Origin of the sequence: Streptomyces sp. NPDC018019 (assembly GCF_044327805.1) — a bacterium.
Classification (GTDB): domain Bacteria; phylum Actinomycetota; class Actinomycetes; order Streptomycetales; family Streptomycetaceae; genus Streptomyces.
Genome location: NZ_JBIRGD010000001.1, coordinates 565,871 through 622,015 on the forward strand (window position 1 = coordinate 565,871; position 56,145 = coordinate 622,015).

The following is a 56,145-nucleotide window of genomic DNA, read 5'->3' on the forward strand; positions in this document are numbered from 1 at the left end:
GAGTACAGCCACGCCAACAAGGGCGCGGTCGCGGGCCTGGGTCTGCACAAGGGCGTCGCGATGATCGTCCTCGGCAAGACCAAGATCAAGCTGAAGGGCCGGCTGGCCTGGTACATGCACCGCGCGTACCACGGCATGGCGATGCCGACCTTCAACCGCAAGATCCGCGTCTTCGCCGACTGGACGCTCGGCATGTTCCTCAAGCGCGAGGTCGTCTCGCTGGGCGCCATGGAGCACCCGCGCGAGGAGTTCTACGAGGCCGCCAAGCCCGCCCCGGCGCCCGCCGCCGCGGCCGACGACAAGGCGAAGGCCGACGACAAGGCGAAGGCCAAGGCTTCCTGACCTTCCCGTAGGAGTGACGCCGCCGCACGCGCGTCACCCCGCACTCCACCGCCGAAGGGGCGGCTGCCATCCGTGGTGCAGCCGTCCCTTCGGCGTATTCGTTGTGGCGCGCCGTGGCCGTTTTGCTGTTCCCTTACGAACGAACGGGACTACCGGGGCTCCCGAACGGCGTTTACGTGGTGGGTGAAACTTCTTCGCCCTTCCCGTCAACACGGAGGTGTGCGACATGGCCGACGCCGCTGGACGGCTCTCCAAGCTCGCCGAGGAGGTGCTGGGAGCCCCGCTCCCGGTCCGTATCCGCGCCTGGGACCGCAGCGAGTACGGCCCGCCGGGGGCCCCCGTCCTCGTCGTCCGCAACCGCCGCGCCCTGCGCCGCCTCCTGTTCAAACCCGGCGAGTTGGGGCTCGCGCGCGCCTGGGTGGCCGGTGAGATCGATGTCGAGGGCGATCTGTACGAGGCGCTGGACCTGCTGTCGGGGCTGATCTGGGAGCGCGGGACCGCGGCCGGCAAGCCGCAGCGTGCCGCTGTGCTGCGCGCTCTGGCCAAGCCGGAGATCCGCGCCGCCGCCCGCGACCTGGTGGCGCTGGCGGGCCTCCCCGTACCGCCCAAGCCGCCCGCCGAGGAGGCACCCAAGAGCCACGGGCCGCTGCACACCCTGCGCCGGGACAAGGAGGCCATCAGCCACCACTACGACGTCGGCAACGACTTCTACGAGCTGGTGCTCGGCCCCTCCATGGTCTACTCCTGCGCCTACTGGGAGGGCCCGGACGCCACCCTGGAGGACGCGCAGCGCGACAAGCTCGACCTCATCTGCCGCAAGCTCGGCCTGAAGGAGGGGGAGCGGCTGCTGGACGTCGGCTGCGGATGGGGCTCGATGGCCCTGCACGCGGCCCGTGAGTACGGCGTACGGGTCGTCGGCATCACCCTCTCCGAGGAGCAGGCCACCTACGGCCGCAAGCGGGTCGCCGAGGCGGGCCTCGCGGACCGTGTCGAGATCCGCGTCCAGGACTACCGCGAGGTCCACGACGAGCCGTTCGACGCGATCTCCTCGATCGGCATGGCCGAGCACGTCGGCCGCGCCCGCTACGCCGAGTACGCCGCCGACCTGCACGCGCTCCTCAAGCCCGGCGGGCGGCTGCTCAACCACCAGATCGCCCGCCGCCCGCTGGCGGACGAGGACGCGTACCACGTCGACGAGTTCATCGACCGGTACGTCTTCCCCGACGGCGAGCTGGCCCCGGTCGGCCGCACCGTCGGGCAGCTGGAGGACGCCGGGTTCGAGGTGCGGGACGTGGAGGCGATCCGCGAGCACTACGCGCTGACGCTGCGTGCCTGGGTGGCCAACCTGGAGGCGCACTGGAAGGAAGCGGTACGGCTGACGACGCCGGGCCGGGCCCGGGTGTGGCGGCTGTACATGGCCGCCTCCGCGCTGTCCTTCGAGCGCAACCGGATAGGCGTCAACCAGGTGCTGGCGGTCCGTACGCCGGAGTCCGGCACCTCGGGGCTCCCGCTGCGCGCCCGCGAGTGGCGCGGCTGACGAAGCTCCACGGGGACGTCCACGGGACGTACGGAAGGGCCCCGGTGACCGGACCGCGCGCGGCGGCCGGGCACCGGGGCCCTTGTGTGGCGGTGTCCGCTACTCGGCCTTGATCGCCGCCAGCATGTTCAGCTTCGCGGCCCGGCGGGCCGGCCACAGCGCGGCCAGCATGCCGACCACCGCGGCGAGCGCCAGGAAGATGCCCATCCGGCCCCACGGCAGCACCAGCTCGTACGTGCTCAGCGAGGCGCCGATCAGCTCACCGGCCGCCCAGCCGAAGAAGACGCCCAGGCCGATGCCGAGGATCCCGCCGAACAGCGCGATCACCAGCGACTCCAGCCGCACCATCCGCTTGATGCCGACCCGGTCCAGGCCGATCGCCCGCAGCATGCCGATCTCCTGCTGCCGCTCGAAGACCGACATCGCCAGGGTGTTGACCACCCCGAGCACCGCGACGACCACGGCCATGGCGAGCAGCCCGTAGAGCATGTTCAGCATCAGGTTGACCATCTGCGCGATGCCTTCGGAGACGTCCTTCTTGTCCTGGACGGCGATCGCCGGGTTCTTGCCGAGGGTCTCGACCAGGGAGTCCTTGGTGGCGTCGGTCGCGCCGCCGGTGGTCTTGACCATCACCTGCATATCGGTGGGGTTCTTCTGGTGCGGCGCCAGCACGGAGGTGTCCAGCATGATCCCCTGGAGCATGTCGTTGCCCTCGTAGACGCCGGAGACGGTGAGCCGGTCCTTCCCGCCGTCCTCGAACGTCGCCGCGAAGGTCGAGCCGACCTGCCAGCCGTGCCGCTTGGCCGTGCTGCTGTCGACGACCGCGCGGTTCGCCTTCGGCGCGCCGAGCCCGTCGAAGGAGCCCGCGGTGAAGTCCAGGTTCGTCAGCTCGCCGATCGCCTTGCCGTCCACCCCGGTCAGGTACTCCGTGTCGCCGTCGATGCGGGCCGGAGCGTTGCGCAGCGGGCTGGAGGCGGTGACCTTCGGATCGGCGGCCAGCGTCTTCGCCACGTCGGGAGAGAGTGGGCCGCGGTTGGCCATGCTGACGACGTAGTCCGCCTTCAGGGCGTCGGTCGCCATCTTGTCGACGCCCTTCTGGACACTGCCCGCGATCACGGTCAGGCCGGTGACCAGAGTGAGCCCGATCATCAGGGCGGAGGCTGTGGCGGCCGTACGGCGCGGGTTGCGCACCGCGTTCTGCCGGGCCAGCTTGCCCGAGACGCCGAAGGCGCGCAGGACGGGCGCGGCGGCGGCGATCAGCGGGCGGGACAGCAGCGGGGTCAGGACGAAGACGCCGATCAGCAGCAGCCCGGCGCCCAGGCCCATCAGGGCCTTGCCCTCGTCGGCCCCGACGGCGGTGGCGCCCAGGACGCAGGCGGTGCCCGCGGCGGCCAGCACCGCGCCGATGGCGTTCCGCACCACCAGGGACTTCGTGGTCGCCGCCGCGTGCACGCTGTTCATCGCGGCGACCGGCGGGATCTTCGCGGCGCGGCGGCCCGGCAGCCAGGCGGCGAGCACCGTCACCACGATGCCGACCACCAGCGAGGCGACGACCGTCGAGGGGGCGACGACCAGCGGGCCGTCCGGGACGGTGCCGAGCGCGCCGGTCAGCGCGCGCAGCCCGGCGCCGATGCCGATGCCGGCCAGCAGACCCGTGACGGCGGCGACCGCACCGACCACGAACGCCTCGACGAGCACCGAGCGGGTGACCTGGCGGCGGCTGGCGCCGACCGCGCGCATCAGCGCCAGCTCCTTGGTGCGCTGGGCGACCAGCATGGTGAAGGTGTTGGCGATGATGAAGATGCCGACGAAGAGCGCGATGCCGGCGAAGATCAGCAGGCCGGTCTTCATGCTGTCCATGCTCTTGGCGATCGCCTCGGCCTGGTCGTCGGCGAGCTTCTTGCCGGTGACCGCCTCGGCCGTGTCCGGCAGGACCTTGTCGACCGCGGACTTCAGCGCCTCCTGGGACGTACCGGGCGCGGCCTTGACATCGATCTCGCTGAACCCGCCGGGCATGTGGAACAGCTTCTGCGCGGTGGCGGTGTCGAACAGCGCGAGACTGCCGCCCGCGGCGACCGCGCCGTCCTCGGTGGTGAAGACGCCGGAGACCTTCGCCTCGCGGACCGGGCCGTCGACGGACAGCCGTACGGTGTCGCCGACCTGGTAGCCGGTCTTCTCGGCGGTCCCGGAGTCCAGGGCGACCTGGTCCGGCCCCTTGGGCGCGGTCCCGGACGTCATCGGGAAGCGGTCGTCCCTGCCGTCCGCTCCGGGGTAGTAGTTGCGGCCGCGGGAGCTGAAGCCGGTGCCGACGAGCTTGCCGCTCTTGTCGGCGATGGCGGTGAAGCCCTCGACGGTGCCCGTGGCGCGGGCCGCGCCCGGGACCTTGCCGGCCTTGTCGAGCAGCGCCTGGCTCAGCTTGGGCGCGGGGCCGGGCTTGGTGCCGGCGGTGTCCGGGCGGTGCGGCTGGACGGCCACGTCGACGCCGGCGAAGCCCTTCTGGGAGCTCTTCTGCTGGGCCTCGGAGAGGGTGGAGGTGAAGACCAGGGTGCCGGAGACGAAGGCCACGCCGAGCATCACGGCGAGGACGGTCATCAGCAGCCGGGCCTTGTGCGCGAGCACGTTGCGCAAGGCGGTACGGAACATCGTCAGTCCTGTGGGAGAAGGGCGGTGAGCGGGCTGCCGGGGCGGGTCAGCTGACCCGCCCCCTGGCGTCGAAGCCCTTCATGCGCTCCAGCACCCGGTCGGCGGTGGGGTCGGCCATCTCGTCGACGATCCGGCCGTCGGCGAGGAAGACGACCCGGTTCGCGTACGCCGCCGCCACCGGGTCGTGGGTCACCATCACCACGGTCTGGCCCAGTTCCCGTACGGAGTTGCGCAGGAAGCCCAGCACCTCGGCGCCGGAGCGGGAGTCGAGGTTGCCGGTGGGCTCGTCGGCGAAGATGATCTCGGGCCGGGAGGCGAGCGCGCGGGCCACCGCGACGCGCTGCTGCTGGCCGCCGGAGAGCTGGCTCGGCCGGTGCTTGAGCCGCCCGGACAGGCCGACCGTCTCCACGACCCGGTCCAGCCACTGCCGGTCGGGCTTGCGGCCGGCGATGTCCATGGGGAGCGTGATGTTCTCCAGCGCGGTCAGGGTGGGCAGCAGGTTGAACGCCTGGAAGATGAAGCCGATCTTGTCGCGGCGCAGCCGGGTCAGGTGCTTGTCCTTCAGGCCGTTCAGCTCGGTGTCGCCTATCAGGGCCGAGCCGCGGGAGACGGTGTCCAGGCCGGCCATGCAGTGCATGAGGGTGGACTTGCCGGACCCGGAGGGGCCCATGATCGCGGTGAACTCGGCCTGCCGGAAGTCGACGGAGACCTGGTCCAGCGCGACCACCTGGGTCTCGCCCTGTCCGTAGACCTTGGTGAGATCCGTGGCGCGTGCGGCCACCGTGGCGCGGGTGGCGGTGGGAACGCCGGTGTGGGTGGTGGTCACGGGAAGGGACTCCTGTCGAATGTCGGGACGGTCGGGGCCGGTGGAACGCGGCCCTTTCCATCGTGGGGGAGGACCCGGTGCGCCAACGTCAGCCCGTGAGGCGGTCCTGGGGGAGCCCTGCGGGGTATCCGTACGGCCCTTCGGTCATCCCTGGGTATGACGGCGACCCTGACGTGACGGGGGCGGAGAGGAGGCTCGCGGGGGCGCGCGCAAGACGTCGAGTTTCCGTCAATCCGGACACGGGCCGGGGTGGCCGCCGGAGCGGCGAGGGTGGGCCGCAGGCATGTGCCGAAGGCCCGTACCAGCCGCTGATGACCCCTCAGTTGCCAATAAAATAAGACAACCTAGGGAAGACGGCCCCCTGTTCAGACGGTGCCGCGGGCTAGGCTCGTGCTGCCCCTTTCGAGGTGGCGCGGGGGTTCCCAGGCCCGGATGGTGGAATGCAGACACGGCGAGCTTAAACCTCGCTGGCCTTCGGGCCGTGCCGGTTCAAGTCCGGCTCCGGGCACAGCACATGAGCCGCCGGGCGGTCCGGTCACGGGCTTCCGCTCGGCCCCCGGAGACGGTCCGGTGCGCCGCGGGCGTTCCGCCACGGCCCTTCCGCTACGGCCGGTCCCGATCGTACGGCCGGTGCGTGTTCCCGTCGCCGGTCTTGACGTCGTCGCGCTCGGTGCCGTCGCGCTCGGCGTCACCGGTCTCACGGAGGGCGCCGCCGCCGTTCCCGTCGCCGTCCGCGTGCTCGCCGGCGGACGCGGTGCCGCCGGGCGGCCAGGCCGGGCGGACCTCGGCCGGTACGGCGGCCAGCGCGTGGCCGACGGTGGGGAAGCAGGCCAGCGCGTCCACGGCCCGGGTGACCAGGAGGACGTGCAGGACGCGGACGCCCAGGGAGGCGAGCAGCAGCCGCCCGTTCATGCGGCGGCACAGCCATTCCAGGGCGAGCAGGCAGTTCAGGCCGCGTGAGTCGCAGAACCGCAGCGCGGTCAGGTCCAGCACCAGGAACCGGTGCCCGGCCGCGATCACGGCCCCGGACTCGTCCAGGAACTGCCGCTCGGCGTGCACGTCCAGTTCTCCGGCCACCCGGAGCACCGCGCATTCCCCGGCGTCGACGACCGTGGTGATCGTCAGGTGCCGCCTGCCTTGGGACATCGCTCCTCCACGTGTGCGCCCGGACGGGCCGGGCTCCCGGGGCGAATCCCCGCTACCCCCCAGTGTGCCGGGCGGGCCGTCCCGGTCCGCGGCGCCGGGGCGCATCGGGCCGCGCCGGCACGCCGCTCCCGCCGCGCGGGCCGCCGCCGGTACGGGGCCCGGCCGCCGGGCGGGGCCGCATTCGGCGCACCCTGCGAATGCGCGCGGTCGCGGATAGCGCAAGCATTTCCACGGGGGAAACGCTGGTGCTGCAAATGGTCGCACTTCGGACCCGAACAGATATATCACATGGCAGTGCGTGTTCGATCGGATACGGCCGCGGTAGACATCCGGTGTCACATTTCTGCGCACGAGGAGAGAAAGCATGCGCAAGTTCATCGGTCGTACCGCCGGCTCGGTCGCCATCGCCGCCCTTGCCATCGTCCCGCTCTCGGGCATGGCCTCCGCTGCGTCCTGGGACGACGCACCGCGGCTCACCGCCGGCAGCAACTGCGCTGCCAAGTACGGCAAGTTCCACTGTGACCGGGTGCACAAGGAGCACAACGAGTACAACGACAACAAGGCGTACACGTACAACGACAACGACACGTACAAGTTCAAGTACAAGAAGAACGTCACCAAGGTCGGCCTGGCGATCGGCAACGTCGAGCAGTGAGCCGGATGCGGCGGGGCGGGCGGCACCGCGTGCCGCCGCCCCGCTGAGAGATCAGGAAAGGCCCCGCGGCGCGCGGGGCCTTTCTCTGTGTGCGGCGGGATTATGGCAGCCACTCCGGGAAAAGGCACGCGGAGGGCTGCGGTGGCGGTTTCGCTCATTTACGCGACGCCGGGGACGGCCGTCCGCTGTCCACGACTTTCGATTGCCGGGCGCACTGCCGGTCGCCCGGCAGTGCGGTGATATGTGTCTACGGTTTCGTGGCATTCGGGTGAACCGGCGAAACTGAACTGGCGGACGCGAGTTGTCCAGGTCGCTCCGGAAACGGGCACTCCGCTTCGAGAAGGGTGAATCGTGATCAAGAAGTTCCTGGCCACGACGGCCGTAGCCGCGTCCATCGTCGGCGTCTCGGCCATGGCGGCTCCGCAGGCCATGGCGGTCGGCGACGGACGCGGAACCTCGACCGCCAACGGCAACGGCGCGGGGCAGGCATTCGGCAACTCCGACACCGAGGGCGACATGTCCCCGCAGTTGAGCCTGATCCAGGGGACGCTCAACAAGCCGTGCATCGGCATTCCGATCACGAACGTTCAGAACATCGTGGCCCTGGTCAACGTCGGCGTCCAGGACATCCTGTCCTCCGACCAGAACCAGCAGTGTGTCGAGAACTCGACCGAGTCGCAGGGGGACCAGGCGCTGTCGCACATCATCGACAAGCTCCCGCTGCTGTCCGAGAACGGCGTCAACAACAGCTGAGCCGGACTGCCGTAAAAGGCCCGGGACGTCGGTTCTCTCCTCCTGATCGGCTCGGGCCTTTGCGCTTTACGAAAAGCGCGCAGTTCCGTCCCGTGGTCTTCTCTCCTGGCCCGCGCTGAACCATATGGGCGATTCCTCGTGAAAATCGACTTCACGGGAGTTTCGTCAGCGCGGCCGAATCGTTACGAATATTGGTGGCGGTGTTACGGGCAATCCTGAGGGCGCCCGTGCGGCACGAAGGACGTGACCGTTTCAGACTCCGCTGCGGAAAGGGCTGAAAGTGAAGTACGCGAAGGTTGCCGCAGTCGCTGCTGGAACGCTCATGGCGGTCGGGGCCGCCACCCCGGCGTTCGCCGACGCGGGTACCTCGGGCGCCGCGCAGAACTCCCCCGGCGTCCTCTCCGGCAACGTCCTGCAGATTCCGATCCACATCCCGGTGAACCTCTGCGGGAACTCGATCGACATCATCGGGCTGCTGAACCCGGCGTTCGGCAACACCTGCGTCAACGACTGACGTACCGCGTCGGACGGGTAGCAGAGGATGAAGCGAAAGGCCCCGGCGCGCCAGCCAAGCGTGCCGGGGCCGGTCGCGTTCGAGGGGGCCGGGAAGTGGCGAAACGGATGGGTTTCTCCTTCGGGCCGGAATCGTTGAACACCAAAAGGGCGGTGGCCCGGACAATTCCGGGAAGATCGCGCGGCGAGTTCGGCCGCGGCGGGCGACAGCACCGCTCAGGAAAGGACAGCGGAAAGTGAAGTACGCGAAGACGGCCGCGTTTCTGGCCGGTTCCGTCATGGCCCTGGGAGCGGCGTCCCCCGTTTTCGCCGGCACCCCTGGGAAGGTGCCGAGTTTCAGCCTGAACGGTGGCCTGGCGGATGCCCTGAAGAACAAGCAGCTGGACGGCCGGCAGCTCGACCCGGTGGTCAGGACCGTCGAGGAAACCGCCGGTGATCTACAGGATTCCCGCGCCACGAAGAAATTGCTGCACACCGTCGGGGATGTCACCCAGAAGACTCCGGGGCTCAGGGGGGTCGAGGTGGCCAAGCCGGCCGGAAAGTAGCGCCCGGCCCGCGGCTCTGCTGCCGGACCCGGTCGATATCCCGGGGCGTCGCGGTCGAAACCGGACGGCCGGTGCGCCGACCGGCGGCACAGCTGTTCCCGCCAGTTGTGCCCGAAATCATTTGAGTGATGGGGCACAACCAAGCTCATCACACCGAGTTGTTCACATTGCCCCGGGTAAAGAGCATCCCGAAACGCGAAGGATCACATATGATCAAGAAGGCGCTGGCAACAGTAGCCACGGCTGCTTCTGTCGTAGGTATCTCGGCCGCCGCCACTCCACAGGCGTCGGCGGTCGGCGACGCCCGTAAGGTCGGCACGTACAACGGCAACGGTGCGGCCCAGGTGTACGGCAACATGTCCACGATGGGGAACATGAGCCCGCAGTTCGCGCTCATCCAGGGCTCGTTCAACAAGCCCTGTATCGCGCTGCCGGTCCAGGACGTGCAGAACCTCGTGGCCCTGGTCAACGTCGGTGTGCAGGACATCCTGTCCTCGGACCAGACCCAGACGTGTGTCGAGAACTCGTCCCAGGTCCAGGGCGACGGGCCGCTGTCGCACCTCATCGACAAGCTTCCGATCCTCTCCGTCAACGGCACCAACAACCAGTGACGAAGACCGTCGCCGCGTGACCGGGAAAGGGCCCGTACTGCCGGCCGGCAGTACGGGCCCTTTCCCTTCCGGGCAGGCCGGCGCCCGGTGTCAGCCGGCCTCCTCCGGTTCTTCCAGCAACGCCCTGCGCAGCCGCATCAGCGCCTCCAGATCGGCGACCCGGGCAAAGCGGCCGAGCAGGGCGTCGACGCCGGCGTCGTCACCGCGGCGCACCGCGTCGACGATTTCCTCTTGCACGCGCATCGCATCCGTGGGGGCGGCCATGCGGAAATCCTTGTCCTTTCGCTGTCCGGCGGACCGGGGAATCGTCCCCGGCCGGTGCCGCCGAAAGCCACACGGAAGAGTGGGATACCGGTCCGGGAACTGGAATGTCGATCTGTTCGGGTGATGATGCGCAACTTTCCCGGCCGTGACCGGTTGTTGCTTACAGGGCTCCCTTCGTCATGGGAGTTCATTTCCTGAAGGGGTTTCGAGATGAACAAGATGATGGCGGGCGTGGCGGTTGCCGCGTCTCTGGTCGGTATCTCCGCGGCGGCGGCTCCGCAGGCCATGGCGGTGGGCGACGGCCGCGACACGGGGACGGCCAACGGCAACCACTCGGCCCAGTCGTTCGGCAACAACCGCACCGAGGGCGACATGAGCCCGAGCGCCACGCTCATCGGCAACTCGCTGAACAAGCTGTGCATCGGTATCCCGATCACGAACGTGCAGAACATCGTGGCCCTGGTCAACATCGGTGTTCAGGACATCCTGTCCTCCGACCAGCACCAGCAGTGTGTCGAGAACTCGACCGAGAGCCAGCAGGACCAGGCGCTGTCGCACCTCATCGACAAGCTGCCGCTCCTGTCCCAGAACGGCACCAACAACCAGTGACCCGCCGGCGGCCGGCCACCGGCCGCCGAAACCCGCTGAGGGACCGCACGCCGCCCGCGTGCGGTCCCTCAGCGGCGTCCGGGCACCTTCCCGGCCCCTCGTACGTCCTACAGGCGTGGAGATCCACCGGCGGAAAAAACCGGCGGTGGCGACGGTTCTCGTGCAGGATTGGTCACCGGCGGTTGCGGTGAAGATCCTGCTGAAGAACTAGAACGTGCTTTTACCGAGCCATTACCCTTGTGGGAAGGCCGCGCACGGCGGCCATGGAGGAGTGAGATGAGGAGCAGCAACCCGGTCTTCTCGCGACGGGGGTTCAGCCGCGACAACAACGGCTACGCGGGCTTCAACGCGCCGCCGCAGGCCGGGGGCCCCGCAGCGAACCCTTACGCCGGAACCAACCCGTACGCCCCGTCCGGCAACCCCTACGCCCAGGACGCCGCGCAGGGCACCCAGGCGCCGCAGTACGCGCCGCAGTCCGGCCGGATGACGATGGACGACGTCGTGCTGCGCACCGGCATGACGCTCGGTACGGTGATCGTCGGCGCGGCCGTCGGCTGGATGTTCCTGACCAAGAGCCTCGGCTTCGCCGTCGGCGCCGGGCTGATCGCGATGGTGCTGGGGTTCGTCCAGTCCTTCAAGCGCAAGCCGTCGCCGGCCCTGATCCTGACGTACGCGGCCTTCGAGGGCCTGTTCCTCGGGGCGCTCAGCGGCGCGATCAACGATCTGCCGAAGCTGAGCGGCGCGCCCATGCAGGCGGTGATGGGCACGATGGCGGTCTTCGTCGCCATGCTCGTCGCCTACAAGACCCGCATCGTGCGGGTCACCGCCCGCTTCACGCGCTTCCTGATGATCGCGCTGCTCGGCTTCGTGCTGCTGTCGATGGTCAACATGCTGTTCATGGTCTTCGGCGGCGGTGACGGCCTCGGCTTCCGCAGCGGCGGCCTGGGCATCCTGTTCGGCGTGGTCGGCGTGGTGCTCGGCGCGCTGTGCCTGGCCCTGGACTTCAAGCAGGTCGAGGACGGCATCGCGTACGGTGCTCCGCGCGAGGAGTCCTGGCTGGCCGCGTTCGGCCTGACCGTGACCCTGGTGTGGATCTACACCGAGCTGCTGCGGCTGATCTCGATCCTGAGGGACTGACGCCGCGCCGCCGGGCGCCGGATGCGGTGCCCGGCGGTGACGTGAGGAAGGGCCCGTGGGGAGTTCCCCACGGGCCCTTCGGCGTTCCGGGCGGGCACGGCTACAGCTTGCGCGCTGCGCGCCTGAGGTCGTATTCGTGGACGATCGCCTTGGCGTGCCCGTAGGCGAGGTTGTGCTCGCCCCGGAGCCAGCTGACCTTCTCCTCGAAGCGGAAGAGAGCGGGGCCTTCGTCTACCGTGCGAAGCCAGTCGGAGACTTCACGGCCGGTGCAGTGGGGGATGCGGGAGAGCAGGTTCCGGTGGGTCTCTTCGGAGAAGAGTTGAGACATCGGCGCCTCCGGACGCGTTCGATGCTGGTCCTTCAGCCCACCGTGCCTGACCGCCCGGGTGTTGGCAACCACCCGGGAGTGGCGCATAAGCTCGGGCTGTGCTTGACGTGACGCCCTTGCAGACTGCCGTTGACGCCCTCGCAGACCGCCTGCGGGCGCTGCCGCAGAGCACCCTGGCGCGCGGTGCGGCGGCCGAAGCGCTCGCCCTCGCCCGCGAGTTGGCGGCACGGGCGCAGCGCCTCGAAAACCCCGGGCGGGAGCCGTACGAGATCCCGGACGCGGGGATGTTCGCGGTCGGTGACCAAGTGGCGGTGGCCGGGCACGATTTGACGGAGGCGCTGCGCGCCGCGGGCGACGAGCGGGCGCTGGCGGCGGCGGTGGAGCTGGTGCGGGGGGCCGCGGTGCGGTGCTGAGGCCCCCGGGGAACGGCCGCTTCCGGCCGGTTTCTCAGAGGGACGCGATGACGCGGTCGGCGAGGATGTAGACGCTGTCGGTGGTGGCGGAGCCCCAGGAGAAGGTCAGGGCGTAGGCGCCGGAGATGCCGGAGCCGCCCAGCAGGACCGGGGCGCGGCCCTCGCGCAGGGCCGTGGCGACGCGCTCGGCGGTCTCCCGGTGGCCGGGCGTCATGCAGACCGTGGTGCCGTCGGCGAAGACGTACACGTCCAGGGTGCCCAGCGGGCCGGGGCGGACATCCGCGAGCGGGGTGCGGTCGCGGGCCAGCTCCTCCAGGCGGTTGACGGTGCGCTCGTGGTCGCCGATGGACGGGGACGGGGAGAAGTCCGGGTGGGAGGGGTGGCGCCGGCGCGCGGCGGCCAGCTCGGCGGACTCGGCCTCCTCGACCGTCTCGCTCTCCAGGGCGTCCACCGGCTCCAGGGCGCCCGGCCCGTCCACGGAGTGCGGCGCGTCCGGGCCGAGCAGCGGCTCCAGCCCGGCCAGGTCCGCCTGCCGGGGCAGGAAGAACGGGTCGTCGAGCCGCTCGTCGAGGTGGTCGGTGCCGCCGTCCAGCGGGCCCAGCAGGGACGGGGCGTCGGCGGCGTCCCGGGCCTCCTGGGCGGCCCAGAAGGCGCGCGCCTCGGCCAGCTCGCGCTCCCGCTCCTCGGCCAGCGCCTCGGCGACCGCCGCCCGTATGTCGGCGAGCGCGTGCTCGGCGGCCGGGGCGGGGCGGGCGGCGGGGATGTGCGCGGCGGCCTGCGCGCGGGCCTCGGCGCGGGTCTCGGCGTGCGCGGCGAGCAGCTCGGCGCGCAGCCCGGCCACCTGGCGGCGCAGCCCGTGGGCGGCGTGCAGGGCGGCCGCTCCCAGGGCCACGGCGACGGCCGCGGCCAACAGCAGGGCAAGAGTGATGGCGCTCACTGACGTACTCCCATTAGCAGAATGTCCCCCGACTTCCTACATCAGGCTGCCGGTCGTCGGCGACCGGTCCCAGTGGCCGAGGGCCTGAGCAGGACGGGGATTTGGACCTGGTGCGTTCGGGTGACACCGCGCTGACCTGCGGAGACACCCCACCTTGGGGGGTTTGGTCACAATCCTGGGGGAGATTTGATCGCGATCTCGTCACCCGGTGATCCAGGTCACCGATTGTCGCTCTGCGTGCGTCAGTTGGGACGCAGGGTGCGGGTGAGGCGCGGTTGCGGGACGGGTGTGGCGCGCGGGGCGGGACGGGTGCCGTTCGCCGGGGCGGGACCCGCCCGTACGGCACCCGTCCCGGCCGGGTCAGCTCAGGCGCTCGATGACCATCGCCATGCCCTGGCCGCCGCCCACGCACATCGTCTCCAGGCCGAACTGCTTGTCGTGCCACTGGAGGGAGTTGATCAGCGTGGTGGTGATGCGGGCACCGGTCATGCCGAAGGGGTGGCCGACGGCGATCGCGCCGCCGTTGACGTTCAGCCGGTCCAGGTCGATGCCGAGGTCCCGGTACGAGGGGATCACCTGGGCGGCGAACGCCTCGTTGATCTCGACCAGGTCGATGTCGGAGATGCCCAGGCCGGCGCGCTTGAGGGCCTGCCGGGACGCCTCGACCGGGCCGTAGCCCATGATCTCCGGCGACAGGCCGCTGACGCCGGTGGAGACGATCCGGGCGAGCGGCGTCAGGCCCAGCTCGCGGGCCTTGGTGTCGGACATGATGACGAGGGCCGCGGCGCCGTCGTTGAGCGGGCAGCAGTTGCCGGCCGTCACCAGGCCGTCGGGGCGGAAGACCGGCTTGAGGCCCTGGACGCCTTCGAGGGTGACGCCGGGGCGCGGGCCGTCGTCCTTGGCCACGACCGTGCCGTCCGGTGTGGTCACCGGCGTGATCTCGCGCTCCCAGAAGCCGTCCTTGATCGCCTGCTCGGCGAGGTTCTGGGACCGTACGCCGAACTCGTCCATGTCCTGGCGGGTGATGCCCTTGGCGCGGGCCAGGTTCTCGGCGGTCTGCCCCATCGCGATGTACGGGTCGGGCAGCAGGCCGTCCTCGCGCGGGTCGTGCCAGTCGGCGCCCTCCTGCTCGGCCCGGGCGGCGGTGCGCGCCTCCGCGTCGGCGAACAGCGGGTTGTGGGTCTCGGGCAGGCCGTCCGAGGTGCCCTTCACGGAGCGCGAGACGGTCTCCACGCCGGCCGAGATGAACACGTCGCCCTCACCGGCCTTGATGGCGTGCAGCGCCATCCGGGTCGTCTGGAGGGAGGACGAGCAGTAGCGGGTGACCGTACAGCCGGGCAGGTGGTCCATGCCCATCTGCACGGCGACGATGCGGCCGAGGTTGTGGCCCTGCTCGCCGCCCGGCAGGCCGCAGCCGAGCATCAGGTCGTCGATGTCCTTCGGGTCCAGCGCCGGGACCTTGGCGAGCGCGGCCTTGATGATCCCGGCGGTCAGGTCGTCCGGGCGCACGTCCTTCAGGGAGCCCTTGAAGGCGCGGCCGATCGGGGAACGGGCGGCGGAAACGATCACGGCTTCGGGCATGACGGCTCCAGAGGAAGACTGGCGGACGGGCAGGACTGTGGGGGAAGTTACCCGTCCGTAAGGCGGAGGTCACGCTGTCGGCGCTGTGATGTGGGGCTCTTTCTAAGCGGCTGCTTATCGCCGTGCCGGGCCGGCCGCCCTCCGGGACGGCCCCGCAGGGCGCGGCTCAGCCGCCCGGCGGCGTCCGCACCGCCGCGTCCGTCGGCTCCGGGATCGGGATCTGCCGCCTGCGCCGGTGCTTCAGGAGGGCCCACGGCGTGCGGGTCGGGGTGACCTCGGTGCCGCCCTCGTCGGCGGCCTGGGCGGCCGCCTCGGCGACCGGGAGGATGCCCTCGCGGCGGTGCGGCTCGGGGCGCTCTTCTTCGGGCCACAGGCCGAGCGCGGCGCAGAGGGTGGGCAGCACGGCCATCGCGGCGGTGGCGTAGCCCTCGGCGGAGGGGTGGTAGTTGTCGGGGCCGAACAGCTCGCGCGGATGGGCCTCGAATTCCGGGCCCAGCAGATCGCCGAGGGAGACCGTACGGGCGCCGTGCGCCACCACGCCGATGGTCTGCGCCGCGGCGAGCTGCCGGGACAGGCGGCGCGCGACCCAGCGCAGCGGCTGGTAGACCGGCTCGATGGTGCCCAGGTCGGGGCAGGTGCCGACGACCACGGCGCAGCCGGCCTCGCGCAGCCGGCGCACCGCGTCGGACAGCAGGCGCACGGAGCGGGCGGGCGGCATGCGGTGGGTGACGTCGTTGGCGCCGATGATGATCACGGCCACGTCGGGGGCGGGCTCGGGTCCGTCCAGGAGGAGGCCGACCTGGCGTTCGAGGTCGTCGGACTGGGCGCCGGGCAGCGCCACGTTGCGCAGGTCGACCGGGAGCTCCGCGACGGCGGCGAGGCCGGAGGCGAGCAGGGCGCCCGGCGTCTGGCGGGGGCGGTGCACGCCCTGGCCGGCGGCCGTGGAGTCGCCGAGGAAGCCCAGCCGCAGCGGCGGCCGGTCGGTGCGGTGGGCGAAGGCGGAGCCGTAGCGGCCGTCCGCGCTGGGCGGTACGGCGCTGGAGCCGCCGACCGTACGGCGGGCGAGGCGGACCTCGGTCAGCAGCAGGCCGACACCGGCCACGCCGAGCAGACCGATCCCGCCGCCGCCCACCGCGGCGGCAGCGGCGATCCGCCGTGCCACCCTCGCCCTGGACATCGTCATCGGCATAGGCCGGGCACCTCCCCGTGCAGTGCGTGGAAAACGTGAAGTGGCTGTGATGGTGGAGTCGGGCCAGAAACGGCGGCGGACTCGGGCCGCGGGGCCCGGGACGGAAGATCGTGGCGACGGGAACGAGAAGCGGTACACCAAGGTGGTGCCCCGTCGGACGGGCCGCGCAACGCACGGCGACTCCTCGAAGGGCGGGCAATAGGCTGGTCGGATGGGCGCAGGACAGCGCGCCCCCGACAGCGGAGACCACCGTGCAGTTTTACGAATCCATGATCGAGCTCGTCGGCAACACCCCGCTGGTGAAGCTCAGGAACGTCACCCGAGGGATCCAGGCCACCGTCCTGGTGAAGGTCGAGTACTTCAACCCGGGCGGGTCCGTGAAGGACCGGATCGCCGTACGGATGATCGAGGCCGCCGAGAAGTCCGGCGAGCTGCGGCCGGGCGGCACGATCGTCGAGCCGACCTCGGGGAACACCGGGGTGGGCCTGGCGATCGTGGCCCAGCAGAAGGGCTACAAGTGCATCTTCGTCTGCCCGGACAAGGTGTCCACCGACAAGATCAACGTGCTGCGGGCGTACGGCGCCGAGGTCGTGGTCTGCCCGACGGCGGTGGACCCCGAGCACCCGGACTCGTACTACAACGTCTCGGACCGGCTGGTCCGCGAGACCCCGGGCGCCTGGAAGCCGGACCAGTACAGCAACCCGAACAACCCCCGTTCGCACTACGAGACGACCGGTCCCGAACTGTGGGAACAGACCGAGGGGAAAATCACTCACTTCGTCGCGGGCGTCGGCACCGGCGGCACGATCAGCGGTACCGGCCGGTACCTGAAGGAGGCCAGCGAGGGCCGGGTCAAGGTCGTCGGCGCCGACCCGGAGGGCTCGGTCTACAGCGGCGGCTCGGGCCGTCCGTACCTGATCGAGGGTGTCGGTGAGGACTTCTGGCCGAGCGCCTACGACCGCACGGTCGCGGACGAGATCGTGGCGGTCTCGGACAAGGACGCCTTCCAGATGACCCGGCGGCTGGCCAAGGAGGAGGGCCTGCTGGTCGGCGGCTCCTGCGGCATGGCGGTCGTGGCGGGCCTGGAGGTCGCCGAGCGGCTCGGCCCGGACGACGTGGTCGTCGTCCTGCTGCCGGACAGCGGACGCGGCTACCTGAGCAAGATCTTCAACGACGAGTGGATGGCGGACTACGGCTTCCTGGAGGACGCCGGTCCCGCGGCGCGGGTCGGCGACGTGCTGCGGCACAAGGAGGGCGCGCTGCCCTCGCTGGTCCACATGCACCCGGAGGAGACCGTCGGCGAGGCCATCGACGTGCTGCGCGAGTACGGCGTCTCGCAGATGCCGATCGTCAAGCCGGGCGCCGGGCACCCGGACGTGATGGCGGCCGAGGTCGTCGGCTCGGTCGTGGAGCGGGAGCTGCTGGACGCGCTGTTCGCGCAGCGCGCGTCGCTCGCGGACCCGCTGGAGAAGCACATGTGCCCGCCGCTGCCGCAGGTCGGCTCGGGCGAGCCGGTCGGCGACCTGATGAAGGTCCTGGAGAAGGCGGACGCGGCGATCGTGCTCGTCGAGGGCAAGCCGCAGGGCGTGGTCAGCCGGCAGGACCTGCTGGCGTTCCTGGCGCGGGAGGCGAAGCAGGGGTAAGGCTCGGTGAGCGGTCGGGGGGCGTGGTCGGGGGTTCGTGGTCGGAGTTCGTTTCCATGGTTGCTCTGCTGCCGAGGACAGCCGGCGTCAAGTGACCGTCAGGAAACGCGCCGTCGCCGCAAGGTGTACGTATGCGTCACGTGCCCGCAGCACGCGCTTAACACCGGTCGGGCACATTGGTGACGGTGGCGATACGGACTTCCGGAGCGGCTCCCGGACCTTCCGCAGATCGCCCGGACGCGACGGCCGGCCCTGACCCGGCCCGCGTCCCCCGCGGGGACCGCCGTCGTCCCGCCCCCGGCCCGGCCGGGGTGCGGCGGTCCCCGCGCCTTCCGGTCCGGCCCGGCGCGGGCCGTCCGGCGGGGACCGGCCCGGGGCTCAGTCCCAGCCGTCCGCGTCCCGCTCGCGGTCCGGGCGGGAGCGCCTGAAGAAGCCGGACGCGTGCACCGCGTTGACGCCGACGATGCCGGCCCAGCTGACGATCAGCCCGATGATGCCCTCGTTGACCGCGCCGATCGCGGACAGCGGGACCGCGAGGACCAGCGAGACCGTGGCGAAGCCGAAGCGCTGCGCGTAGCCGCTGCCGTCACCGCCGGGCGCGGACCGCGGCCGGGGCGGCTGCACACCGCGCGCGACCTGCATCTGCTGCTCGGCGAACTGTCGGCGCACCCGCTGGTCGACCGTCGTGTCGAGCTTTTCCAGGAACGATTCGACCAGCTCGGACTCGTACTCCGGCCCCAGCTCCTTGCGCGTCTGCAAGGTGGCGTCGAGTTCTTTCCTCAGCTCGGGGTCATGGGTAGCCATGCTGCGAGATTACGTGCGGGGAGCGGGCGGCGCGGTAGGGCTAGCCCCCGTATCGGCGGCCGGGGGGCCGGCGGTGCCGGGGGCGGGCACCGGCGCGGGCGGCACCCGGCCAGTGCCGCGGCGGGTGACGGCCCGGTACAGGGCGGCGGGCACGGCCAGCCCGACGAGCCAGGAGACGTCGGCGCCGCCGAGCGGGGCCACCAGCGGGCCGGTGGAGAAGTGGGTGGACAGGAAGGGGAACTGGGCCAGTACCCCGACGGCGTACACGGCCAGCGTCCTGACGTTCCAGGCGCCGTAACGGCCGGCCGGGTCGCTGAGCGCCGGGATGTCGTAGCGCTCCTTGGAGATCAGGTAGTAGTCGACCAGGTTGATCGCCGACCACGGGGTGAAGAAGGTCAGCAGGAACAGCAGGAAGTCCTTGAACGCGGTGAGGAAGGAGTCCTTGCCGAGCAGGGCGACGGCGGTGCCCGCCAGCATGATGCCGGTGATGTAGGCGGCCCGGCCGCGCGGCGACAGGGTGCTGCGGGCGCAAAAGCCGCTGACGCTGGTGACCAGCGACATGAAGCCGCCGTAGGTGTTCAGGACGTTGATGGTCAGCTTGCCGAGGGCGATGACGAAGTAGAGCGCCGAGGCCATGAGGCCGGTGCCGCCGAGGGAGACGACGTAGGAGACCTCGTGCCCGACGAAGGCGGTGGGCGCCGCCGCGGCGGCCAGTGCCCCGAAGGTCATCGACCACTGCGACCCGAGGACCGAGCCGGACAGCGTCCACCAGAAGGTGGCGCGGGTGGAGGTGTGCCGGGGGAGGTAGCGGGAGTAGTCGGCGACGTACGGGCCGAAGGCCAGCTGCCAGGAGGCGGAGAGCGAGACGGCGAGGAGGAAGAGCGGGAAGGAGAAGGTCCGGTCGTGCAGCAGCACGGCCAGGTCGGCGCGCTCCAGCAGACGCGCGCCGAGGTAGAGGAAGGCCAGCGCGCACACCACGCCGGCCACCCGGCCCAGCAGGTGGATGAGCCGGTAGCCGACCGCGGCGGCGACGGCGGTGACCGCGGCGAAGACGAGGATGCCCGGGGTGTCGCCCAGGTGCGTCAGCTCGCCGACCGCCTGCCCGGCCAGGACCGTGCCGCTGGCGAAGAAGCCGATGTACATGACGATGACGAGCGCCAGCGGCACCACCGCGCCGCGCACCCCGAACTGGGCCCGTGAGGAGATCATCTGCGGCAGGCCCAGGCGCGGCCCCTGGGCGGAGTGCAGGGCCATGACCGCCCCGCCGAGGACGTTGCCGAGCAGCAGACCGGCCGACGCCCAGAGCGCCCCGGCACCCAGGACGACGGCCAGCGCGCCGGTGACGACGGCGGTGATCTGGAGGTTGGCGCCGAGCCACAGGGTGAACTGGCTGAACGGCGTGCCGTGGCGTTCGGCGTCCGGGACGACGTCGATCGAGTGCTGTTCCATCACCGCCGCCATCGGCCGCCCTCCTCGCACCTGCTGTATGAGTTCATGCAGGATCGATGCGGGTGAATGAATAAATCAATACCCCGGACCGGAAAAGGTGACGGGGGAGCCGTCGGGCGCGGTTCCGGGCGTGCCGGGGCCGGTGGCGGGGCCGGGTCCGCGGCCGGGTTCGGGGGTGGGGTCGTGGCAGGCGGCGGGCTCCAGGGGGCGGAGTTCGTCCGCGTACGAGACGGAAAGCCGGCGCATCAGGCCGTCCTCGGTGATGGCGTACTGGCCGAGCCGCCACAGCGGCGGCGAGTAGGCGTGCAGGGAGACCGCGTCGTCGGTGGCGCCGGTGAGGCGGTGGATGTGGTCCGGGCCGAAGCAGAAGGAGGCGCCGGCGCCGACGGCGGTGGCCAGGTGGGCGCCGCCGATGCGGGGGTTGGACTCGGTCAGCACGCCCTGGACGACGCGTACCGCGCCGGATGAGAGGTCGTGGTCGTGCCAGCCGGTGTCGCTGCGCCGGGTCCAGCACAGCAGCCAGACGTCGACGTACGTGTCGCGGTGCAGGGAGGCGTAGTGCCGCTCGGTGTCGGAGAAGGCGATCTCGCCGCGCCAGAGGTCCGGGGCGTCGGCCAGCCGGTCGACGAGGGAGCGCAGCTCGCGCTTGCCGAGGGTGCGGTCGGGGAGGCCGGCGAAGAGGCGGGGGACGCCGCCGGGGAAGCCGGGGGCGGACGGCGGGGGTTCGTAGTGGTGCGCGTGGGGCTCGGGGTTCACGGGCGGGCTCCTTACGCGGGGCCGAGGAGGCGGGCCGGATTGGCGGTGTGCAGGGCGTGCAGGGCGGCGGCGCCGAGGTCGGGCACGCCCGGCACGGCGTACGGGCGGTCGCTGCCCGCGACGACGGCGTCGATGCCGACGGCGCGGACGACCGCGTCCACGGCACGGGTGCCGTAGGAGGACGTCTCGTAGAAGACACCGGGATCGACGCGCCCGCGGTCCCGGCCGCCGCGTGCCGCCAGCCGCTCGCCGTGCAGCGGGGCGAGGCCCGCGAGGGCGGCGAAGCAGACGCGCAGGCGCGGGTGGCGGGGACGGCCGAAGGCGCGGAAGGCGAACCAGGCGGCGTGCAGCTGCTGGAGGTAGGGGACGAGGGCGGGCCACCACGGCGGGCCGCCGGGCGGGGCCGGTGGTGCGGCTCCGGGGTGGACGAAGAGGGGTTTGCCGAGGCGGGCGACGGCGGTGAGGAGCGGTGCGCAGCGGGCCCAGCCGGCGGCGTCGAGCAGGGCGGTGGCGGGCAGCTGGAGGCCCGCGCAGCCGCGGTGCAGCAGGCGTATGACGGGCCCGGGGGCCGGTACGGGGTCGGACAGGCACGGGGAGGCCCAGACGCCGAACGGGGCGGGCAGGGCGAGTGCTCCCTCGTGGAACGCGTCGAGGAGCGGGTCGGCTTCGGCGGGCGGCAGGTATTCGACGCCGAGCGGGCTGGAGAGCGAGAGCAGGGCCCGGTCGAGGCCGTCGGCGCGGGCGAGTTCCGCCCGGTCGGCGGGGGCGTGGTCGGCGGGGTCGATGACGTACGGGGCTTCGCCGGGCAGGTGCAGCGTCCGGCCGTCGAGCCGGGGCGGCGCGGTCCGCGCACGCAGCAGCGCGAGGAACCGCGGTGGCCAGAGGTGCTGGTGGACGTCGGTGGGCACGGGCTTCCTCCGGGCGGGTGCCCGGCGCCGGGGCCGGGTGGGGAGCAACCTCAAGAAGGGCCGGAAGCAAGGAAGTTAAGCGCTTCAGTTATGCGATTAAGTGAAGCGATTAACCCGAATTCGTGTCAAGGCGGTGACGGGGGCGGCCACGCGCACGGCGGGGGCGGGCGGACGGCGCAACACGCGGGGTGCGGTGCGCCCTTGGGTAGGCTTCCGGCATGGCCAGGCCCCGTAAGCGCACCACCCTCCGCGAGGTGGCCGAGGCCACCGGGCTCTCCACCGCCGCCGTCTCCTACGCCCTGCGCGGCACGCACGTCTCCAAGGAGACCGAGGAACGGGTGCGCAAGGCCGCCGCCGAACTCGGCTACGAGGCCGACCCGATCGCCCGTGCCCTGGCCAGCGGCCGCACGAGCATGGTCGGTGTGCTGGCCGGCGACCTCCAGGACCTGTGGCAGCAGCAGCTGATGGCGGCGATAGGACGGGAACTGCTCGCGGGCGACCGCTACGCGCTCATCCTGGACGCGGGCGGCGACCCGCAGCGCGAACTGGCCCTCGCCAAGCAGCTGCGCGACCAGCGGGTGGACGGCCTGCTGGTGTCGCCGGTGGACCCGTCGGCGGCGGGCTGGGCGCAGATCGCCGAGGCGGTGCCGGTGGTGTCCATCGGCGACTCGCTGCGCCGCGCCCGTACGGCGGGCGAGGTGCTGTTCGACAACCGCGCCGGGATCGACGCCGTACTGGAGTACCTGACCGGGCTGGGCCACCGGCGGGTCACGGTCCTGACGCCCACCGGCCCCTCCACGCCGGACCGGCCCGCCGACGTGTACGTACGGGAGGCCGCCGGGCGGCTCGGCATCGCGGCCGAAGTGCTGCCGTGCGCCCAGGAACTGGGCGAGGCGACGGCGGTCGCGCGGCGCGTGCTGCGCGACGGCGGGGCGGCCGGGACCGGCTCCACGGCGGTGTTCTGCTTCTCCGACTCGATCGCGTACGGGGTCTACGCGGCGGCGGCCGAGGCGTCGCTGACGGTCGGCCGGGACGTCTCGGTGGTCGGCTTCGACGACCACCCCGTCTCCCAGGTGCTCACCCCGCCCCTGACGACGCTGGACTGGGGCCTGGCGGACATCGCCGAGGAAGCGGCCCGGCTGGCCGTCGCGGCGATCGAGGGACGGCGGGTACGGCGCAAGCGCATGCTGTGCGCGCCGCGGCTGAGCGAGCGGGGGTCGGCCGTACGGGTCTGAGCCCGGTGGGGCCGGCCGCCGCGGCGGTGCCGGCCCGTCAGGCGGGGACGGCGGTCCGGTCGGGGGCCGCGGTCGGGGCAGGGGCCGCGGTCGGGGCAGGGGCGGGAGCCAGTCCCAGGGCCCGGAAGGTGACGCGCTGGTCGAACCAGAGCAGCGCGACCGTCACGCCGCCCATCACGGCCGCGAAGAAGAGGTGCCCGGCCGTGGAGGTGACCTGCGCGCCGACGACCCCCAGCAGCGCGTGCGCGCCCATCCGGAAGGCGATCAGGCCGATGGCGATGAAACGGGTGCGGGAGTTCTTCAGCAGCGCCTTCACCAGCTTGATCCGGCGGCGCAGCACGGTCAGCCCGACGATGATGTTGACCGCCGCGAAGCCCAGGATCACCATCCAGGCGCCGGTCCACGCGTGGCACAGGTCGTAAGCGGCCCCCAGGACCCCTTCGAACGCGAAGAACCACACCGGCAGCGGCTTGACGCCCGCCAGTTCCCCGGCGGAAACCTGCCGCGCCGCGTCCTTCCGAGCCTTCGTGAAGATCTTCATGCCCGCCCCTGTCCCTGGTGAGGTCCGCTGCTCTGTGCTGTCTCCATCCTGGTGATCCGCCGGGCTCCCCGGCAGCGTCAAGCGTCCTCGTCCGGCCGGGACAAATGTCATGGTCACCGGCGCCCGGGGCGCGGCCGGGCCGGGTGCGGGACGGCGTGGGGCGGCGCGGGACCGTCAGGAGCCGGGGCAGGTGATGTCGGTGGCCGGGCGTGCGCCGGTGAGCAGGAACGCGGTGGTCCGTGCGCCCCCGCAGGTACGGTCCTCGCCCTGGTGGACGCCGTGGCCGCCGGCCTCGACTGTGATCATCCGGGCGCGGTCGCCGAAGGCCCGGCGCAGGGCGCGGGCACCGGCGAGCGGGGTGGCCGGGCCGCGGCGGTTCTGGATGAGCAGCACGTTCGACGGGCCGCGGGAGGTGATCCGGACGGGCCGCTCGGCGGGCGGCGCCGGCCAGAAGGAGCAGGGCGTGATGTTGCCCGGCATACCGGCGGACAGCGGGTGGCGGACGCGGTCGGCGGCCACCGCACGGGCGTGCTTCCCGGGTGAGCGGGGCCAGGCCACGTCGTTGCAGAGGGTCGCGACCGAGGTCGCGGTGGTCTGCTGCTGGGCCTCGATGCCGGCGGGGGACGGCACCGGCTGGGCGGGCAGGTCCGGGGCGGCCGAAGCGGCGGCGCCGGGCGGCGCGAGGAACGGGAGCGTCGTGGCGAGGACGGCGGCAGCGGCCGGGACGGTGGGCCCAACGGAGCGGTGGCGCTTGGATTTTCGCATGTCAGCAGCCTGGCCGGGCGGGCGGTGGGCGCCCGGCGGGCCGGCACCAGGATCGGGGGTGGGGCGCGCCCCACCGCGGCCGTACGGGCGTGGCCGGGCGGCGATCAGCCGGATGGGGGTGGGTGCCTCTTGTCCGGGCTGTATACCGTCATGCAGAGTCGGGGTGAGTGAATAGAAGGCGAGAGTGCCCGAGGGACGCGGTGCGGTCCGGCCCGGCTGCCGGGCGCCACCGCGGGGCCGTCAGAGGAAGGGAGGCCGACGTCATGTCGTCCCGGACTCTGGAACAGGGCAGGCGGCCCGGCCGTGCGCCCGGGGGCGCGGAAGCGGCCCCGCTGCCCGTACGCACGGTCGCGCTGGACGGGCGGAGTCTCGGTGTCGCCGGGGTCGTCGCGCTCGCCGAGCGGACGGCCCGGCCCGCCGGGCCCGCCCCCGGAGACCTCGCGCACGCGCGGGAGTCCTGGGAGACCGCCCGCCGCCTCGCCGCCACCGGCCGGGTCTACGGCCGCAGCACCGGCGTCGGCGCCAACCGCACCGAGGACGTCCTCGCCGCCGACGACGAGCACGGCCTGCGGCTGCTGCGCAGCCATGCCGGGGCGATCGGCGACCCGCTGCCCGCCCGCGAGGTGCGCGCCATGCTCGCCGTGCGCGCGAACCAACTGCTGGCGGGCGGCGCCGGGCTGCGTCCCGAGGTGATCACCGCGCTGGTCGCGGCACTGGAGAGCGGCGCGTACCCGGTCGTCAACGAGTACGGGGCGGTCGGCACCGGAGACCTGGCCGCGCTCGCGCAGACCGGGCTGGCGCTCGCCGGCGAACACCCCTGGGCCGGTGGCCGCGCCCCCGCGCCCCTCGCCCTGGACGGCACCGACGCACTCGCCCTCATCAGCAGCAACGCGCTCACCCTGGGCCAGGCCGCGCTCGCCCTGGACGAACTGCGGCGCCTGCTGGCCGCGGCGCTGCCGGTCGCCGCGCTCTCCCTGCTGGCGGTCGGCGGCTCCCACGAGCCCTTCGCCGAGCCGGTCGTCCGGGCCCGCCCGCACCCCGGCACGGCCGCCGTCGCGGCCCGCATGCGGGAGCTGACCGGGGCCCCGGCCCGGCCCGCGCCGCCGCTGGGCCGCATCCAGGACCCGTACGGCTTCCGCTGCGTCCCGCAGATCCACGGACCCGCGCTGGACGCCGCCGACGCCCTCGAACGCGTCCTCGCCGTCGAGGTCAACGCGGCGGCCGAGAACCCGCTCATCAGCGTGGCGGACCAGGCGGCGTACCACCACGGCAACTTCTACGCCGCGCACCCGGCCCTCGCCCTGGACGGCTTCCGGCTCGCCGTGCTCCAGACCGCGCTGCTGTCCACCGCCCGCCTCGCCGCACTCTCCGAGCCGGACTTCACCCGGCTGCGCCCGTTCCTCGGGGACCAGGCGCCGGCCAGCTCGGGCGTGATGATCCTCGAATACGCGGCCGGGGCCGCCCTCGGGGAGCTGCGGGCGGTCTCGCAGCCCGCCTCCCTGGGGCACGCGGTCCTCTCCCGCGGCGTCGAGGAACAGGCCAGCTTCGCGTCGCTCGGCGCCCGCCAGACGCTGCGCGCCGCGGTCACCTACCGGCGGGTGCTCGCCTGCGAACTCGTCGCGGCCGTCCGGGCGCTGCGGATGCGCTCGCTGGAGCCCGAGCCGGGCCTGCCGGCGGCCCGCGCGTTCGCCCTGGCCGCCGGGGCGCTCGACGCGCGGATGGCCGACCGGCCGCTGACGGCGGACGTGGCGGTGGCGGAAAGCCTGCTGGACGGACTGGCCGCGCTGTGAAGCGGGCGGGAAGGCGCGGGGCGCGGGCCCCGATTACGTACAGTCGGGCGGCAAGGCCGCGGGCGCACGGCGTACCGCACCGCACGACCAGCAACGACACCAAGGCCGGGAGCACGGCCGCGAACACGGCCGGGAGGCAGCGATGAACGGGGACGGCGGCGAGGACCGCGGCAGCACGGGGGCGCACGAGGCGGCCGTGGGGGCGCCGACGCCCGGCCCCGGCGCCGCCACCGGCACCGCGGCCCGCCTCCAGAAGCTCTTCGAAGGGCACCGTCTCACCCCCACCCAGCGGCGCATCGCGCACTGCATGGTGCGCCGGGCCGCCGACGCGCCCTTCCTCTCCAGCGTCGAACTCGCCGAACTGGCCGGGGTCAGCCAGCCCTCCGTGACCCGCTTCGCGGTCGCGCTCGGCTTCGACGGCTACCCGGCGCTGCGCAAGCACCTGCGCAAGGTGGCGCCGGCCACGTCCGCGCGCGGCACCGGCACGTACAACGAGTACCAGCAGGCCGTGCAGGCGGAGATCGACAACCTGCGCCACCTCGCGGCGGTCCTGGCCGATCCCGGGCCGGTGGTCCGGGCCGGCCGGCTCTTCGCGGCCTCCCGGCCCCTGCCGGTCCTCGGTCTGCGCGCGGCGACCGCGCAGGCCGCCGGGTTCGCGTACTTCGCCCGCAAGGTCCACCCGGACGTCCGGCTGCTCGACGAGGGCGGCACGATGCTCACCGACCGCATCGACGCGGCGGTGCGGGCGGGCGCGAGCACCCTGCTGTGCTTCGCGCTGCCGCGCCACCCGCGCGAGGTCGTGGACGCCCTGGAGTACGCGCACGAGGCCGGGCTGACCGTCGTCACCGTCGCCGACAGCGCCTTCGCGCCGGTCGCCCGCCACACGGACCTGCTGCTGCCCGCCGCGGTCGGCACCGGCCTCGCCTTCGACACGGCCTGCGCGCCGATGCTGCTCGGCCGCGTCCTGCTGGAGGCGATGTGCGACGCCCTGCCGGACGCGCAGGCCCGGCTGGAGGAGTTCGACGTGAAGGCCGCGGAGCGGGGGCTCTTCGTCGAGTGAGCCGCCCGCGCCTCCTGCGTACGGCCGGAAAGCGCCCCGGCGGTTTCACGGAATTCTCAGACGGACTGGCTACCATCCGCCGCCGTGAACGGGGTTCCGCCGGTCGCGGCGGGTCCGTCGCCGTCGCCGGTGATCCGTAGCCGGAACGTGGTGCGAGGAGGTTGTCGTGGGTCGCGGGGCTGTTGCGCTGGCGCGGGTGGCCGTGCTGGTACGGGCGCCGGCCGGGTGGCTGTGGTGGCCGGGGCTGCTGGCCGCGGGGATCGGTGTGCTGCCGCCCAGCCTGACCGGGCGGCGGATCGGGGTGCTGACGGGGGCGGCGCTGTTCGTCGTCGCGGCGTTCGCGGTCTTCGCGGTGCGCCGCAAGCGGTACGCGCACCTGGCGAAGGCGGCCTCCCGGGCCGGGAAGTCGGCGATCCTCCAGGACCGGGCCGTGACCCTGCGGGTCTGGCGGCGGGCCCACCGCTGGTGGCTGCTGGTGGCGTTCCTGGCGGCGGTCGGCTCCTCGTTCGCGGTGCCCACGGCCGGCGGGCTGCTGCTGGCCGGGACCGGACTCGGGCTGTGGGCCAAGGCGCTCTGGCTGGGCCGCTGGGAGCACGAGCACGACGCGCTGCTGTGGGTCCGTACGGAGGCGGCGGTACGGGGCGGGCCCGCGGGCCGGCACGTGCGCGGCCACCTGACGACCGGCGTCGCGGCGAAGGACGCTCGGCCGGGGGGTGCGAAGGCGGCCCGGCAGCGGGCGGCCGGGCCGACGACGGCTCGGCCGAAGGCGAAGGCCGCGAGGACCTGAGGACGAGCCCGGGGGCCGGCGCGGGAGCTACTCGCCCCGGGCGCGGCTCGCCCCGGCGCGCAGGACGAGCTGGTTCACGCCCCACAGGGCGACACCGATCGCGACCAGGACGGCGGCCCGTACGTACACCTCGGCCGCCCGGTCGGCGAGCGGGCCGGCCAGGACGAGGGCCCCGGCGGCGCCGAGCACCGGGAGGACGGTCGGCGTACGGAAGTGCCGGTGCGGCACCCGGTCGCGGCGCAGTACCAGCACCGCGATGTTGACGACGGCGAACACGCACAGCAGCAGGAAGGCCGTCGTGTCGCCGAGCCCCTCGATCTCGCCGGTGAGGACCAGGCCCAGGGCCAGCAGCGTGGTGAGGACGATGCCGACGACGGGCGTGCGCCGGCCCGGCAGGACGCGGGCCACGGCGCGCGGCAGGATGCGCTCGTTGGCCATCCCGTAGCACAGCCGGGAGGCCATCATCATGTTGATCAGCGCGGAGTTGGTAACCGCACACAGCGCCATCAGCGCGAACACCGTCGGCGGGAACGTCGCGCCGCCCGCGTGCACCACCTCCAGCAGCGGCGCCGACGAGCCCTGCAACCGCCGGTGGTCGACCAGCAGCGAGGAGACCAGCGCGACGAGCACGTAGACCGTGCCGGTGATCCCCACCCCGAGGAAGATCGCACGCGGGAAGTCCCGGCCCGGGTGCTCGGTCTCCTCCGCCATGTTCACCGAGTCCTCGAAGCCGACGAAGGCGAAGAAGGCCAGCCCGGTGGCGCCCAGCACGCCGGTCAGCACCGCGAGGCCCGTACCGCCGGTGTCGAGCTGGACCAGCCGCGCCGGCTCCCCGCCGCCCGTCACCGCCGCGTACACCCCCAGCCCGATGATGATCAGCAGTCCGGACACCTCGACCAGGGTCAGCACCACGTTCGCCTTCACCGACTCCGCCACACCGCGCAGGTTCAGCGCGGCCAGCGCCAGCACGAACACCACCGCCACCAGGGTCGGCGGCAGATCGGCGAAGGTGCGCAGATAGTCGCCGCTGAAGGCGCGGGCGGCGGCGCTCGCCGAGGACAGACCCGAGCACATCACCATGAAGGCGACGAGGAACGTCAGGAACGGCACCCGGAACGCCTTCTGGGTGTAGAGCGCGGCGCCCGCCGCCTTCGGGTACTTGCCGACGAGTTCCACGTACGAGGCGGCGGTCAGCACCGCGATGCCGAAGCCGATCACGAAGGGCAGCCACAGGGCGCCGCCGACCTTGCCCGCGACCTTGCCGGTGACGGCGTAGACACCGGTGCCCAGGATGTCCCCGACCACCAGCAGGACCAGCAGCTTCGGGCCGATGGCGCGGCGCAGCGGGGCGGTGGCGCCGGCCGGGCCGGGGGTGTCCGCGGAGGGTTCTCGCATGTGCCCGGCATGCCCGCCCCGCATGATTTTTAGAGCCGGCGTTCAGGCGGATGAGTGTGTCGCCCGGAGCCGGGTGAGCGCGTCACCGTGGGCGCCGCCGCTCTCCGCGACCAGATCGTCCAGCTCCTGCGCGGTGCGCACGGTGGCCCAGCGCAGGCCGCCGTCCGGGTCCGGCGCGTACCCGTACACCCCGGGCCGGGGCAGCGAGTTGTACGCGAAGTGGGTGGAGAAGTAGTACGCGCCGGTGTCCAGGAGGGCGACGTGGTCGCCCGGCTCCAGGAGCGGCAGCGGCCGGTCCCGCGCGACCAGGTCGCCCGCGAAGCAGCAGGGCCCGGCGACGTCCTGGGCGACCGGATCGCCGGACTTGAGGAGCCCCTGCGCGTCGTAGGCGGCCACCCGGACCGGCCAGGAGTCCGGCGCGAAGACCGTACGGGTGGCCACCTGGGCGCCCGCGTGGGTGACCGCGATCCGCCGGCCGCCGGCCGACTTGGCGTACTCGACGCGCGCCAGGACGACGCCGTGCTTGGCGAGCAGCGAGCGGCCGAACTCGGTGACCAGCCCGTAGCGCCCGTCGAACAGCCCCGGCACGGAGGTGTGCAGCAGCCGGGCGTACGTGCGGTACGAAGGCGCCACCTCGTCGGACGCGAAGTTCACCGGCAGGCCGCCGCCGATGTCCAGGGTGGTGACCTGAGGCCGCCCGGCCCTCTCGTTGATCTCCTCGGCCAGCTCGTACAGGACGCGCACGCCGTCCGCCATCAGCTCCAGCGGCATGCCCTGGGACCCGACGTGGACGTGCAGCCGGGTCAGCCACGGGCGGTCCAGGAAGGCCTGGACGACCCGGTCGCGGACGTCCTCGTCGCGCAGCGGCACCCCGAACTTCGAGGTGCCGGTGGCGGTGCTCATCGCGCCGATGCTGCCGCCGCCGAGCTGCGGATTGACCCGCAGACCCAGCGGCGAGCCGGTCGGCGCGGAGCCGGTCAGGGCGTCCAGCCGGGCGAGTTCGCCGAAGCTGTCGGCGTTGACGGCGATGCCGAGGGCGAGCGCCTCGCGCAGCTCCGCGGGGGTCTTGGCGGGCGAGTCCAGCACCGTACGGGCCGGCGGCACCCCGGCGGCGCGCGCCAGCGCCAGCTCACCGGGGCCGGCGACCTCGCAGCCCAGCCCCTCGCCCGCGAGCAGGCGCAGTACGGGGACGAGCGAGGCGGCCTTGACGGCGAAGGCGTGCAGGACCGGAGTGCCGGGTGCGGTGAACTCCTCGAACGCAGCCCGCAGTTCGGCGGCGGAGCGGCAGATTCCGGCGACGTCCAGCAGACCCGCGACGGGGGTGGCGGGGCCGACCAGACCTTGGGCGACGGCTGCGGCGACGGCGCGGTGGCGCAGGGGGGAGGGGGCGTGGGCCGGGGAGTCGGAGATGGGGGCGGTGGGCGAGACGGAAGCGGAATCGGCAGGGGCGGGGGAGGCATCGGAGGACGAGGGCGGGGGCGTCGCGGAGCTCATGGCACCACTCCACCACCTGCCCGCCGTGGCCGCCATCGATCGGCCCGTCCGCAGGCGGTGTTGACCTCCGTGGCCCGCGGCAATAACGTCGCGGCGCTCTCACGAGGGCCCCTTCCCCGGAACGGTGGTGCGGTACATGCGATACCGGCACGTCCAGGCGGGACCGGCGGTGCGGCACGGCCTCCCGCACCCGCCCCGGTCCGGGCACCCCGACGTGATCGTGGTCGGCAGCGGCATCGTCGGCGCGGCCTGCGCCGAGTCGCTCACCCGGCGCGGCGTACGGGTCACCGTCCTGGACCACGCGCCCCTCGTCTCCGGCACGACGGCCAGCGGCGAGGGCAACCTCCTGGTCTCCGACAAGCCGCCGGGACCCGAACTCGACCTGGCGCTGGTCTCGTCGGCCCGCTGGCCACGGCTGCTGGCGGAGCTGGACGACGAGCTGCGCGGGGGCGGGGGCGGCGCCGTCGGCACCGCCGGTGCGGGCGTCCCGGGCGGGCTCGTGGAGCGGTGCGAGTACGAGACGAAGGGCGGCCTGGTGGTCGCCCTCGGGGCGGCGGGCGCCCGGGCCCTGACCGGTTTCGCCGCCGCGCAACGGGCCGCGGGCGTCACCGCGTACGAGGTCGGCCCGGACGAAGTGCACGCCTATGAACCACATGTCTCGCCGGGTGTCCGGGCCGCCGTCCACTACCCGCAGGACGCCCAGATCCAGCCCGTCGCCGCGGCCACCGCGCTGCTCGGCGCCGTCCAGGGACGTGGCGGCACGCTGCGGTCCGGGGTGCGGGCGCTCGGCGTGGAGCGCGGCGCGGACGGCCGGGTGACGGCGCTGCGCACCTCGGCCGGGACGCTGCCGTGCGGCGCGGTCGTCAACGCCTGCGGCCCGTGGGCGGGCCGGTTCGCGCGGGCGGCGGGCACACCGCTGCCGGTGCGGCCGCGCCGGGGCCTGGTGCTGGTCACCGCGCCGCTGCCGCCGGGCACGGTCCGGCACAAGGTGTACGACGCCGACTACGTGGGCGCCGTCGGCAGCGGCGACGCCGACCTGCGGACCTCCACGGTCGTCGAGGCGACCCGGGGCGGGACGGTGCTCATCGGGTCGAGCCGGGAGCGGGCCGGCTTCGAGGAACGTTTCCGCGTCGCCGTCCTCCGCGAACTCGCGCGCAAGGCGACCGCGTTGTTCCCGGTGCTGGGCCGGGTCCCGGTGATCCGCGCGTACGGCGGCTTCCGCCCGTACACCCCCGATCACCTGCCGGTGATCGGCCCGGACCCGCGGCTGCCCGGCCTGTGGCACGCGACCGGGCACGAGGGCGCGGGCATCGGCCTCGCACCGGCGACCGGCGAACTCCTCGCGCAGCTGTACGCGGGCGAGCGCCCGTGCCTCGACCCGGAGCCGTACCGGGTGGGGCGGCCGGGGCTGACGGAGGAGGCGCGGTGTTCCGCGTGACGGTGGACGGCGCCGAACACCGGGCGCGCGCCGGCCAGACGGTCGCCTCGCTGCTGCTGGCCGCGGGACGCCTCTCCTGGCGCACCACGCGCGGCGGCCGTCCGCGCGGCGTGTTCTGCGGGATCGGGGTGTGCCACGACTGCCTGGTGGTGGTCAACGGCGTCCCCGACGTACGGGCCTGCCGGCGCGTGGTGGTGGCGGGCGACCGGATCGAGACGCAGGACGGGGCGCGGTTGCCGGAGCCTGCGCCGAGGGAACTTCCGGTGCGGGTGCCTTCCGCGGCGGCGCGGGACCTGGCCGTGCCGGTGGTCGTCGTCGGGGCCGGGCCCGCGGGCATGGCGGCAGCGCTGGCGGCGGCCCGGGCCGGTGCGCGGGTGGTGCTGGTGGACGACGGGGAGCGGCCGGGCGGGCAGTACCACCGCCAGGCCGCGGACGGCCCGGCGCGGGGCGCTGCGGTCCGGGCCGTACAGGAGCATCCGCGGATCACGTGGCTGCCGGGGTGCACGGTGTGGGCGCTGGAGGCGGGCGGCGGGCAGGGTGGTCCGGCGCCGGGGGCGTCCGTGCGTGGAGGCCCGGGGGGCGGGGGCCCTGGGAGCTATGGGGGCCATGAAGGTTCTCGGGATCGTGGGGAGCGTGGCTGGACCGTGCACGTCCTCCAGGGGCCCGCCGATGCCCCTGCCCGGACGCCGCACACTCTGCGCGCCGACGCCCTGGTCCTGTGCACCGGCGCGTACGACCGGGCGCTGCCGTTCCCCGGCTGGGACCTGCCGGGGGTCGTCACGGCGGGCGCGGCGCAAGCGCTTGCCAAGGGGCAGCGGACGGCGATCGGCCGCCGTGTGGTGGTCTCCGGCACCGGGCCGTTCCTGCTGCCGGTCACGGCGTCGCTGCTCACCGTGGGCGCGCGCGTCCTCGGCGTGTACGAGGCGGGCTCGCCCGCCGCCTGGCTGCGCGCGCCCGTGACCGCGCTCCGGGACGGCGGCGGCAAGCTCCCCGAACTCCTCGCGTACGCCGCCGGGATGGCGCGGCACCGCGTCCCCTACCGGCCCCACCGGGCGGTCGTCGCCGCGCACGGACGGGACCGCGTCGAGGCGGTGACGGTGGCCCGCCTCGCGCCGGACTGGCGCATCGTGCCCGGTACCGAACGCCGCATCGAAGACGTGGACGCGCTCTGCGTCGGCTACGGCTTCACCCCGCAGCTGGAGCTGGCCCTCGCTGCCGGCTGCGCACTGCGCGACAACGCCTGGGTCGCGGTCGGGGCCTGGCAGCAGACCTCCGCGCCCGGCGTGTACGCGGCGGGCGAGCCCACCGGTGTCGGCGGTGCGGCGCTCGCCGCGGCCGAAGGCGGACTGGCGGGGCTGGCGGCGGCCCGCTGGGCCGGGGGCACGACCCACGCGCCGGCCGACGACGTACGGCGCGCCCGGACCGTCCGGCAGCGGGTGCTCGCGGGCCGGCGGTTCGCCCGGCTGCTCGCCACCGCCCACCCCGTACGCCCCGGCTGGCGCACCTGGCCCGACGCGGACACGCTCGTCTGCCGCTGCGAGGAGGTCCCGTACGGCCTGTTGCGTACGGCGGCGGGGGAGCGGGGCGCGGACGGCCCGGGGACGCCGGGGGGACCGGAAGACGGTGCGGACAACGGCCCGGACGAGGGACCGGGCAACGGCGCGTCCGGCGGCCCGGATGATGGTCCGGACGCCGTGTGCGGCCTTCCCGCGGACGGCATGCGGAGGTTCAAGCTCGCCACGCGGGTCGGCCTGGGCCCCTGCCAGGGCCGGATCTGCGCCCGCAACGCGGCCGGACTCTGCGGCCCGGCCGCCCTGCCCGACCCGCAGACGGCCGACCGGCGTCCGATCGCCCAGCCGGTGCGGCTCGCGGACCTCGCCACCGCGGGGCCGGACGGACCCGGGCCCGTACCCGATGCCGCCGGGCCCGGCTCCGTACCCGACCCCAATCCCGGCCCCGCGCCCGCCCAGCCCTGATCCCCCCACCCGGATAGATCCACTCCCGACCGATCCCGCCGTACCGAGAGGACCCGCCATGACGGACCACGCGACGTCGCAGTCCCGCACGTCCCGCGCCGCCTCCCGTACCTCCCTGACCGGCGTCATCGTTGCCACCGCCCTCCCGTACGCCGAGGACCCGGTCGCGCCCGCCGGGCTGCGGCCCGACCTCGACCGGTACGCCGACCACTGCCGCTGGCTGGTCGACAACGGCTGTCACGGGGTCGGCCCGAACGGTTCGCTCGGTGAGTACTCCTCCCTCACCGACGGCGAACGGCGCGCGGTGGCCCGTACGGCCGTCGCGGCGGTGGGGCGGGACGCGCTCGTCGTCGTGGGCGTGCACGGGGCCGGTGCGCACCAGGCGCGGCACTGGGCGCAGCTGGCGGCCGAGGACGGCGCGGACGGCGTGCTCTGCCTGCCGCCCACCCTCTACCGGGCCAACACGTCCGAGATCGTGCGGCACTTCGAGGAGGTCGCGGCCGTCGGGCTGCCGGTGATGGTCTACAACAACCCGCTCGACACCAAGGTCGACCTCACCCCGGAGGTGCTGCGGGAGGTCGCCGCGATCGACGGTGTGGTGGCCGTCAAGGAGTTCTCCGGCGACGTCCGGCGGGTGCTGCACATCAAGGAGCAGGCGCCCGGCCTGGACGTGGTGGCGGGCGCCGACGACCTCGTGCTGGAGGCACTGCTCATGGGGGCCACCGGCTGGTTCGCCGGCTTCCCCAACGTCTTCCCCGCCGAGTCCGTCCGCCTCTACGAGCTGGCCCGGGCCGGGCGCGTCACGGAGGCGCGGGAGTTGTACGAGCCGCTGGTCGCCGCGTTCCGGTGGGACTCGCGTACCGAGTTCGTCCAGGCCATCAAGCGTGGGATGGACCTCGTGGGGCGCTACGGCGGGCCCTGCCGGCCGCCGCGCGGGCCGCTGCTGCCGGAGCACCGGCGGCAGCTGGACGCCGACATGCGCGGCGCCGTCCAGGCGCTGGAAACCTGGGTGAAAGCGGCCGGGTGATGACGGGCGACGGCCGCCGGGCGGGGACGGGGGAGGCGGGCCGCGGGGCGGGACCGGACGGCGCTGCGGGCCCGTTCGCCGCCCACGGCTCCTTCGCCGCCCGCAGTGTGCACACCTTCACCGCCGTGGACTCGCACACCGAGGGCATGCCGACGCGCATCATCACCGACGGCGTCGGCACGATCCCCGGCGCGACCATGGCCGAACGCCGTCGGTACTTCGTCGAGCACCTCGACCACATCCGCCAGTTGCTGGTGAACGAACCGCGCGGGCACGCCGCGATGAGCGGAGCGATCCTGCAACCGCCCACCCGGCCCGACGCCGACTGGGGCGTCGTCTACATCGAGGTCTCCGGCTGCCTGCCGATGTGCGGGCACGGCACGATCGGCGTCGTGACGGTCCTGGTGGAGACGGGCCTGGTGGAGGTCGTGGAGCCGGTCACCACCGTACGGCTGGACACTCCGGCCGGGCTGGTGGCGGCCCGGGTCGCGGTGCGCGACGGCCGAGCCGAACACGTCACGATCCGCAACGTCCCCTCGTACGCGCACGAGCTGGACGCCGTGGTGAAGGTGCCCGGCTTCGGCGAGGTCCGCCACGACCTGGCGTACGGCGGCAACTTCTACGCGATCACCCCGCTCGCCGCGCTCGGCATCCCCTTCGCCGCCTCCCACCTGGACGAGATCCTCGCGGCGGGCCTGGCCGTGATGGCCGCGGTCAACGAGCGGAACCGGCCCGTCCACCCCACCGATCCGGCCATCTCCGGCTGCCACCACGTGCAGTTCACGGCCCCCGGCACACCGGGCCCGGACGGCTCGGACTCCCGTAACGCCATGGCCATCCACCCCGGCTGGCTCGACCGCTCGCCCTGCGGCACCGGCACCAGCGCCCGCATGGCCCAGCTGCACGCGCGCGGCGAACTCCCCCTTGGACGCCCCTTCGTCAACGAGTCCCTGATCGGCACCCGCTTCACGGGCCGCCTGGTGGGCACCGACCGGGTCGGCGGGCGGCCGGCCGTGGTGCCCACGGTGACCGGACGGGCGTGGATCACGGGCACGGCCCGGTACGTCCTCGACCCGTCCGACCCGTTCCCCCGCGGCTTCGTGCTGTAGGGGCGGGGCGGGTCGGGTTGGGGCGGGGCCGGAGCACGGGGGCGTGGCTGCGAAGGTGAGCTGTGGTGCGCGGTGGTCGCGTACGGGCGAGAGAAAGCGGAGCGCATTGTTCATCAGGAAAACAGCCGGTCGGGGGCACGGAACGCGCAGGCTGCGGTGGCTGGCCGGGCCGGTCGCGGTGCTGGCGCTGTACGCCGGTACGGGGGCGGCCGTGGCCCAGGACCGGTCTCCGGACGGCGCGGGGAGCGCGGCGGCCGTCACCGGCCGGGACGCCTCGGCCGTCCGCGTCACCGAAGGCCAGGTCCGGGAGGCCGGGCCCGGCGGCACGCTGCTGTACCCGAGCGTGACCAGCTGCCTGACCGTGACGGTCCGCCTCGCGGGCGGCGGCCTGGTGGGCGCGCACGCCAGCCTGTTCCAGGTGCCGGGGGAGTACCGCTCCGACCGCATCCTCGGCGCCCTGCGCGACCGGGTCGGCGGCCGGCGGGTCACCGCGGTGGAGGTCAGGGGCGCGGTCGGCGCCTGGTACCCCGGCTACTTCACGAAGGCCGTGGAGAGCTACGGGGACGGGGAGACCGTCCCGTACCCGACGCGTCCCGACCCGGCGGGCCTGGCGACGGCGGTGGCGGACGGCCTGCGGCAGCCGGTGGCGAAGGTGACGGTGACGGACGTACCCGACGGCGACCAGACGGTGTCGGACGGACCGGAGGCGGCCACACGGTGACGGACGGACCGGAAGGCGACCAGGCCGTGACGGAGGTTCCTGCCGCGGACCGGGCGGTGAGCCGAGGTCGCCGGGCCGGCCGCCCCCGACCTGTTGACTAGCCATATTCAACACCCCAAGATGTGAATAGCTCGATCCAGCAGCGCCGCCCGCCCCGCGCGCGGCGCCCGCTCCACAGGCATCGCCCGATCCACCGATCCACGCGAGCCATTCGCATCGACGTCAGGGAGGCACGGCCCATGTCGGGACCGCGACCCGTGCGGGCACCGCGCGGTACGGAACTGAGCGCCCGGGGATGGCAGCAGGAAGCCGCGCTGCGCATGCTGCAGAACAACCTCGACCCGGAGGTCGCCGAGCACCCGGACCAGCTCGTCGTCTACGGCGGCACCGGCAAGGCCGCCCGCGACTGGCGCTCCTTCGACGCGATGGTGCGCACCCTGACCACGCTCAAGCAGGACGAGACGATGCTCGTCCAGTCCGGCCGGCCGGTCGGCGTCATGCAGACCCACGAGTGGGCGCCGCGGGTGCTGATCGCCAACTCCAACCTGGTGGGCGACTGGGCCAACTGGGAGGAGTTCCGGCGCCTGGAGGCCCTGGGGCTGACCATGTACGGCCAGATGACGGCCGGCTCGTGGATCTACATCGGCACACAGGGCATCCTCCAGGGCACGTACGAGACGTTCGCCGCCGTCGCCGCGAAGCGGTTCAACGGCTCGCTCGCCGGGACGATCACCCTCACCGCCGGGCTCGGCGGCATGGGCGGCGCCCAGCCGCTCGCCGTCACGATGAACGACGGCGTGGCCATCTGCATCGACTGCGACCCGCGCGCCATCGAGCGGCGCATCGAGCACCGCTACCTGGACGTCAGGGCCGACAGCCTCCAGCACGCGCTGCAGCTCGCCGTCGAGGCCCGCGACCAGCGCAAACCGCTCTCCATCGGCCTGCTCGGCAACGCGGCGGAGCTGCTGCCGCAGATGCTCGCCGACGGCGCGCCGATCGACATCGTCACCGACCAGACCTCCGCCCACGACCCGCTGTCCTACCTCCCGCTCGGCGTGGACTTCGCGGACATGGCCGGCTACGCGGCCGAGCACCCCGCCGACTTCACCCGCCGGGCCCGTGAGTCGATGGCCCGCCACGTGGAGGCCATGGTCGGCTTCATGGACGCCGGGGCCGAAGTCTTCGACTACGGCAACTCCATCCGCGGCGAGGCGGAACTGGCCGGGTACAAGCGGGCCTTCGCCTTCCCCGGCTTCGTGCCCGCCTACATCCGCCCGCTGTTCGCCGAGGGCAAGGGGCCGTTCCGCTGGGCCGCGCTGTCCGGCGACCCGAAGGACATCGCCGCCACCGACCGGGCGATCCTGGACCTTTTCCCGGAGAACGAGTCCCTCGCCCGGTGGATCAAGCTGGCGGGCGAGCGGGTGCACTTCCAGGGCCTGCCGGCGCGGATCTGCTGGCTCGGCTACGGCGAGCGCGACAAGGCGGGCGAGCGCTTCAACGACATGGTCGCCGACGGCACCCTCCAGGCGCCGCTGGCCATCGGCCGCGACCATCTGGACTGCGGCTCGGTGGCGTCCCCGTACCGGGAGACCGAGGCGATGCTCGACGGCTCCGACGCCATCGCCGACTGGCCGCTGCTGAACGCCATGGTCAACGTCGCGTCGGGCGCCTCGTGGGTGTCCCTGCACCACGGCGGCGGCGTCGGCATGGGCCGCTCCATCCACGCCGGGCAGGTCACGGTCGCCGACGGCACAGCGCTGGCGGGCGAGAAGATCCGCCGGGTGCTGACCAACGACCCGGGCATGGGCGTCATCCGCCATGTCGACGCCGGGTACGAGCGCGCCGACGAGGTGGCGGCCGAACGCGGCGTCCGCATCCCGATGCGGGAGGGCGAGTGACCCCGCCGAACGACGGACCGGCGCACGACGATCCGGCGCACGACGGCCCGGCGGCGGACGCCACCGGGAAGCCGGCGACTCCGGCGGCGGAGGCCGGCGGACAGCCGGGTAGACCGGCGGAGCGTACCGGGTGGGCCGGCGGGGCCTCCTTCCACGAGATGTGGCGCGACCTCGCGGCCCTCGGCCGCAACGCCGCCACCGGCGGCTACCGCCGCTACGCCTGGACCGGCGCGGACGCCGACTGCCGGGCCTGGTTCGCGGACCAGGCCCGCGCCCGCGGCCTGGCCTACGAGGTGGACCGCAACGGCAACCAGTGGGCCTGGCTCGGCGCGGCGTCCGCCGCGGACGTGGCCGCCGGTGACGCCGTCGTCACCGGCTCCCACCTGGACTCCGTCCCGGACGGCGGCGCCTTCGACGGGCCGCTCGGCGTCGTGTCCTCCTTCGCCGCGCTCGACGAACTCCGCCACCGGGGCGCCACCCCCGGCAAGCCGCTGGCCGTCGTCAACTTCGGCGACGAAGAAGGCGCCCGCTTCGGCCTGGCCTGCGTCGGCTCCCGGCTCGCCGCGGGACAGCTCACCGTGGAGCGGGCCCATGAACTGCGCGACGGCGACGGTACGACGCTGCCGCAGGCCATGGAGCGGGCCGGTTACGACCCGGACGCCATCGGCCCGGACCCCGACCGGCTCTCCCGCATCGGCGCGTTCGTCGAACTGCACGTCGAGCAGGGCCGGGCGCTCGACCTGACCGGCGACCCCGTGGGCATCGCCTCCGCCATCTGGCCGCACGGCCGCTGGCGGTTCGACTTCCACGGCGAGGCCAACCACGCCGGCACCACCCGTCTGGTGGACCGCCGCGACCCGATGCTCACCTACGCCGCGACCGTGCTCGCCGCCCGCAAGCGCGCCGAACTGGCCGGTGCGCTGGCCACCTTCGGCAAGATCGGCGTCGAGCCGAACGGCGTGAACGCCATCCCGTCGCTGGTCCGCGGCTGGCTGGACTCCCGCGCCGCCGACCAGGAGACGCTGGACACCGTCGTCGCCGCCATCGAGCGGGAGGCCGCCGAACACGGCCGGCGCGACGGCGTCGACGTCCGCGTCACCCGCGAATCCTTCACCCCCGTCGTCGAGTTCGGGCACGCCCTGCGGGACGAGCTGGCCGAGATCCTCACCCACGCGGCGCAGCGCCGCCCGGGCGGCGCCCGCGAGGTGCCCGTACTCGGCACCGGCGCCGGACACGACGCGGGTATTTTGTCCGCAAGCGTCCCCACCGCCATGCTGTTCGTACGCAACCCCACCGGCGTCTCGCACTCGCCCGCCGAACAAGCGGCCGAGGACGACTGCCTCACCGGGGTGACCGCACTCGCCGACGTACTGGAGGGCCTGGCGTGCAGGTGACAGCCGGACCGACCCCGCCGCTGCCCGGCGGGACGGCCGCCCCGACGACGTACTGGCTGGAACACGCCTGGCTCGGCACCCACGTCGAGCCGGGCGTGGCGGTGGACGTGGACCCGGCCGAGGGGCGCATCGGCGCCGTACGGACCGAGGTCCCCGCCCCGCCGCCCGGCGCCGTCGCCCTGCGCGGCCTGACGCTGCCGGGTCTGGCCAACGCCCACTCGCACGCCTTCCACCGGGCGCTGCGCGGCACGGTCCAGGTCGGGTCCGGCACCTTCTGGACCTGGCGCGAGGTCATGTACCAGGTCGCCTCGCAGCTCACCCCCGACTCCTACCACGCCCTCGCGCGGGCCGTGTACGCGGAGATGGCGCTGACCGGCATCACCTGCGTCGGCGAATTCCACTACCTCCACCACGGCCCGGGCGGCACCCGCTACGCCGACCCCAACGCGATGGGCGAAGCGCTGATCGCCGCCGCCGACGAGGCCGGCATCCGCATCACCCTGCTGGACACCGCCTACCTCTCCGCCGGCTTCGGCGCCCCGCCCAACCACCACCAGCTGCGCTTCTCCGACGGCACGGCCGACGCCTGGGCCGAGCGCGCCGCCGAGCTGAAGGAGGGCCGGCCGCACGCCCGCATCGGCGCGGCCGTGCACTCCGTACGCGCCGTCCCCGCGGACCAGTTGAGCACCGTCGCGGAGTGGGCCGGGCAGCGGCAGGCACCGCTGCACGTCCACCTCTCCGAGCAGACCGCCGAGAACGACGCCTGCCGCGAGGCGCACGGCCGCACGCCCACCCAGCTGCTCGCCGAGCACGGCGTCCTGGGCCGCCGCACCACCGCCGTGCACGCCACCCACCTCACCGGCGAGGACGTACGGCTGCTGGGCGCTGCCACCACCGGGGTGTGCATGTGTCCCACCACCGAGCGGGACCTCGCCGACGGCATCGGCCCCGCCGTCCAGCTCCAGGCCGCCGGCTGCCCCCTGTCGCTCGGCAGCGACAGCCACGCCGTCATCGACCTCTTCGAAGAGGCCCGCGCGATGGAGCTGGACGAACGGCTGCGCACCCGCACCCGCGGCCACTGGACGGCCGCCGCCCTGCTGCGCGCCGCCAGCGCCGACGGCCACGCCGCACTGGGCTGGCACGAGGCCGGCGCCATCGAGCGCGGCGCGCTCGCCGATCTCACCACGATCGCGCTGGACTCCGTACGCACCGCGGGCCCGCTGCCCAGGCTGGGCGCCGAGACGGCCGTATTCGCCGCCTCCGGAGCGGACGTACGCCATACGGTCGTCGGCGGGCGTCAGATCGTCCGCGACGGAGTCCACACGCTCGTGCCCGACGTCCCCGCCGCGCTGGCCGAGGCCATCGCGGCCGTACGCGGCTGAGACCGCGGCCGAAGGAGAGCACCCCCACGATGAACCACGCCCGCACCGCAGCCGCGGAGCGCGCCGCGAACGGCCGCACCACCGCCATCACCAACATCGCCGGTCTCGTCACCAATGACCCCTCCCTCGGCGAAGGCCCCCTCGGTCTGATCCAGGACGCGGCCGTCGTCTTCGACGGCGACCGCGTCGCCTGGGTCGGTACGACAAGCAAAGCACCCGCCACTGACAGTCACCTCGACGCCGGGGGCCGCGCGGCCCTCCCCGGCTTCGTCGACTCCCACTCCCACCTGGTCTTCGGCGGCGACCGCACCGCCGAGTTCAACGCCCGGATGTCCGGCCGCCCCTACTCGGCCGGCGGCATCCGCACCACCGTCGCCGCCACCCGGGCCGCCACCGACGAGGAGCTGCACGCCAACGTCGCCAGGTACCTCGCCGAGGCCCTGCGCCAGGGCACCACGACCCTGGAGACCAAGTCCGGCTACGGCCTGAACGTCGAGGACGAGGCCCGCGCCCTGCGCATCGCCGCCGACCACACCGACGAGGTCACCTTCCTCGGCGCGCACATCGTCTCCCCCGACTACGCCGACGACCCCGCGGGCTACGTCGACCTCGTCACCGGCCCCATGCTGGACGCGTGCGCCCCGCACGCCCGCTGGATCGACGTCTTCTGCGAACAGGGCGCCTTCGACGGCGACCAGGCCCGCGCCATCCTCACCGCGGGCAAGGCCAGGGGCCTGCACCCGCGCGTACACGCCAACCAGCTCCACCACGGCCCCGGCGTCCAGATCGCCGTCGAACTCGACGCGGCCTCCGCCGACCACTGCACCCACCTGGACGCCGCCGACATCGACGCGCTGGCCAACAGCTCGACCGTCGCCACGCTGCTGCCCGGCGCCGAGTTCTCCACCCGCGCGCAGTGGCCCGACGCGCGCCCCCTCCTCGACGCGGGCGCCACCGTCGCGCTGTCCACCGACTGCAACCCCGGCTCGTCCTTCACCAGCTCGATGCCGTTCTGCATCGCCCTCGCCGTCCGCGACATGAAGATGACGCCCGACGAAGCCGTCTGGTCCGCCACCGCGGGCGGCGCCGCGGCCCTGCGCCGCACCGACATCGGCCGCCTCACCCCCGGCACCCGCGCCGACCTGGTCCTCCTGGACGCACCGTCCCACGTCCACCTCGCCTACCGTCCGGGCGTCCCACTCGTCTCGGCGGTCTGGCGCGCGGGCGTACGCGTCTGAGGGGACCGCGACTTCGCCATATTTCCGTACCGGACATGGCGAAGGTCGCGTAAGGTTCGGACCTCAATGCGAACAACTGTCGCAGTCACCCGCACAGGCGGAGAAACCCCGCGTTCCTCCGGTGCACGACCAAGGTGACCGCGAGGGGGAGGAACCCACATGAAGTCGACCCGTCTGAAGGCCCGCCTGGCCGGTACCGCGGCGGCCGTCGCCGTCCTCGGTGGCGCCGCCCTGGCCACGGCGCCGACCGCCGCGGCGAAGGCCAACCTGATCTCGATCGAGCGGGCACAGCTCCGCGGCGGCGAGCTGTCCATGACCGTCAAGTACTCCTGCGACACCGGCCTCTCGTGGCGGCTGGTCGGCAAGATGACCAAGGTGGACCAGGGCAAGGACCCGAAGTCGGTGGCGGCCGGCGAGGTCGCGGCCGACAAGATCATCTGCGACTACTCGGACCGCATCCTCAAGGTCAAGCTCCGGCCGGCCAAGGGCTCGCACTTCGTGAAGGGCGACGAGGTGCGGGTCACCGCCAACTACGTGGCGCCGGGCGAGCAGGAGGACGGCAACCCCATCGCGGTGACCTCCACGGTGCTGTGACCACACGCTGAACGAACGGGGCCGGCCCCCGGGACCGCACCGGTCCCGGAGTCCGGCCCCGTCCGCGTGTCTCACCCCGTCACCCCCGCGTCCCGCGCGCACAGTGCCGCCTGCACCCGGTTGCCCACCTCCAGTGCGGCCAGAATCCGGCTGACATGGGCCTTGACCGTGCTCTCCCGCATCGCCAGGGCGCGGGCGATCTCCGCGTTCGACGCCCCGTCGGCGAGGAGGGACAGGACCTCGGTCTCGCGCGGGGTGAGGCGTTCGATGCGGGCGCGGGCGTCCGGGGTGCCGCGGGTGGCCGCGTGGTGGTAACGGTCGATCAGGCGGCGGGCGGCCGTGGGGTGGAGCATCGCCTGGCCCTCGGCGACGACCCGCACGGCACGGATGATCTCCGCCGGGTCGCTGTCCTTGAGCAGGAAGCCCGAGGCGCCCGCGGTGAGCGCGTCGTACACGTACCGGTCGAGGTCGAACGTGGTCAGCACCACGACCTGCGGCGGGTCCGGCAGCCCGCGCAGCCGCCCGGTGGCGGCGATGCCGTCCAGGCGCGGCATCCGGATGTCCATCAGCGCCACGTCGATCCGGTGGGCGCGGGCCAGCTCGACGGCTTCGGCGCCGTCCACCGCCTCGGCCACGACGGTGATGCCGGGGGCGTCGCCGAGGATGTCCGTCAGCGCGAGCCGGACCAGGCTGTCGTCGTCGGCGACCAGCACGCGGATCATGTCGCTCCCGTCGTCGGCGCGTCCGGCCCGGGGGCCGTCGGGAGGGCGGCGGTGATGCGCCAGCCGCCGTCCGGCGTCGGGCCGTACTCCAGGGTCCCGCCCAGGGCGGACATCCGCTCGCTGAGCCCGATGAGGCCGTTTCCGCCGGTCCCGCCCCCTGGCGGGTGGTCCGTGCCGATGGCGTCCGCCGGGCCCGGTACGCCCGCCGTGTTGTGCACCTCGACGGTGGATTCGTACGGCCCGTAGCGCACCGTCACCCGTGCCGCCGCGCCCGGCGCGTGCTTGCGGGCGTTGGTCAGGGCCTCCTGGACGAGCCGGTGCACGGCCAGGCGCCGGCCGGCGGGCAGGCTCCGGTCGTCGCCCTCGATGTCGGCCTCGATCCGCTGGCCCGCGGCGCGTGCCTCGTCCAGCAGCGCGGACAGTTCCCGCAGCCCCGGCGCCCGGGAAGTGTCCGCCGCGGCCTGCTCCGGCCGTCCCCCGGTGTCGCGCAGCGCACCCAGTACGTCCCGCAGGTCGCCGAGCGCCTCGGTGGAGGTGGTGCGCAGCAGCGCGAGCCGGTCCGCGACCGGCGCGGGCAGGGTGTCGGCGCGCCTTTGCAGTGCGCCGGTGTGCAGTGCGAGGACCGAGAGCCGGTGGGCCAGGACGTCGTGCATCTCGGCGGCGATAAGGGCGCGTTCGGTGAGGCGGGTCTGTTCCGCGCGGAGTTCGCGCTCCACCCGCAGCTGCTCGACACGCGCGGCGAGGGCGGCCTCCAGGCGCCGCCGGCTGCTCACCCACAGCCCCAGCGCGAGCACGATGCCCAACGGGAACAGCGGTCCGTACGATCGGCTCACCCACAGGCTCTGCGGCGGCTGTACGAGCGCGTTCCCGGCCAGGGCCACGGCCGCGGCCACGCAGGGGACCACCAGGCGTCCGTGGGCGACCAGGTGGAACAGCACGACCAGCAGCGGCAGCACCATGCCCAGCCCGGCGGCCAGCGCGACCGTACAGACCAGGGCTACCGCCGGGCGGCGGTAGCGCAGCGCCACCGTCAGGGCCCCGGCGACGGCGAGGCCGACCTCCGGGCTCAGCACGGTCCCGCCCGCGCTGATGTACGCCTCCTGCCCGGCCTCCTGCACGATGGCGGCCAGCAGCAGCGCCTCGGCCCACCAGGGCCAGCCGCGCTCCGTCCGCACCAGGCCCGGCTTGCCCGGGTCTGCCACCCCCAGTTCGGCTCTGGCCCGTTTCGCCGCCTTCAGCACGCGAACGAGCATAGGGCTGCAGCCGGGCACGCACATTCGACCCACGGCCGTACCTGCCCCCTACTTTCGTACGGGGTGCCCCTCGCACAACGGCCGATGGACCGTGTCCCGGCGCTTCCTAGCGTCACCGGCATGAACGCGACACCAGTTCCCACAGCCACGGCAACCCCCGAAGTCACCGGCCCCGTGCGCTTCCTCCGCGAGGCGGCCCGCACCCCGCACACCACCGGTGCCGTGGCCGCCAGCAGCCCGCGGCTGGCCGCCCGGCTGGCCGCACCGTTCGCCCGGGAACTGCGGCGCTCCGGCCGTCCGGCCGCCGTGCTGGAGGTGGGGGCGGGCACCGGACCGGTCACCCGGGCACTGGCCGGGCTGCTACGGCCCGCCGACCGGCTGGACGTGGTCGAGATCAACCCCCGTTTCGTCGCGGCGCTGAACGGCGCGCTGCGCACGGACGCCATCCTGGCCGCGGCGGCCGGCCGGATACGCGTCGTCCCCGGCTCGATCACCGAAGTCCCCCTGGACCGCCGCTACGACGCGATCGTCTCCGGCCTGCCGTTCACCAACTTCGCGCCGGACGAGGTCCGTACGATCCTGGACCGCTACCTGTCCGTGCTCCTGCCGGGCGGCCACCTCACGTACTTCGCCTACCTCGGCACCGCCCCCGCCCGCGCGCTGCTGGCGAGCCGGTCCGAGGCGGCCCGGCACCGTGCGGTGGCGGATGTGCTGACCGAGTACGGGGAGCGTTACGGGCAGGGGCGCAGCACGGTGTGGCGCAATGTGCCACCGGCGTACGTGCATCACCTGCGCGCCCCGGTGGGCCGGGGCTGAGGCGGGGCCGGGCAGCAGAGGAGGGCCCGTCCCGATCGCTCGGGGCAGGCCCTCTCCCACGCGGGCGTCGGCCGGCCCGTTCAGGCCGGCAGCGACCGCGGAGTGGTCGTCGCGCTCACTCCTCGACCATCAGCCCCTTGCGGAGCCGTACCAGCGTGCGCGACAGCAGGCGCGAGACGTGCATCTGGGAGATGTTCAGTTCCTCGCCGATCTCCGACTGCGTCATGTTGGCGACGAAGCGGAGCGAGAGGATCTTGCGGTCCCGCGGGGGCAGCTCGGCGATCAGCGGCTTGAGCGATTCGACGTACTCGATGCCTTCGAGGCCGTGGTCCTCGTAGCCGATGCGGTCGGCCAGCGCGCCCTCGTTGTCATCCTCCTCCGGCTGGGCGTCCAGCGAGCTGGCGGTGTACGCGTTGCTCGCGGCCATGCCCTCGACGACCTCGTCGTTGGTGATGCCGAGGCGTTCGGCCAGCTCGCTCACCGTGGGGGAGCGGTCCAGCTGCTGTGCCAGCTCGTCGCCGGCCTTGGCCAGGTCCAGCCGGAGTTCCTGCAGGCGCCGGGGCACCCGCACGGACCAGCTGGTGTCACGGAAGAAGCGCTTGATCTCGCCGACGATGGTCGGCATGGCGAACGTGGGGAACTCCACGCCCCGGCTCAGCTCGAAGCGGTCTATCGCCTTGATCAGGCCGATGGTGCCGACCTGGACGATGTCCTCCATGGGCTCGCTGCGGGAGCGGAACCGGGAGGCCGCGAACTTCACGAGTGCGAGGTTCAGTTCGACCAGGGTGTTGCGGACGTACGCGAATTCGTGGGTGCCTTCCTCCAGCGACTCCAGGCGCTCGAAGAGGGTCTTGGACAGGGCCCGCGCGTCCAGCGGCCCCACCTCGTCGTACGGGGGGATCTCGGGCAGCCCGTCGATCTCGGGGATTCCCGCCGCGTCCGTTCCGGACGGTTCAGATGTGATGTGCGGGGAACGAGTCTTCTGGGACGGGTCGGGCAGGGCGGTTCCGGTCAGGACGGCTTCGGTGAGAGCGGCCTCTGCGAGGGCGGTCTCCGACAGGTCTGACAGGGGAGTCGACGACGCGGTCTCCGGGTTGTCTTCGGTGCGCAATTCGTCGAGCCGGGGTGACATGGTGTCCTCCATCGTTCTCGGCATATGGCTGCCGATGCCTCTACGTGAAGCTGCGGTGTGCGGCGCCTCCAAAGCCGGCCGTTTCGGATGTGTTCCTTCTACGCCTACCTGGCTTTGCCGGAAGATGGCAAGTGCGTGTTGTCCTGGTTCGTCGGTGAATGCGTATGGTTCGGCTACCAGCCGCGCGTATCGAAGGCGTAGTGTTCGGTCAGCGCAGTCGTAAGCAACCGGACGCCGAGACAGCAAGAGGGGTGCACGCGCATGGACCGCGGGACGGTCGGCAGTGCCAGTCGGGGACGGCTCAATGTCGCTATCCGGCATCAAGGTGCCAGCGCGATCGTGACCGTCGCGGGTGAGTTGGACCACCACACCGCGGAGCTGTTGCGTGAGTCACTCGAAGGGTGCGTCGCCGACGGCTTCGCACGGCTGGTGGTCGACTGCTCACAGCTGGAGTTCATGGACTCCACCGGCTTGAACGTGCTGCTCGGCGCTCGGCTGAAGGCGGAGGCCGAGGGGGGCGGCGTACATCTGGCCGGAATGCAGCCGGTGGTGGCGCGGGTCTTCGAGATCACAGGTGCGGACGCGGTCTTCACCGTGCACGACTCCCTCGACAAGGCTCTCGCCGACTGACGGAAGCGGCGCGAGCGGTGCACCAGGGGGGTCGCCTCCCGTGCGCGTTGCCCGCGTCACAACTTCCGTACCCAAGAAGTGGGTGTTCTCACGGTCCCGTCGGGCAGGAGACATCTGAATCTGTTGAATCTGTCAGGTAACCGCTATCCGTGAAATGGCGAATCGGTGAGGTGAAGCGCTGATGAGCACCACCCGGCCGTACCCGCCGGGCGACCTCGGCCCGGAGCCGGGCAACGCCGGCGCTCCCTCCGCCTCCCCGGCCGTCCCGGCCGGCCAGATCCGCAGGCTGCGCCTGGCGGGTGTGCAGGGAGCCGTTGCGCGGGCCCGTGACTTCGCCCGGGAGGCCCTCCACGACTGGGGCTGGCTGCCGGCTGCCGGTGCCGACCAGCGGGCCGCCGCCGAGGACGTACTGCTCGTGGTGTCCGAGCTGGTCACCAACGCCTGTCTGCACGCCGAGGGGCCGGAGGAACTGCGGCTGCGCAGCAACGCCAAGGTGCTGCGCCTCGAAGTGACCGACCTGGGCGCGGGCTCGCCCGCACCGCGCACCCCGCACCGGGCGGGGCGGCCCGGCGGGCACGGCATGTTCATCGTGCAGCGCCTGTGTCTGGACTGGGGTGTCGTCCGCAACCCCGACGGCACGGGCAAGACCGTGTGGGCGGAACTCGCAGCTCCCTCCTAGGGCCCCGGGCCGGGGCCCTCCTTCGCGACTGCGGGGTGGCGGGCCTGGACGGTCCGGTTCCGGCACCGAGGCTGCGGCAGGGCATCGGGCCCGGCCTCGGGTGCGGTGCGGCGCAGCGGTGTGGCCCTGGGTGAGGGGCCGGCCGCGTTGGGTGGCGACGTCCCGGCGTGACGGGCCTGCGCACCGCGGGTGACGCGGATGGCGCGCCCCTCGTGGACACACCCGAACCCGTACGCCCTCCTTGCCGCCCTTCCTCCGCTTTCCCCCTTCTCCTTCCTCACCCTCCCCGTTTCCTCCCCTTTCCTCTCCCTCCGGGCCGCCCCCGGCGTTCCCGGCGCTCCGTGCCGCACGGATCCGGCCCGTTCTGTGACTTCCCTCGACAAGGTCCCCGGCGTACCTTGAGCCACCGATCTGATGTGCCGTCAGTAACATCGGGCGGCGCTCAACCGCGAGAAGGGGAACTCAAGGTGGCCCGCTTCTACGAACAGCACCCCGCGCGCCCCCGCCGCGCGGCCGGTCTGGCCGCGGCCGTGGCGCTGACGGCGGGGTCCGTGGTCCTGCTCGCCGCGCCGGCCGCGCGGGCCGAGGTCGTGGACGTCAACTACCAGTGCAAGACGCCGATCGGGAACAAGGGCGCGGTCTCGCCCATCGACATCAGGAGCACCCGCAGCGGCAGCGCGTACAAGCTGGTGATGTCCTTCCAGAAGGGCGTCTCCTCCAGCCCCGTCGAACTGGGCGCGGGCGCCATGAAGCCGAGCGCGCTCATCAAGCTGGGCGGCGCGGAGAGCGGCACGGTACCGGTGTCCGGGCCGCCCAACGACAGGGCGATCCCCGCCAACACGCCCATCAAAATCAGCGATTTGAGCGGGACGTACACCCCCGGGCAGAGCGGGAAGGTCACCTTCACCGCGTCCACGCTCACCATCAAGGCCCTCGGGACGACCACCACCTGCACACCCGTCAACAACCCGAAGCCGTCGCTCACCCTGGACGTCAAGGGCACAGGCGGAACGGGTGGCTCCGGTGGTACGGGTGGCAGTGGAACGGGCGGTTCCACGGGTGGGACCACCGGCGGCTCCGGGAGCGGCGCCGGGGACTCGGCCACGGGCGGCTCCGGCGGCGGGCAGCTGCCGCAGACCGGCCCGGCCGACTCCGCCGTCGCCCTCGGCACCCTCGGCGGCACGGTGCTCCTCGCCGGTGCGGCGGGCGTCCTCTGGCTGACGCGGCGCCATCACGGTCAGGCGTGAGGCCGTCCGGCGGCCCGGCGGGCACCGGCACCGGAGCCGCCCGGCGGCGCCCCGCACCCCGTACGCGTACCAGCAGCACCACCAGCACCTGGAGCCGCCGATGCCGTTCCGTACCCGCGCGGTGGTCACGGGTGCCGCCCTGGCGGCCGCCGTCGCGCTGCTGGGCCCGGCCCCCGCGCACGCCGCACCCACCCCTGCCGCCCCGGGTACGGACGGCGGGCGGTGGAGCGCCGCGCCCGCCCCGGGCAGCGGCTCCCGGCCGGGCGCCCCGGACCGCCCGTACTTCTATCTGGAAGGCGCCCCCGGCGCGGTCCTGAAGGAACGCCTCGCGCTCACCAATCCGACCGGCGGCGCGGTGACGCTCCGGGTGGGCGGTGCGCCGGCCGGCTCCGGGCGCTGGATCACGGCCGCGGCGAAGGAGGTACGGGTGCCACCGCGTACCCGGGCGGACGTGCCCTTCACGGTGACCGTTCCCAGGGACGCGGCCCCGGGCGACCACCCGGCCGCCGTCGTCGCCGAGGGCGGCGGCCGGAAGACCGCGGTCCCGGTGCATCTGCGGGTGACCGGGCCCACCCTGGCCGCGCTGAGCGTCGAGGACGTGGCGGTGGAGCGCCGGGGGAGCGCGGCGGTCATCCGGTACGTGCTGGTCAACCGCGGCAACGCCCCGCTCGCGCCGCGCCTCGCCGTGCACGCCGACGGGCTCCTCGGACCGGTCCTGCGCCGCGTCGCGCGCGCCCTGCCCGTCACGCTGCCGCCGGGCCGCCGGATCCCGCTGACCGAGCCGTGGCCGGATGCGCCCGCGCTGGACTCGGTGGACGTACGGCTGACGGTCACGGCGGCGGGCGGGGCGCGGGGGACGGCCGGGGCGACGTACACGGCGGTGCCGTGGTGGGCCGCCGCGCTGCCAGCGGCCGGACTGCTGGCAGGCGCGGCCGGTTGGCGTGTACGGCGCCGGAGGCGGGCGGGGGAAGCGCAGGCGGAGGTACGGGTGGGAGAAGCGCGCGCGGAGGTGCGGGCGGCGCAGGCAGGGGCGGGCCCAGGGGGCCGGTCAGGGCCGCCTCAGCCGGCCCCGCAGCCCGGTCCGGTCTCCCAGGCCGCCGCAGCGTCCTCCGGGGCGGAGGTCGGCACATGAGCGCCGCAAGCGAATACTCCGCTACGCGAGCACGACGCACCTCCTTCCCCTCCCCGGCCTCCCGGGCCCCCTCGTCCCCCCTCTCCCCCCTGACCCTCCTCGCCCTGGTCACCGCCGCCCTCCTCGGCCTCGTCCTGCTGCCCCTCCCCGTCGCGCCCCCGGCCTCGGCCGCCCCAGCGTCTTCGGCCGCCGCCACTCCCCGTATCCACCTCTCCGCCCAGCAGGCGGGCAACGGCGGCACCGTCACCGTCACCGGCCGCGGCTGGCGTCCCAAGACGCTGCTCACCCTGCTGATCTGCGGACAGAACATGATCGGCGGCACCAACGCCTGTGCCAACGGCGACGGCCGGGCCGTGACCACCGGCCCGGACGGCTCCTTCCGCAAGGCCATCCCGGTCGCCGAGCCGCCCAAGCCCTGCCCGTGCGTCGTGCACGCCGCCACCGTGACCGGCGCGCCCGCCACCGCCGACGCCCCGTTCACGGTGGCCGGGCACCCGGTCGCGCCGCTGCCCCAGGAGGACGCCGGCGGACGGCTGAGCGTCCTGGCCCCGCCGCGACTGGAGGGCTCCGGCAACCTGCTGACCTGGTTCGGCGCGCCGCCCCGGCGCCGGCTGGTGGTCACCGTGGGCAACCTCGGCGCGGCTCCGGCCAAGGACCCGGTCTTCGAGGTGGGCACCTCGCACGGGGTCTACGCGCCGCAGTGGGAGGAACGGCAGTGGCAGGGCACCGTGCCCGCCGGACGCAGGCAGCGGATCGAGCTGCCGGTGGAACTGCCCGCCGGGGCGCACGGCGACTACCTGGTCTCGCTCAAGTACGGCGGCAAGGTGCTCGCCGAGCAGCCGTGGGGCGTCGGACGGCCCTGGGGCGTGACGCTGTTCTGGATCCTGCTGTGCGTCGTCGTCCCGGCCGCGGTCTTCCGTATCGGCATGGCGGTCGTCGACCGCGTCCGCCCGCGCGCGGGAGCCGCCCGTACGCCGGTACGGGAGCGGGGGAGCGGCGCCGCGCGCGGGCCCCGGCGTACGGCGGCCACCGGGCGCCACCGCGACGCCGACGCCCGGGGCCCGGCCGGGCGGCTCTCCGGCCTGGCGGGCCGCCTCACGCGCCGTAGCGGGCGCGAGGCCGTACCCGGTGCGGCGGAGCCGCCCCGCGCGGACCCCGCCGCCACCCTGCCGTGGTTCACCCCGGACTCCGCACCGTCCGCCGCCACGTCCGATCCGACCGACCCGCCGAGAGCGAAAGGTTCCCCGTGATGTTCCACGTGAAGTACCACGTGACGAGGCAACGCAGGAGAGCGAGCGCGGGCGGGGTCGCCCTGCTGCTCGCCGGCGCGGGAATCCTGGCGGCCGCGGGGCCGGCCGGGGCCGCGGAGACGGCGTACCGCACCGAGTGCGTACCGCCGCCGATCTCGGGCCTGCCCGCGATCCAGGGCACCACCAAGGTCGAGGTGACCGCGCCCGCGACGGCGAAGGTCGGCGACGAGGTCGAGGTGGTGTGGCGCACGGTCGAGGCCGCGTCCAAGAACCCCGACATCCTCGACCTGGAGAAGGACACCGTGCAGCCCACCGGCACGGTCGAGGTCGGGGGCGCGCAGAGCGGCGAGCTGAAGGTCCAGGGGCCGCGGCAGAACCCGCCGATCCCCAAGAACAGCCCGATGAAGCTGTCGGACATGAAGGGCACCCTGAAGCTGGAGAAGCCCGGCGAGGTCACGCTGGCGCCCGGCTTCTACAACATCAACGTCAACAAGCCGATCTCCACGGACACCAAGTGCACCCCGAAGGAGGAGGTGCGGCCCGCCGCCACGATCAAGGTGACCGACGGTGGGGGCGGCACGGGCGGTACGACCGGGGGCGGCACGGCCGGCGGCACCTCGGGAGGCAGCGGTACGGGCGGCACCACCGGTGGCACCACGACGACCGGCGGGACGACCGGCGGTGGCACGGGCGGCTCGGACACCGGCGGTACGGCCGGCAGCGGCGGCAGCACCGGCACGGCGGGCGGCGCGGGCGGTTCCACCGGCGGCGGCGACTCCGACGGCACGTCCTACGAGGGCAAGGTCGTCCAGGTCCCGTACGCCTGCAAGACCCCCATCGGCGACAAGAAGGCCACCTCGCCGGTGCAGATCAACGCCGTCAAGCAGGGCGGCGGCTACGGCCTGACGGTGAAGTTCGCCAAGTCGGTGATGGACAGCCCGGCGGACATCCCCGCGGGCGCCGTCAAGCCGTCCATGGACGTCCGGGTCGGCGGCGCCGACAAGGGGACGGTCAGGACCGAGGGCCCGGCGAACAAGGAGCCCATCAAGTCCGGTCAGCCGATCGCGGTCCCCGACCTGAAGGGCACCTACACACCGGGTGCGACCGGCAAGGCGACACTGACGCCGGGCGTGCTGACCGTACGGGCCCTGGGGACGACCACGACCTGCACCCCGGAGAAGGACCCGGGCGTCTCCCTCGCCCTGGACACCACGGCCCAGCAGGGCGGCACCGGCGGCGCCTCGTCCGGCGGCACCACCGGGGGCGGCGCGGCGGGCGGCAGCGCGGCGAGCGGCGGCGCGGCCGGCCCGGCGAGCGCGGGCGGCACCTCCGGCGGCCTGGCCGAAACCGGCGCGGGCGACCACGGCACCCTCCGCGCCCTGGCCCTCGCCGCGGGCACGGTGCTCCTGCTGGGCGGCGCGGTGCTCACCCTCACCCCGTGGCGGCGCCTGGGCCGCTGACCGGCCCGGACGCGAAAGCCGGCCGGCCCGTACGCGGAAACGGCCGAGGGCCCCGGCGCGGGATGCGCACCGGGGCCCTCGGCCGGACGACGGGAACGGCGTGCCGCCTAGTTCACGTCGTTCATCTGACCGTTGATCCGCTTGCGGTTCAGGTAGATGATCACACCCGCCAGGGTGGCGAGCACCGCTTCACCCACCAGCACGCCCACACCGGAGAGGTCGGCGCCGGCCTGCCCCAGCAGGTTGACGACGCTGTCGCCGGCGGTGTTGGCGAGGAACCAGACACCCATCATCTGGCTGGCGTACTTCGGCGGAGCCAGCTTCGTGGTCACCGACAGGCCGACCGGGGAGACGCACAGCTCACCGATGGTCTGCATGCAGTAGATGCCGATCAGCCACAGCGGCGTGACCTTCGACCCGTCCGAGGAGAGGGTGATCGGGAGCAGGAAGATGAAGTAGGAGGCACCGATCATCACCATGCCCATGGTGAACTTCGCGGTGGTCTTCGGCTCCTTGCCGCGGTTGGCCAGCGACAGCCACACCGAGGCGAAGACCGGGGCCAGGGCCAGCACCCAGATCGGGTTGACCGACTGCAGCCACGACGAGGGGAAGCTCAACCCGAAGATCGTGTCCGCGGTGTTCTTCTCGGCGAAGACGTTCAGCGTCGAACCGGCCTGGTCGAAGATCATCCAGAACGCGGCGGCCGCGACGAAGAACCAGACGTAGCTGCTGACCTTGCTCTGCTCGTCGGCCGAGAGGTCCTTGTCCCGCTTGATGCGGAACAGCACCACGACGGGCACGAGGATGCCGATGACGCCGAGCGGGATCAGCAGCCACTTCTCGTTGAAGTTGCCGGAGAACCCGATGACGGCGTAGAAGACCGCGGCGAGGGCGGCCCAGAACAGGCCCTTGCGCAGCCAGCTGTTGCGCTCCGCGACCGACAGCGGGGTCGGGACCTGGCTGCTCTTCGGGTCCAGGTGCTTGGTGCCGAACAGGAACTGGACCAGGCCCAGTGCCATACCGACCGCCGCGATGCCGAAGCCCAGGTGCCAGTTGATGCTCTGGCCGATGCCGCCGATGACCAGCGGGGCGGCCGTGGACCCGATGTTGATGCTCATGTAGAAGACGGTGAAACCACCGTCCCGGCGCTTGTCCTGCGGGCCGTTGTAGAGGTGGCCCACCATCGTGGAGATGTTGGACTTCAGCAGACCCGAGCCCAGCGCGACCATCGCCAGGCCGACGAAGAACGTCTGGCCGGGGACGGCGAGCACCACGTGACCGGCGATGACCACGGAGGCACCGACGATCACCGTCTTACGGGGGCCCCAGACCCGGTCGCCGAACCAGCCCCCGGGCATGGCGAGCAGGTAGACCATCGCCATGTAGACGGCGTAGATCGACAGGGCACTGGTCTGGGGTATGCCCAGACCACCGCCCTGGGCGCCGTCCTTGGCATCAGGACCGCCCGAGATCAGATACAGGACGAGCAGCGCCCGCATCCCGTAGAAGCTGAACCGCTCCCACATCTCGGTCATGAAGAGGGTGGCCAGTCCGCGGGGGTGGCCGAAGAAGGTTTTGCCGTCGCTGCCAGGGTTCCCCTGTGCGGCGGCGTCCTTCGTCAGGCTGGACGCCATGGGTTCTTCCTAGGTGTGCTCGGGACGCGTCGGGGGAGACCGCAGCGCGCCCGGGTCGGGCTGACCGGCACCGGCGTCACCTTGCCCGCCCCCTACGTCCTACGGGGGCCGACGCCACTGGAAGAGGAATCGGCAGGACAGTCGTGACACCGGGATCCACGCCCCCGTGCCATGCGCGGTGGACCCGGTCGACAGGTCATTCACTGTGTAGCGGGACCGGTGGTTCCGGCCCCGCACACAACAGGGACCGATGACTCACTTGAGAGTCAAGGGTCCCGAGGTCGTGCTACGGACGTTGGGACACCATACGTCCGGTAACCACGCCGGTGGGGCGAGTGAGACAACGGTCACATGTGCAACCGGGAACCGTGCGGGGGGTCGCAGCTGCGGCCGGTGGCGCGCAGTGCAAGATCACCCGCCGGCCCCCGCCGTGCCGCCACGCCGCTCCGGTCCGGCCGCCGGCCCGCGGCCCGGAGGTCGTTTTCCGGCCACCTCCGGTCGCACCGGGTCCGGCCCGGGAAGGTAGGACATCGGACTACCATCGGCCCATGACCCGTGTACTGCTCGCCGAGGATGACGCGTCCATCTCGGAGCCGCTCGCCCGCGCCCTGCGCCGCGAGGGTTACGAAGTCGAGGTGCGCGAGGACGGCCCCACGGCGCTCGACGCCGGTCTGCAGGGCAATATCGACCTGGTCGTCCTCGACCTGGGTCTGCCCGGCATGGACGGGCTGGAGGTGGCCCGCCGGCTGCGCAACGA

General features: G+C 73.3%; 53 protein-coding genes and 1 tRNA gene (2 of these 54 only partly in view). 34 read left to right on the forward strand and 20 right to left on the reverse strand.

What is annotated here, in order from left to right; all coding sequences use genetic code 11:
- Positions 1-342: the 3' end of an NAD(P)/FAD-dependent oxidoreductase gene (locus tag ACH4FX_RS02620; RefSeq protein WP_398474350.1), read on the forward strand. 1,062 nt of this gene lie to the left of the window's left edge; the window shows 342 of its 1,404 coding nt (coding positions 1,063-1,404); its start codon lies beyond the left edge, outside the window; its stop codon occupies positions 340-342.
- 226 nt (positions 343-568) lie between these two features.
- On the forward strand, positions 569-1,879 hold the full coding sequence (locus tag ACH4FX_RS02625; RefSeq protein WP_398474351.1) for a class I SAM-dependent methyltransferase: 1,311 nt from the start codon (positions 569-571) through the stop codon (positions 1,877-1,879).
- Positions 1,880-1,978: 99 nt separating this feature from the next.
- Here ACH4FX_RS02625 and ACH4FX_RS02630 read toward each other — a convergent pair whose 3' ends face one another.
- Both ACH4FX_RS02630 and ACH4FX_RS02635 read right to left on the reverse strand, forming a co-directional pair.
- Positions 1,979-4,522 carry an ABC transporter permease gene (locus ACH4FX_RS02630; protein WP_398474352.1) on the reverse strand — a complete coding sequence of 848 codons (2,544 nt, stop codon included), beginning with the start codon at positions 4,520-4,522 and terminating at the stop codon, positions 1,979-1,981.
- A 46-nt stretch (positions 4,523-4,568) separates the two neighbouring features.
- Positions 4,569-5,348, reverse strand: a complete 780-nt coding sequence (locus ACH4FX_RS02635) for an ABC transporter ATP-binding protein (RefSeq protein WP_398474353.1) — start codon at positions 5,346-5,348, stop codon at positions 4,569-4,571.
- Between the two features lie 426 nt (positions 5,349-5,774).
- On the opposite strand from ACH4FX_RS02635, the gene ACH4FX_RS02640 reads away from it, so the two are divergent.
- Positions 5,775-5,856 (forward strand) — tRNA-Leu (locus tag ACH4FX_RS02640).
- A gap of 95 nt (positions 5,857-5,951) precedes the next feature.
- Here the strand turns inward: ACH4FX_RS02640 and ACH4FX_RS02645 are convergent.
- Positions 5,952-6,494, reverse strand: coding sequence for an STAS domain-containing protein (locus ACH4FX_RS02645; protein WP_398474354.1), 543 nt, complete (start codon positions 6,492-6,494; stop codon positions 5,952-5,954).
- Positions 6,495-6,858: 364 nt separating this feature from the next.
- On the opposite strand from ACH4FX_RS02645, the gene ACH4FX_RS02650 reads away from it, so the two are divergent.
- From ACH4FX_RS02650 to ACH4FX_RS02670, 5 genes are all read left to right on the forward strand, one after another.
- Positions 6,859-7,149 carry a hypothetical protein gene (locus ACH4FX_RS02650; protein ID WP_398474355.1) on the forward strand — a complete coding sequence of 97 codons (291 nt, stop codon included), beginning with the start codon at positions 6,859-6,861 and terminating at the stop codon, positions 7,147-7,149.
- 351 nt (positions 7,150-7,500) lie between these two features.
- A complete protein-coding gene (locus ACH4FX_RS02655) occupies positions 7,501-7,902 on the forward strand; it encodes a rodlin (RefSeq protein ID WP_398351824.1) in 402 nt (133 codons plus the stop codon).
- A 280-nt stretch (positions 7,903-8,182) separates the two neighbouring features.
- Positions 8,183-8,416, forward strand: a complete 234-nt coding sequence (locus tag ACH4FX_RS02660; RefSeq protein ID WP_150237977.1) for a chaplin — start codon at positions 8,183-8,185, stop codon at positions 8,414-8,416.
- 235 nt (positions 8,417-8,651) lie between these two features.
- Positions 8,652-8,960, forward strand: a complete 309-nt coding sequence (locus ACH4FX_RS02665) for a hypothetical protein (RefSeq protein ID WP_398474356.1) — start codon at positions 8,652-8,654, stop codon at positions 8,958-8,960.
- A 209-nt stretch (positions 8,961-9,169) separates the two neighbouring features.
- A complete protein-coding gene (locus tag ACH4FX_RS02670; RefSeq protein ID WP_398474357.1) occupies positions 9,170-9,571 on the forward strand; it encodes a rodlin in 402 nt (133 codons plus the stop codon).
- Positions 9,572-9,661: 90 nt separating this feature from the next.
- Here ACH4FX_RS02670 and ACH4FX_RS02675 read toward each other — a convergent pair whose 3' ends face one another.
- Complete coding sequence (locus ACH4FX_RS02675) at positions 9,662-9,835, reverse strand: hypothetical protein (RefSeq protein ID WP_398474358.1); 174 nt, start codon at positions 9,833-9,835, stop codon at positions 9,662-9,664.
- 210 nt (positions 9,836-10,045) lie between these two features.
- Between ACH4FX_RS02675 and ACH4FX_RS02680 the strand changes: the two genes are divergently transcribed.
- Complete coding sequence (locus tag ACH4FX_RS02680; protein WP_398474359.1) at positions 10,046-10,444, forward strand: rodlin; 399 nt, start codon at positions 10,046-10,048, stop codon at positions 10,442-10,444.
- Between the two features lie 276 nt (positions 10,445-10,720).
- Positions 10,721-11,581, forward strand: coding sequence for a Bax inhibitor-1/YccA family protein (locus ACH4FX_RS02685; RefSeq protein ID WP_398474360.1), 861 nt, complete (start codon positions 10,721-10,723; stop codon positions 11,579-11,581).
- A gap of 100 nt (positions 11,582-11,681) precedes the next feature.
- Here ACH4FX_RS02685 and ACH4FX_RS02690 read toward each other — a convergent pair whose 3' ends face one another.
- Positions 11,682-11,909, reverse strand: a complete 228-nt coding sequence (locus tag ACH4FX_RS02690) for a DUF4287 domain-containing protein (protein WP_003984087.1) — start codon at positions 11,907-11,909, stop codon at positions 11,682-11,684.
- A gap of 98 nt (positions 11,910-12,007) precedes the next feature.
- On the opposite strand from ACH4FX_RS02690, the gene ACH4FX_RS02695 reads away from it, so the two are divergent.
- Positions 12,008-12,322: a hypothetical protein gene (locus ACH4FX_RS02695; RefSeq protein WP_398474361.1), complete on the forward strand. Its 315-nt coding sequence runs from the start codon at positions 12,008-12,010 to the stop codon at positions 12,320-12,322.
- Positions 12,323-12,356: 34 nt separating this feature from the next.
- On the opposite strand, the gene ACH4FX_RS02700 is transcribed toward ACH4FX_RS02695, so the two are convergent.
- From ACH4FX_RS02700 to ACH4FX_RS02710, 3 genes are all read right to left on the reverse strand, one after another.
- A complete protein-coding gene (locus tag ACH4FX_RS02700; RefSeq protein WP_398474362.1) occupies positions 12,357-13,259 on the reverse strand; it encodes a hypothetical protein in 903 nt (300 codons plus the stop codon).
- Positions 13,260-13,619: 360 nt separating this feature from the next.
- Positions 13,620-14,840: an acetyl-CoA C-acetyltransferase gene (locus ACH4FX_RS02705; RefSeq protein ID WP_398474363.1), complete on the reverse strand. Its 1,221-nt coding sequence runs from the start codon at positions 14,838-14,840 to the stop codon at positions 13,620-13,622.
- 166 nt (positions 14,841-15,006) lie between these two features.
- Positions 15,007-16,029, reverse strand: a complete 1,023-nt coding sequence (locus ACH4FX_RS02710) for an SGNH/GDSL hydrolase family protein (RefSeq protein WP_398474364.1) — start codon at positions 16,027-16,029, stop codon at positions 15,007-15,009.
- Between the two features lie 251 nt (positions 16,030-16,280).
- Here ACH4FX_RS02710 and ACH4FX_RS02715 point away from each other — a divergent pair, with 251 nt between their 5' ends.
- Positions 16,281-17,672: a cystathionine beta-synthase gene (locus ACH4FX_RS02715; protein ID WP_398474365.1), complete on the forward strand. Its 1,392-nt coding sequence runs from the start codon at positions 16,281-16,283 to the stop codon at positions 17,670-17,672.
- A gap of 378 nt (positions 17,673-18,050) precedes the next feature.
- On the opposite strand, the gene ACH4FX_RS02720 is transcribed toward ACH4FX_RS02715, so the two are convergent.
- The 4 genes from ACH4FX_RS02720 to ACH4FX_RS02735 form a co-directional block, all read right to left on the reverse strand.
- Positions 18,051-18,476: a hypothetical protein gene (locus tag ACH4FX_RS02720; RefSeq protein WP_398474366.1), complete on the reverse strand. Its 426-nt coding sequence runs from the start codon at positions 18,474-18,476 to the stop codon at positions 18,051-18,053.
- 9 nt (positions 18,477-18,485) lie between these two features.
- The gene (locus ACH4FX_RS02725) at positions 18,486-19,937 is read right to left on the reverse strand and encodes a purine-cytosine permease family protein (RefSeq protein ID WP_398474367.1); all 1,452 of its coding nucleotides are present in this window, start codon (positions 19,935-19,937) and stop codon (positions 18,486-18,488) included.
- Between the two features lie 63 nt (positions 19,938-20,000).
- Entirely contained in the window at positions 20,001-20,681 is a 681-nt protein-coding gene (locus ACH4FX_RS02730; protein WP_398474368.1) for a cysteine dioxygenase, read from the reverse strand.
- Between the two features lie 11 nt (positions 20,682-20,692).
- Positions 20,693-21,589 carry an amidohydrolase gene (locus ACH4FX_RS02735; RefSeq protein WP_398474369.1) on the reverse strand — a complete coding sequence of 299 codons (897 nt, stop codon included), beginning with the start codon at positions 21,587-21,589 and terminating at the stop codon, positions 20,693-20,695.
- Positions 21,590-21,807: 218 nt separating this feature from the next.
- Between ACH4FX_RS02735 and ACH4FX_RS02740 the strand changes: the two genes are divergently transcribed.
- Positions 21,808-22,824 carry a LacI family DNA-binding transcriptional regulator gene (locus ACH4FX_RS02740; protein ID WP_398474370.1) on the forward strand — a complete coding sequence of 339 codons (1,017 nt, stop codon included), beginning with the start codon at positions 21,808-21,810 and terminating at the stop codon, positions 22,822-22,824.
- 37 nt (positions 22,825-22,861) lie between these two features.
- Here the strand turns inward: ACH4FX_RS02740 and ACH4FX_RS02745 are convergent, their stop codons facing one another.
- The gene (locus tag ACH4FX_RS02745) at positions 22,862-23,365 is read right to left on the reverse strand and encodes a hypothetical protein (RefSeq protein ID WP_398474371.1); all 504 of its coding nucleotides are present in this window, start codon (positions 23,363-23,365) and stop codon (positions 22,862-22,864) included.
- A 174-nt stretch (positions 23,366-23,539) separates the two neighbouring features.
- Positions 23,540-24,130, reverse strand: coding sequence for an alpha/beta hydrolase (locus ACH4FX_RS02750; RefSeq protein WP_398474372.1), 591 nt, complete (start codon positions 24,128-24,130; stop codon positions 23,540-23,542).
- 263 nt (positions 24,131-24,393) lie between these two features.
- Between ACH4FX_RS02750 and ACH4FX_RS02755 the strand changes: the two genes are divergently transcribed.
- From ACH4FX_RS02755 to ACH4FX_RS02765, 3 genes are all read left to right on the forward strand, one after another.
- Positions 24,394-25,920 carry an aromatic amino acid ammonia-lyase gene (locus tag ACH4FX_RS02755; protein ID WP_398474373.1) on the forward strand — a complete coding sequence of 509 codons (1,527 nt, stop codon included), beginning with the start codon at positions 24,394-24,396 and terminating at the stop codon, positions 25,918-25,920.
- A 142-nt stretch (positions 25,921-26,062) separates the two neighbouring features.
- Positions 26,063-26,980, forward strand: a complete 918-nt coding sequence (locus tag ACH4FX_RS02760) for a MurR/RpiR family transcriptional regulator (RefSeq protein WP_398474374.1) — start codon at positions 26,063-26,065, stop codon at positions 26,978-26,980.
- A gap of 166 nt (positions 26,981-27,146) precedes the next feature.
- Positions 27,147-27,767 carry a hypothetical protein gene (locus tag ACH4FX_RS02765; RefSeq protein WP_398474375.1) on the forward strand — a complete coding sequence of 207 codons (621 nt, stop codon included), beginning with the start codon at positions 27,147-27,149 and terminating at the stop codon, positions 27,765-27,767.
- A gap of 27 nt (positions 27,768-27,794) precedes the next feature.
- Here ACH4FX_RS02765 and ACH4FX_RS02770 read toward each other — a convergent pair whose 3' ends face one another.
- Complete coding sequence (locus tag ACH4FX_RS02770; RefSeq protein ID WP_398474376.1) at positions 27,795-29,162, reverse strand: APC family permease; 1,368 nt, start codon at positions 29,160-29,162, stop codon at positions 27,795-27,797.
- Positions 29,163-29,204: 42 nt separating this feature from the next.
- Complete coding sequence (locus ACH4FX_RS02775; protein ID WP_398474377.1) at positions 29,205-30,656, reverse strand: diaminopimelate decarboxylase; 1,452 nt, start codon at positions 30,654-30,656, stop codon at positions 29,205-29,207.
- 136 nt (positions 30,657-30,792) lie between these two features.
- Between ACH4FX_RS02775 and ACH4FX_RS02780 the strand changes: the two genes are divergently transcribed.
- The 10 genes from ACH4FX_RS02780 (at position 30,793) to ACH4FX_RS02825 (ending at position 43,433) form a co-directional block, all read left to right on the forward strand.
- A complete protein-coding gene (locus ACH4FX_RS02780; RefSeq protein WP_398474378.1) occupies positions 30,793-32,094 on the forward strand; it encodes an NAD(P)/FAD-dependent oxidoreductase in 1,302 nt (433 codons plus the stop codon).
- On the forward strand, positions 32,082-34,070 hold the full coding sequence (locus ACH4FX_RS02785; protein WP_398474379.1) for an FAD-dependent oxidoreductase: 1,989 nt from the start codon (positions 32,082-32,084) through the stop codon (positions 34,068-34,070). The genes ACH4FX_RS02780 and ACH4FX_RS02785 overlap by 13 nt, the downstream gene beginning before the upstream one ends.
- 58 nt (positions 34,071-34,128) lie before the next feature.
- Complete coding sequence (locus tag ACH4FX_RS02790) at positions 34,129-35,097, forward strand: dihydrodipicolinate synthase family protein (RefSeq protein ID WP_398474380.1); 969 nt, start codon at positions 34,129-34,131, stop codon at positions 35,095-35,097.
- Positions 35,097-36,206 (forward strand): proline racemase family protein, encoded by a 1,110-nt coding sequence (locus ACH4FX_RS02795; RefSeq protein WP_398474381.1) that lies wholly within the window; start codon positions 35,097-35,099, stop codon positions 36,204-36,206. Before ACH4FX_RS02790 ends, ACH4FX_RS02795 begins: the two co-directional genes overlap by 1 nt.
- A gap of 106 nt (positions 36,207-36,312) precedes the next feature.
- On the forward strand, positions 36,313-36,927 hold the full coding sequence (locus ACH4FX_RS02800; RefSeq protein WP_398474382.1) for a hypothetical protein: 615 nt from the start codon (positions 36,313-36,315) through the stop codon (positions 36,925-36,927).
- A gap of 239 nt (positions 36,928-37,166) precedes the next feature.
- Positions 37,167-38,825: a urocanate hydratase gene (gene hutU / locus ACH4FX_RS02805; RefSeq protein ID WP_398474383.1), complete on the forward strand. Its 1,659-nt coding sequence runs from the start codon at positions 37,167-37,169 to the stop codon at positions 38,823-38,825.
- A gap of 158 nt (positions 38,826-38,983) precedes the next feature.
- Complete coding sequence (locus tag ACH4FX_RS02810) at positions 38,984-40,219, forward strand: allantoate amidohydrolase (protein ID WP_398474629.1); 1,236 nt, start codon at positions 38,984-38,986, stop codon at positions 40,217-40,219.
- A complete protein-coding gene (locus ACH4FX_RS02815; protein ID WP_398474384.1) occupies positions 40,210-41,601 on the forward strand; it encodes a formimidoylglutamate deiminase in 1,392 nt (463 codons plus the stop codon). Before ACH4FX_RS02810 ends, ACH4FX_RS02815 begins: the two co-directional genes overlap by 10 nt.
- 29 nt (positions 41,602-41,630) lie before the next feature.
- On the forward strand, positions 41,631-42,839 hold the full coding sequence (gene hutI, locus ACH4FX_RS02820; protein ID WP_398474385.1) for an imidazolonepropionase: 1,209 nt from the start codon (positions 41,631-41,633) through the stop codon (positions 42,837-42,839).
- Positions 42,840-42,998: 159 nt separating this feature from the next.
- On the forward strand, positions 42,999-43,433 hold the full coding sequence (locus ACH4FX_RS02825) for a hypothetical protein (RefSeq protein WP_398474386.1): 435 nt from the start codon (positions 42,999-43,001) through the stop codon (positions 43,431-43,433).
- A gap of 71 nt (positions 43,434-43,504) precedes the next feature.
- Here ACH4FX_RS02825 and ACH4FX_RS02830 read toward each other — a convergent pair whose 3' ends face one another.
- Both ACH4FX_RS02830 and ACH4FX_RS02835 read right to left on the reverse strand, forming a co-directional pair.
- Positions 43,505-44,155, reverse strand: coding sequence for a response regulator (locus ACH4FX_RS02830; RefSeq protein WP_398474387.1), 651 nt, complete (start codon positions 44,153-44,155; stop codon positions 43,505-43,507).
- The gene (locus tag ACH4FX_RS02835; protein ID WP_398474631.1) at positions 44,152-45,357 is read right to left on the reverse strand and encodes a sensor histidine kinase; all 1,206 of its coding nucleotides are present in this window, start codon (positions 45,355-45,357) and stop codon (positions 44,152-44,154) included. The genes ACH4FX_RS02830 and ACH4FX_RS02835 overlap by 4 nt, the downstream gene beginning before the upstream one ends.
- Before the next feature lie 171 nt (positions 45,358-45,528).
- Between ACH4FX_RS02835 and ACH4FX_RS02840 the strand changes: the two genes are divergently transcribed.
- Positions 45,529-46,224: a class I SAM-dependent methyltransferase gene (locus tag ACH4FX_RS02840; protein WP_398474388.1), complete on the forward strand. Its 696-nt coding sequence runs from the start codon at positions 45,529-45,531 to the stop codon at positions 46,222-46,224.
- 115 nt (positions 46,225-46,339) lie between these two features.
- Here ACH4FX_RS02840 and ACH4FX_RS02845 read toward each other — a convergent pair whose 3' ends face one another.
- Positions 46,340-47,356, reverse strand: a complete 1,017-nt coding sequence (locus ACH4FX_RS02845) for an RNA polymerase sigma factor SigF (RefSeq protein WP_398474389.1) — start codon at positions 47,354-47,356, stop codon at positions 46,340-46,342.
- Positions 47,357-47,617: 261 nt separating this feature from the next.
- Here ACH4FX_RS02845 and ACH4FX_RS02850 point away from each other — a divergent pair, with 261 nt between their 5' ends.
- The 6 genes from ACH4FX_RS02850 to ACH4FX_RS02875 all read left to right on the forward strand — a co-directional run bounded on the left by ACH4FX_RS02850 (position 47,618) and on the right by ACH4FX_RS02875 (position 53,754).
- Entirely contained in the window at positions 47,618-47,986 is a 369-nt protein-coding gene (locus ACH4FX_RS02850; protein WP_398474390.1) for an STAS domain-containing protein, read from the forward strand.
- Positions 47,987-48,167: 181 nt separating this feature from the next.
- Positions 48,168-48,665: an ATP-binding protein gene (locus ACH4FX_RS02855; RefSeq protein ID WP_398474391.1), complete on the forward strand. Its 498-nt coding sequence runs from the start codon at positions 48,168-48,170 to the stop codon at positions 48,663-48,665.
- Positions 48,666-49,132: 467 nt separating this feature from the next.
- Positions 49,133-49,912, forward strand: coding sequence for an LPXTG cell wall anchor domain-containing protein (locus tag ACH4FX_RS02860; protein ID WP_398474392.1), 780 nt, complete (start codon positions 49,133-49,135; stop codon positions 49,910-49,912).
- 100 nt (positions 49,913-50,012) lie between these two features.
- The gene (locus ACH4FX_RS02865; protein WP_398474393.1) at positions 50,013-51,044 is read left to right on the forward strand and encodes a hypothetical protein; all 1,032 of its coding nucleotides are present in this window, start codon (positions 50,013-50,015) and stop codon (positions 51,042-51,044) included.
- Positions 51,041-52,294, forward strand: coding sequence for a hypothetical protein (locus ACH4FX_RS02870; RefSeq protein ID WP_398474394.1), 1,254 nt, complete (start codon positions 51,041-51,043; stop codon positions 52,292-52,294). The genes ACH4FX_RS02865 and ACH4FX_RS02870 overlap by 4 nt, the downstream gene beginning before the upstream one ends.
- On the forward strand, positions 52,294-53,754 hold the full coding sequence (locus ACH4FX_RS02875) for a hypothetical protein (RefSeq protein ID WP_398474395.1): 1,461 nt from the start codon (positions 52,294-52,296) through the stop codon (positions 53,752-53,754). The genes ACH4FX_RS02870 and ACH4FX_RS02875 overlap by 1 nt, the downstream gene beginning before the upstream one ends.
- 107 nt (positions 53,755-53,861) lie before the next feature.
- Here ACH4FX_RS02875 and ACH4FX_RS02880 read toward each other — a convergent pair whose 3' ends face one another.
- Positions 53,862-55,388, reverse strand: a complete 1,527-nt coding sequence (locus ACH4FX_RS02880; protein WP_398474396.1) for a peptide MFS transporter — start codon at positions 55,386-55,388, stop codon at positions 53,862-53,864.
- 548 nt (positions 55,389-55,936) lie between these two features.
- Between ACH4FX_RS02880 and ACH4FX_RS02885 the strand changes: the two genes are divergently transcribed.
- Positions 55,937-56,145 carry the start of a response regulator transcription factor gene (locus ACH4FX_RS02885; RefSeq protein ID WP_003984832.1) on the forward strand. 472 nt of this gene lie beyond the right edge of the window, so 209 of the gene's 681 nt are visible here — the first part of the coding sequence; the start codon lies at positions 55,937-55,939; its stop codon lies off the right edge, out of view.

Coding starts and splice junctions, on each gene's coding strand:
- ACH4FX_RS02625 (WP_398474351.1), top strand. CDS start 569: ATGGCCGACGCCGCTGGACGGCTCTCCAAGCTCGCCGAGGAGGTGCTG.
- ACH4FX_RS02630 (WP_398474352.1), bottom strand. CDS start 4,522: ATGTTCCGTACCGCCTTGCGCAACGTGCTCGCGCACAAGGCCCGGCTG.
- ACH4FX_RS02645 (WP_398474354.1), bottom strand. CDS start 6,494: ATGTCCCAAGGCAGGCGGCACCTGACGATCACCACGGTCGTCGACGCC.
- ACH4FX_RS02650 (WP_398474355.1), top strand. CDS start 6,859: ATGCGCAAGTTCATCGGTCGTACCGCCGGCTCGGTCGCCATCGCCGCC.
- ACH4FX_RS02670 (WP_398474357.1), top strand. CDS start 9,170: ATGATCAAGAAGGCGCTGGCAACAGTAGCCACGGCTGCTTCTGTCGTA.
- ACH4FX_RS02675 (WP_398474358.1), bottom strand. CDS start 9,835: ATGGCCGCCCCCACGGATGCGATGCGCGTGCAAGAGGAAATCGTCGAC.
- ACH4FX_RS02680 (WP_398474359.1), top strand. CDS start 10,046: ATGAACAAGATGATGGCGGGCGTGGCGGTTGCCGCGTCTCTGGTCGGT.
- ACH4FX_RS02685 (WP_398474360.1), top strand. CDS start 10,721: ATGAGGAGCAGCAACCCGGTCTTCTCGCGACGGGGGTTCAGCCGCGAC.
- ACH4FX_RS02690 (WP_003984087.1), bottom strand. CDS start 11,909: ATGTCTCAACTCTTCTCCGAAGAGACCCACCGGAACCTGCTCTCCCGC.
- ACH4FX_RS02705 (WP_398474363.1), bottom strand. CDS start 14,840: ATGCCCGAAGCCGTGATCGTTTCCGCCGCCCGTTCCCCGATCGGCCGC.
- ACH4FX_RS02710 (WP_398474364.1), bottom strand. CDS start 16,029: ATGCCGATGACGATGTCCAGGGCGAGGGTGGCACGGCGGATCGCCGCT.
- ACH4FX_RS02720 (WP_398474366.1), bottom strand. CDS start 18,476: ATGGCTACCCATGACCCCGAGCTGAGGAAAGAACTCGACGCCACCTTG.
- ACH4FX_RS02725 (WP_398474367.1), bottom strand. CDS start 19,937: ATGGCGGCGGTGATGGAACAGCACTCGATCGACGTCGTCCCGGACGCC.
- ACH4FX_RS02740 (WP_398474370.1), top strand. CDS start 21,808: ATGGCCAGGCCCCGTAAGCGCACCACCCTCCGCGAGGTGGCCGAGGCC.
- ACH4FX_RS02745 (WP_398474371.1), bottom strand. CDS start 23,365: ATGAAGATCTTCACGAAGGCTCGGAAGGACGCGGCGCGGCAGGTTTCC.
- ACH4FX_RS02750 (WP_398474372.1), bottom strand. CDS start 24,130: ATGCGAAAATCCAAGCGCCACCGCTCCGTTGGGCCCACCGTCCCGGCC.
- ACH4FX_RS02755 (WP_398474373.1), top strand. CDS start 24,394: ATGTCGTCCCGGACTCTGGAACAGGGCAGGCGGCCCGGCCGTGCGCCC.
- ACH4FX_RS02760 (WP_398474374.1), top strand. CDS start 26,063: ATGAACGGGGACGGCGGCGAGGACCGCGGCAGCACGGGGGCGCACGAG.
- ACH4FX_RS02770 (WP_398474376.1), bottom strand. CDS start 29,162: ATGCGAGAACCCTCCGCGGACACCCCCGGCCCGGCCGGCGCCACCGCC.
- ACH4FX_RS02775 (WP_398474377.1), bottom strand. CDS start 30,656: ATGAGCTCCGCGACGCCCCCGCCCTCGTCCTCCGATGCCTCCCCCGCC.
- ACH4FX_RS02780 (WP_398474378.1), top strand. CDS start 30,793: ATGCGATACCGGCACGTCCAGGCGGGACCGGCGGTGCGGCACGGCCTC.
- ACH4FX_RS02790 (WP_398474380.1), top strand. CDS start 34,129: ATGACGGACCACGCGACGTCGCAGTCCCGCACGTCCCGCGCCGCCTCC.
- ACH4FX_RS02795 (WP_398474381.1), top strand. CDS start 35,097: ATGACGGGCGACGGCCGCCGGGCGGGGACGGGGGAGGCGGGCCGCGGG.
- hutU (WP_398474383.1), top strand. CDS start 37,167: ATGTCGGGACCGCGACCCGTGCGGGCACCGCGCGGTACGGAACTGAGC.
- ACH4FX_RS02810 (WP_398474629.1), top strand. CDS start 38,984: ATGTGGCGCGACCTCGCGGCCCTCGGCCGCAACGCCGCCACCGGCGGC.
- hutI (WP_398474385.1), top strand. CDS start 41,631: ATGAACCACGCCCGCACCGCAGCCGCGGAGCGCGCCGCGAACGGCCGC.
- ACH4FX_RS02825 (WP_398474386.1), top strand. CDS start 42,999: ATGAAGTCGACCCGTCTGAAGGCCCGCCTGGCCGGTACCGCGGCGGCC.
- ACH4FX_RS02830 (WP_398474387.1), bottom strand. CDS start 44,155: ATGATCCGCGTGCTGGTCGCCGACGACGACAGCCTGGTCCGGCTCGCG.
- ACH4FX_RS02840 (WP_398474388.1), top strand. CDS start 45,529: ATGAACGCGACACCAGTTCCCACAGCCACGGCAACCCCCGAAGTCACC.
- ACH4FX_RS02845 (WP_398474389.1), bottom strand. CDS start 47,356: ATGTCACCCCGGCTCGACGAATTGCGCACCGAAGACAACCCGGAGACC.
- ACH4FX_RS02850 (WP_398474390.1), top strand. CDS start 47,618: ATGGACCGCGGGACGGTCGGCAGTGCCAGTCGGGGACGGCTCAATGTC.
- ACH4FX_RS02855 (WP_398474391.1), top strand. CDS start 48,168: ATGAGCACCACCCGGCCGTACCCGCCGGGCGACCTCGGCCCGGAGCCG.
- ACH4FX_RS02865 (WP_398474393.1), top strand. CDS start 50,013: ATGCCGTTCCGTACCCGCGCGGTGGTCACGGGTGCCGCCCTGGCGGCC.
- ACH4FX_RS02870 (WP_398474394.1), top strand. CDS start 51,041: ATGAGCGCCGCAAGCGAATACTCCGCTACGCGAGCACGACGCACCTCC.
- ACH4FX_RS02875 (WP_398474395.1), top strand. CDS start 52,294: ATGTTCCACGTGAAGTACCACGTGACGAGGCAACGCAGGAGAGCGAGC.
- ACH4FX_RS02880 (WP_398474396.1), bottom strand. CDS start 55,388: ATGGCGTCCAGCCTGACGAAGGACGCCGCCGCACAGGGGAACCCTGGC.